Raw genomic sequence first — 56684 nt, 5'->3', positions numbered from 1 at the left:
AGAACCCGCTGTCATCGCCATGCAAGACGCTCTTGTACACGCGCCCATCGGAGCCGAGGAAGTAGGCGAACTGGTTACCGCCCTGCACCCCCAACTGCAGCTTGTCCACTTGCAGACCGGAGGGAATGGCGGGGAGCTCGATCCTGGTGGTCAGCGTGGAGTAGTAGATGCCTGAAACCTCGGACGAAGACGAAGGCGGACTCGGCTTGTTCCTCCATGTCGCGGTAGAGGCGCGCAGCGCCGACGTGAGCGAAGATCCCGAGCCCTCGAGATCCAGGAACTTCATCGTCAACGTGTTCGTGTCATCGACCAGATGCAAGGGAGTGCTCGTGTCCCCCGCCACACCCAGGCCGCCCGCAACCGCATGAACGGAACCCAGCAGCGACGAGTCCGCCGCCTGACCCTCTTCGAGGAAGAAGAACTTCTGTTCCGGCGACATGGGGTCACACGGCGCGTTCACGAGCGTGGATTCGGGAATGACCTGGTCCAGGACGACACTCAGTTTCCGACCCCGCGCCAGACACTCCCAACTCGGGGTTCTGATCTGGAACGCGTTCGAACTGTCGAAGAGCAATGTGAAAGGCCGCGGCAGTCGCTCCTGCACGGCCGATTGGGATGTGTCCACCTCGACGCCGGAACCAGTCACGTTCGCCTGCAGAACGACCCGTCGCGCGTCGACCGGCGTCGAGACCGAGAGCGCGTCGCCCAGAGACGTCGTCTTCGCCACCCACCCGTACACGTCGGGCGAGATCACAACGGATTCCACATTGTCCGGAGTCCAACGAGAGGACACTGCTGTGATTCCACCGAACTGCACCAGCGGCCCGCCGGAATCGCCCCGATACACCTGGCCTCGAACGGCGGTCGTGATGACCTTCCTCGACCACGGGTACTCTCGCCAGCTCCCACCCTTGTACCACGCGACACGGTCCTCGTAGATCACGGAGAGAGGGAGGCGTCCGATCGATTCGATGGAGACATCTGCGGCTTGCTGCACCTCCGTCGGGAACGCGAAATCGAAAGCCGTCTTCCCGTACCCGTAGGCGATGGCCGGTCCTTGCGCGGCAACGGTCGACAACCGTCCGTACTGATTCAGGACCGAGGTCGACACAGGTGAGGCCAGCTTCATCAGAGCCAGGTCTTCGTCGGGATACGTCACGACCTGGGAGACGGTTCCCAACGTCTCCCACCGGTTCTTCGTGAGCGCCCTCGTCACGGTGTATCGCAGGTCGGGGCCCACACAGTGCTTGGCCGTCAGCATCCACGAGTCGGATATCATCGATCCCGAGCAGACCTTCCCGTTCCCTTCTCGGCTCGGCAGGCCCGTCACCCTGACCACCCACGGCACGGATGAATCCGTTCCGTCGACGACGGCACTCGCGGGCGTCGCAATGAGAAGGGAAGCGATCAGGGCGATCACCGCCCCAGCCACGCTGAGGAACTTTCTCCGATGTCTCCTGCGCGTCATTGCATCTCCTCTGAACATCCACGCAACTTCGACTCCAGATCATGGACGAGCAGGAGGACCTGCGAGACGGCGCCCGCATCGACACCCGGCTGAGCGCGTCTCTTCTCACCCCCGGCCCCGTTCCTGCCCGTACGGGGATCACCTTTTTGTCGCCCTACGCGCAGGCGTCGGTAGGCGATCACGGCGCGGCCGACCGGTACGCTGAGAACGATGATCCCCCGCACGGCCACCCCCGCGGCACGATCGTGACCGGCGTCCTCACCGGGTTCGCCGTCGTGGGCCTGGCCGTCGTCGTCGGCTACGTCATCGCCCGCATCGATCTGCTCGGCCCCCACGCCCGGCACGTCCTCAGCCGCCTGACGTTCTTCGTGCTGTCTCCTTTCCTGCTGTTCACCGTTCTCGCCCGCGCCGATGTGGCGACGCTGTTCTCGGCGCTGCTCCCGGTCTCGATGATCACGGCCGCCGTCATCATCGCCGTGTCCGTTCTCGTCTCGACGCTGATCCTTCGCCGTCCCGCGGGCGAGACGGTGATCGGCGCCCTGTCGGCCGGGCAGGTCAACAGCAACAACATCGGCATCCCGATCTCGCTCTACATGCTGGGCAACGCGGCGTACTCCGCGCCCGTCATCCTGTTCCAGCTGCTGCTGCTCATGCCGATCGCGCTGGCGATCCTGGATGCCGCGACCTCGGGCTCACGCAACATCGGACGCATCCTGCTGCAGACGGCGAAGAACCCGATGCTCATCGCTTCCGCCCTCGGTGTGGGCGTGGCGCTGCTCGGCGTCGAGCTGCCCCCGATCGTCTTCGACCCGCTGCACCTCATCGCCGGCGCGTGCGTGCCGGTTCTGCTGATGTCGTACGGCATGTCGCTGTACGGACAGCGGGTGCTGACCGAGCCGGGCCGCCGCGTCGACGTGGTGATCGCCTCTATGCTCAAGCTCTTCGCCATGCCGGCGCTCGCGTATCTGGTCGCGACACTCTTCGGGCTGCCTTCCGACCAGGTGTTCGTGGTGGTGGTGCTGGCGGCGCTGCCCACGGCGCAGAACGTGTTCAATTTCGCGCAGCGCTACGGCGTCGGCGAGATCCTGTCCCGAGACGTCGTCTTCATCTCGACGCTGGGGTGTCTGCCCGTGCTGTTCGCGGTGGCCCTGCTGCTCCCCCACACCGTGGCCGGGTGAGTCGCGCCGCCTGAACCCTCAGGTCTAGGGTGAGTGCTGTTCTCAGCTTTCACTCAGAATGGCTCGCCATGTCTTCCTCCACCGCGTCCAATCCCGCCATCGGAGCCGTCCGTACCGCCCTCGGGGTGAGCGGCGTCCTCTCGCTCGTCATCGGCGCGCTGATCCTCATCTGGCCGGGACGCACCGCAGAGGTCGCGGTCGCCATCGTCTCGGTGTACGTCATCATCGCGGGTCTGGTGAACATCGCCATCGGCCTGTTGTGGCGCTCCGGATGGGCGCGCCTCGGCTACATCGCGCTGGGCGTGCTGTTCATCGTCGCGGGCATCTTCTCGTTCGCGAACCTCTCGGCCACGGCCGCGTGGTTCGGGGTCTTCATCGGCACGCTCGTCGGCATCCTGTGGATCATCGAGGGCGTCGTCTCGCTCACCACCGTCGGCCACGGATCCAAGGCCCGCGCGTGGACGATCTTCTTCGCGATCGTCAGCATCGTCGCGGGCGTCGTCCTGCTCTTCTCGCCGTTGCTCGGAGCGGTCACCCTGTTCCTGCTGATCGGCGTCTCGCTGGTCGTCCTGGGCATTTTCCAGATCGTCCGCGCGATCCAGTTCGGCAAAGCTGCCTGAATCGAGGTGCCGGATGCCATGGCATCCGGTCCCCTCGCCTCACCCGGTCGGGAGGTGCCGTCTCCACCAGTCGAGCACCGCGTCGAAGCGCTGCACGCGATGCTGCGGGCGACCGGCGCGGGTGAGTTCGTGGTCCTCGCCGGGGAAGATCAGCAACTCGGCATCGGTCCCCTGCGCCTTCAGCGCGGCGTAGTAGCGGGTGGCCTGCTCGAGGGGGCAGCGGTAGTCGAGTTCGGAGTGCAGCACGAGCGTGGGCGTCGTGACCTGCTCGACCACGGCCATCGGACTCTGCGCGGTGACCAGCGACGGGTCGGTGCCGACGTACTCCTGTCCGAAGAACGAGCCGATGTCGCTCGAGCCCGGGAAGGCCATGGGGTCGAGGAAGCCCCGTTCCACGATCGCGCCGGCGAAGCGGTGGTCGTGGGCGATGACCCAGGCGGTCATGTACCCGCCGTACGAGCCACCCATGATCCCCGCACGATCGCCGTCGAGGCGCGGGTCGGCCGCGACGACGCCGTCGAAGAAGTCGATCACGTCGAAGAAGTCGAGCGTGCCCATGCGGCGGCGGATCGAGCGCCCGTGAGCGCGACCGTAGCCGGCGCTTCCTCGCGGGTTGCTGTAGACCACGGCGTAACCGGCGTCGACGAGCACCTGCGTCTCGTCGAACAGGTGCACGCCGTACGAGGCGTAGGGCCCGCCGTGGATCTGCAGGATGACGGGGAACGGCCCCTCTCCCTCGGGAGTCGCGACCCAGCCGCGCACGGGGTACCCGTCGCGGCCGGTGATCTCGTGTTCGACCGGCACGACGATCCCGGCATCGCGCGCGGCCGCGCCGAACGCCGTGAGCGCTCGCATCTCTGGCCCGTCGAGCACGACGAGTTCGCCGAACGAGTCGGGTGAAGAGACGGATGCCGCGACTCGCCCGCCCGCGACCGCGTGCCCGGAGACCTCGAGGTCGCCACCGAGCACCTGCGAGACCCGGCCGTCGCGCGAGACGCGCAGCAGTCGCAGCCGACCGCGGGTGCGATCCTGCACCAGCACGTCGCCCTCGTCGAACGACAGGTGACTGCCGACCTCGCCGAGGTCGATCGTCTCGGGGTCGGTGAGCAGACGCGGCCCATCGGAATCGAGCACGAACAGCGCGACGCCGGGTGCCACGAAATCGGTGCCCTCGTCGCCGACGTCGTTGGCGAGGAGGAACACCGCACCGTCGGGCGCGACGTCGACCGTCGCGACCGAAAGGTTCTCCGCGGTGCTGAGCACCTCGCGCTGCTCGCCGCTGTCGACCGCGATCGCGACGACGCGGTCGCGCAGGTCGCGGCGCGCGGTCTCGATCACGTCGGGCACGCTGAGCAGCTCGGCACCATCGGCCGTCCAGACCACGCCGACCCAGTTCGTGTCGCCGTGGGTCAGCTGCACGGCGGCCTCGGGGACGACGCGCTTCTCCGGCGCGTCGAGGGCCGGTGCCGGCTCGTAGAACGGCTCGCGATCGGGAGCGGGCGCGTCGACGACGAAGACCTGCGCGGGCCGATCGAGGTAGCCGAGACCGTTCGCGCGCCACCGGATGCCGGTGATCCGGCGCGGCGGCTCGGCGGTGGCATCCAGCCCCTCGACGGTGCCGTAGCGTCCCGGCTCGGGCACGCGCGCGGTGAACGCCAGCCGCGAACCGTCGGGCGAGAACGCCAGGTCGGTCACTCCCCCGGGCTGATCGGTGACCTGCACGGGTTCGCCGCCGTGCGCGGCGACGACGAACACCTGCGCGCGGCCTTTCGCATCGGAACGGAGGAACGCCACCGTGCCGTCGTCGGGAGACAGGCGCGGAGAACGGTCGGCGACCCCGCGCGTGATGCGACGCGGGGACCCCGCGGGCAGATCGACCCGCCAAAGCTGTCCGACCGCGCGATCGGCGTCGACATCGGGGCGCGAGGTCGCGAAGATCGCGAAGGCTCCCGTGGCGGCGATCGCGGGCCGACCGACCCCGATCAATGTCTGGATGTCGGTCGGCCGCATGCTCACTCGTCTCCGAACGAACCCGTGTCTCCGACGAGGCGGGTGTTGTCGGCGGGGACCGGGTCGACGGCCGCCTGAGCGACCTCGGCCGCGAATTCCGACACGTTGTAGAGCTTGCCGGCGTCTTCGCGACGTGCCGAGATGGCGCCGGGGTTCGCCCGCTCGAGCAGGGTCGCCGTGATGGTGCCCTCGATCATGTCGCCCGAGACGACGGTGAAGCCGATGCCGCGCTCCTCGAGGGCGGGGATCTTCTCGCGCAGGGCGTCTTCGCCGGCGCGCTTGGAGAGGGCGACCGGCTCGTACTCGGGCATGGTCGGGGTGGAGCGGATGAAGTGCGCCTGGTGGCTGGTGACGAAGACCACGCGGGCGTCGTCCTTCAGCAGGGGCAGAGCCGTCTCGAGCACGTTGACCTGCGCGTCGCGGTTGAGCAGCAGCGCGTAGTCCTCGGCCATGCCCGACTCCATGCCGCCCGAGGCGTTCAGCACGAGGATGTCGAGGCCGCCGAACGTGCGCTGCACCTCGTCGAACATCGCGCGCACCGACTCGGGATCGGTCAGATCGGCGCCGACCACGAGGGCCTCGACACCCAGCTCGCGCAGCTGCGTCGCGAGCTTCTCGGCGCGCGGCGCCTTGTTGCGGAAGTTGATGACGACGTTCGCGCCGGCCTCGGCGAAGTAGCGCACGGTGTCGGCGCCGATGCCGCGCGACGAGCCGGTGACGAGGGCGGTCTTGCCGCTCAGGGATCCGGACGGAAGGGTCTGAGACACGCGTTTCTCCTGACGATGAATCGGTTGCCGCCGGCCGACGCGGGCGCACACGACACCCGCCAGCCTATCGACCCCGCCGTCGCCGCTCGGTGATGCGCCCCCTCCGCGCGCACCGTGTCCAGGCCCGGAACGCGCCCGCGTCGCGTGCTACGTTCGCGATCGGAGGCCCCGATCATGAACGCATCCGCCGCCGCGCGGCATCCGTACCTCTCCCCCGACGCCCCGCGCGTGCTCGCCCACCGGGGTCTGGTGACTCCGGATGCCGCCGCGCTCGGCGTCGCCGAGAACTCCTTCGCCGCGGTCGCGGAGGCGCACGCCGCGGGAGTCGCCTACGTCGAGTCGGACTGCCACCTCACGGCCGACGGAGCGGTGGTGCTCTTCCACGACGACGACCTGCGGCGCGTCGCCGACGACCCCCGCGCGATCGCGGACGTGCGCGTCCACGAGCTCGAGGAGATCATGTCGGAGCGCGGCGGGCTGATCACCCTCGCGCAGGCCCTCGACGCGTTCCCCGACGTGCGCTTCAACCTCGACGTCAAAGCCGCGGCCGCGGCGGAGAGCGTCGGCCGACTCGTCGCCCCGCACGCGGAGCGCGTGCTCGTGACGAGCTTCTCGGATGCGCGCCGCAGGGAGGCCCTCGCCGCCGCGCGGTCGGCCGGGGCCGTGCGACGACCCGCCACCTCGCCCGGTATCGACACCGCGAAGCGTCTCGTCGCCGCCCGGGCGCTGCGTCGGACGACCCGTGTACGGGCCCTGCTGGCCGATCTCGACGCCCTTCAGCTCCCCGAGCGCCGCGGACCGATCCGCGTCGTCACCCGCGGTCTCGTGCGCGATGCGCACGCCGCGGGCGTCGAGGTGCACGTGTGGACGGTCAACGCCGAAGACGACATGGAGCGCCTGCTCGACCTGGGCGTCGACGGTCTCGTCACCGACCGCGCCGATGTCGCTCTCGCGGTGGTGAACAGACGGGGAACGACAGCTGTCTGAGCATCGTCTGTGAAAGGCGCCACGACGCCCGAGGTTCGAATAAAGCGCACAGGTGCAGACGTTATACATGGTGACCGACGAGAGGACCACACAATGGCAGACCGCAGTCTCCGCGGCATCCGACTCGGCGCCCAGAGCCTCCAAAGCGAAGATGGCGTCGTGTTCCACGACCGTGCCCAGCACACCTACACCTGCAGCACGTGCGGACGTGACACCACCCTCACCTTCGCGGCCGACGCCGAGGTTCCCGAGGCGTGGGAGTGCCGCACGTGCGGCGCCGAGGCGCTGCTGCGCATCGGCGACGGCACCGCGACCGTCGACCACAGCGGCGACAAGGCCGCGCGTACGCACTGGGACATGCTCCTGGAGCGCCGCACCCTCCCCGAGCTCGAAGAGCTGCTCGAGGAACGCCTCGCCTTCGTCCGCGCCCGTCGCGGCGCCGGTGGCGAGAAGCTCAGCGCCTGACGCCGAGAGACGAGTTCAGACGTCGGCCCCTTCGGGGGTCGGCGTCTTTCTCGTTCCCCGGGCGCGCGCGCCGACGACGACGCCGGCAAACAGCAGGGCGGCGAGACTCCCCCAGCCCAGCACGATCTTCACCGCGGGCCCGATGATCACGGCGGGGGTGAGACCGGTGCGCAGCGGCACGTCGGTGAGCATGTGCCCCGCCGTGTCGATGGGCAGCGCGTCGAGCGTCGAGCCGTCGGGTGCGATCACCTGACTGGTACCGACGGTCGAGAGGTTCACGACGGCGCGCCCGGTCTCGATCGCGCGCATCTGCGCGAACGCGAGCTGCTGCAGGTTCTCGTCGGTGCCGCGGAAGTCGGCATTGTTCGTCTGGAACATGAAGACCTCGGCGCCCTCGCGCGCGCCGTCCCACACGACGTCGTCGTAGATCACGTCGAAGCAGATCGCCAGGCCCACGTCGACGCCGTTCACGTCGATCAGGGGCACTGCGGTACCGGGGGTGTACTCCCGGCCGATCAGCCCGATGAGGTCGGGGGCGAAGGGCTCCCAGAAGGCGCGGTCGGGCACGTACTCGCCGAACGGCACCGGGTGACGCTTGTCGTACGTCGCTCCCACCTGCCCGTCGGCGGTCCACAGCAGCGAGGAGTTGAACAACTCCGACCCCCGCGCGGTGACGGCCGAGACGAGCAGCGGCGCGTCGACCCGTCGCGACAGCTCCCGCAGCACGCGCGACGTCTCCTTGTTCGCGGTGGGGTCGGAGTCCACCCCGCCCTCCGGCCACAGCAGCACGTCCATGTCCTGTCCCAGGAGCGGGGCGGATGCCGCGAGCTGCGCGTTCAGCACGGCGCCGCGGGCGCGCTGATCGAAGTAGCCCGCCGGGCCGTTGCCCTGCACCGCTCCCACGCGCATCGACCCGGCGTCGGTCGTGGGGAACTGCGGCACGGCCACGAGGGCGAGCGCGACGAGCGCCGGTGCCGCCGCGCCCAGGTGACGACCGCGGTGCCGCCCTCGCGTCGGCCGGAGCCGGACGACCTCGATGGCCGCGGCGCATACGAGCACGACGAGGAACGACAGCCCCGACATCCCCACCCACGAGGCGACCTCGGCGAACGGGCCGTTGACCTGCGAGACACCGATGCGCCCCCAGGGGAACCCGCCGTAGGGCCACGAACCGACCACCTGTTCGCGCAGCGTCCACAGCCCCGCGACCAGGGCGGGCAGCGCGACGACGCGGCCCACGACCCCCGGGGCGACACGCGGCATCCAGCGGTAGGCCAGGGCGATCGGCACGGCGAACACGGCGGTCAGCAGCGACTCGAGCACGGACAGCGCCGCCCACGGCACGAAACCGAGATAGCGGGCGGTGAAGAGCAGGTTGACCGAGAAGAACGCGGCCCCGAAGAGGAAGCCGACGAGCACGGCCGACCAGAATCGGCGGCCGACGAGCGTGATGAGCGTGAGCACCACCGCGGGCAGGGCCATGGGCCACCATGCCAGCGCCGGATAGGCGGTCACCAGCAGCAGGCCGGCGACGACGGCGAGCGGAGCAGCGAACGCCAATCGCAGGAGCGGTTCGGGTGCCGCGGCCGGCGCGGCGGCGCGTCCGCCATGTGACGGTGCGGCGCTCATGCCGAGGTGTACGCCACGATGCCCCGGCGCACGGCATCCAGCGCCGTCCGCGCCGTCTTCGCGAGCTTCGGCTCGGCCACGAGCGAGATCTGATCGAGCAGGTCGATCGTCTGCTTGGCCCAGCGCACGAAGTCGCCCGCCGCCATGTCGGCGAGGGTCAGCACGCTGTCCAGCGGCAGGCCCTTCGCCCACGCGTGCATCGCCGGCGCCAGCCCGGACGCGGGAGACTCGGATCCCGGCAGACGGTGGTCGCGCTCGAGGTCGTCGAGCTCCTGCCACAGGGTCTGCGTGGCATCCAGGGCGCCGCGGAACGCGCCGCGCGGCAGACCCCGCTCGCCCGGGCCCGCCTCGTCACGGCGGGGTTCGTACACGAGGCAGCAGGCGAGCGCGGCGAGCGAGGGGGCGTCGAGACCCTCCCAGAGGCCCTGGCGGAGCGACTCGGCGACGAGCAGGTCGCGCTCACCGTAGATGCGGCGCATCGTGCGGCCCGCGGGGGTCAGCACGGTGCCGCCGTCGTCGTCGACGGCGACGTACTCGAGGGCCGCCAGCACCTCGACCACGCGGTCGAACACACGCGCGACCGTGCCGGTGCGCTGGTCGATCTGCTGCCGGGTCTTGTCGGTGGAGCGCTTGAGCTTCCAGTACCGCTCCGCCCAGCGCGCGTGCGCCTCGCGGTCGGGGCAGGAATGACACGGATGCCGCTGAATGCGCTTGCGCAGCGACTGGATCTGGTTCTGCCGCTCGTCGCGCAGGCGCCGGGGAGCCGTCGCGTCGCGCCGGTTGATCTTCTCGAGGTCGCTGAGCTCGCGACGGATCGTGGAGTACTCGCGGAAGTCGCCGCGGTCGCACGTCATGGCCTGCTCGTAGCCGGCGAGCGACTCCTCGGCATCCTTCACCTGACGAGCCAGGCCCACGACCGAGCGATCCGCCTGGAACTGGGCGAACGACGACTCGAGGATCTCGCGGGCACGGGCGCGACCGAACTGATCGATGAGGTTCACGGCCATGTTGTAGGTCGGCCGGAAGCTGGAGTTCAGCGGATAGGTACGACGCGACGCGAGGGCGGCGACCGATTGCGGGTCGAGTCCCTCGGTGAACTGCACCACCGCGTGGCCCTCGACGTCGATGCCGCGGCGGCCGGCGCGACCGGTGAGCTGCGTGTACTCGCCCGAGGTGATCGCGACGCGCGCCTCGCCGTTGAACTTCTCGAGCTTCTCGAGCACGACGGTGCGCGCGGGCATGTTGATGCCGAGCGCCAGGGTCTCGGTCGCGAAGACCACCTTGACGAGCTTGCGGCGGAAGAGCTCCTCGACCACCTCTTTGAACGCCGGGAGGAGCCCCGCGTGATGGGCCGCGATGCCGCGCTCGAGGTTGTCGCGCCATTCCCAGAAGTGCAGCACGGCGAGGTCTTCGTCTTTGAGGGTGAAGGTCAGCTCGTCGACGATCTGACGGATCTCGACGCGCTCCTCGGCCGAGGTGAGCCGCACGTTCGCGCGACGCAGCTGTTGCACGGCGGCGTCGCACCCGGCGCGGCTGAAGATGAAGAAGATCGCCGGCAGCAGGTGATTGCGCTGCAGCAGCTCGACCACCTCGGGGCGGTCGATGCGCTCGATGCGCGGACCCTGCTGGGCACGTAGCGGTTTGTGGCCGCCGCGACGCTGATGCGCGTGACGGGGACCCCCGGCGTGGCGTTGCGAGCGGTACTCCTGCGCGCGACGGTTGTTCTCGTACCCGCCGGCGTTGCCGCCGCGGATGCGCAGCAGCTCCTGGTTGACCTGGGCGGTGGCCACTCCGGCGCGGTCGTCGAACAGCGGCAGCAGATCGCCCCGCACGAGCACGTGCTGCTCGAGCGGCACGGGCCGGGTCTCGCTCACGATCACCTCGGTGTCGCCGCGCACGGTGTCGAGCCAGTCGCCGAACTCCTCGGCGTTCGACACCGTCGCCGACAGCGACACGAGCTTGACCGACGGCGGGAGGTGGATGATCACTTCCTCCCACACCGCCCCGCGGAACCGGTCGGCGAGGTAGTGCACCTCGTCCATCACGACGAAGCGCAGGCCGCGGAGCGCCGGGGAGTCTGCGTACAGCATGTTGCGCAGCACCTCGGTGGTCATCACGACGATGCGCGCCGAGGCGTTTATGTTGGTGTCGCCGGTGAGCAGGCCGACCTCGTCGTCGCCGTACACCTCTTGCAGCTCGTGGAACTTCTGGTTCGACAGCGCCTTGATGGGCGTGGTGTAGAACGCCTTGTCGCCGGGCTCGAGCATCGCCAGGTGGATCGCGAACTCGCCGACGATGGTCTTGCCGGCGCCGGTGGGCGCGGCCACCAGCACGCTGCGCCCGTCCTCGAGGGCGTGGCATCCGGCGATCTGGAAGTCGTCGAGCTCGAAGCGCTGCATCTCCGCGAAGTCCGCGGTGTGCGGGTGCGTCGACCGGGCGCTGGCGCGAGCGAACCGCTCGGCCGGACTGGGCGAACTCACGCGATGGGCCCCGAGGCCATCTCGGCCGCGACACGACGCGCCTTGCGGCGGTCGAACAGCATCGAGAGCCCGGCCGCAGCGAAGAACAGCACGATCAGGATGCCGGCCAGCATCAGCATGCTGACCACGTCGGCCGCGGGGGTCGCGAGCGCCGAGAACACGGTGGCGATGAGGATGGCCACGCGCCATCCCTTCAAGATCGCCTTGCCGCTCATCACTCCCGCGACGTTGAGGGCGACGAGGAAGACCGGCAGCACGAACGAGACGCCCACCACGATCAGCAGTTTGAAGACGAAGTCGTAGTAGTCGACGGCGTTGTAGAAGTTCACGCCGCCCTCGGGAGTGAAGCCCCACATGAGCTCGATCACGTGCGGCACGATCAGCAGGCCCACCCAGCAGCCAACGAAGAACAGCGGCACGGCGGATGCCACGAACGAGACCGTGTAGCGGATCTCTTTGCGCGTGAGTCCGGGCATGATGAACGCCCAGATCTGCCACAGCCAGACCGGTGCCGACAGGAAGATGCCGATCGAGAAGGCGATGCGCATGCGCAGATCGAACGCCGACGTCACGGAGGTGAAGTTGAGCGCGGAGAAGTCGTCGCCGCGACGCTCCGCGATGACGCGGATGGGTTCGGTGATGAGGTGGATGATCGGGTCGGTGATGACGAAGGCCACCACCATGCCCACCACGAGCGCCGCAGCCGCCCACATGAGGCGTTTGCGAAGCTCGACCAGGTGCGCCCCGATCGACATGCGCTTGTCTCGCCGCGGTCCCTCGGGTACGTCGATCCGCGGCGGTCCGGCCGTGGCCACCGGTTAGACGGTGGGGTCGTTCGACCTGCGCTGCTCCGGCGCCACGGTCGGAGACGTGCCGGCGTCGGTCGGGCGCGGGGCATCCGAGGACTGCGCCGCGATCTCGTCGTCGCGCTTCATCTCCTTCATCTCGCTCTTGAAGACGCGTGCGGACTGACCCATGCTCTTCGCGAGCGCCGGAAGCTTGGCGGCGCCGAAGAGCAGCAGGATGACCGCGAGGACGACCAGCAGGTGCCATCCGGTGAGATTGCCGAACATGTGGACTCCTCGTCGTTGTCGGGCGTGACATTCAGTCTAACCCGGCGACCTCTTCACGGGCCGTGAAGCGAAGCCGGTCGGTGCACCGGGGCGCTCACGACGACGCCGGTGCGTACTGCGCCAGGCCCGCCGCCGCCCACTCCGCCGCGGCACGGCGCGCACCGGCGGGCTCGAGCAGCTCGACGTCGCCGCCACGGCGCGCGGCGAGCCGCTTGAGGCTCTGCTCGTCGGCGAGGCGCAGCGACGCCACCGAGACGTCGTCGTCGATCTGCGTGATCTCGGCTCGCTCGAGGTAGTCGGCCAGGAGCGGGGCCACCGCCCGCGGGAAGCGCAGACGCGCCACCACCTCGTCTTCCGACGGCGCGAAGAGCTCCGGCACCTCGTCGCCGCCGTGCACCGCCGCGATGTCGGTCACGACGGCGTCGCTCACCCGGTCGAGGTGGAAGGTGCGCACCGCCTGGCGCAGGTGGTCCCAGCCCTGCAGGTACCACTGGCCGTTGGCGATGTGCACCTTGATGGGGTCGACCGTGCGGCTGGCCGGCTCCGCCCCGGGCGCGCGGTAGGTGAAGGTCACGGCCACGCGCGCGCGCAGCGCACGGTCGACGACGTCGCGCACGCCGTCGACGGGTCCGGGGGCGACGATGACGGCGGGTGGCGCGGCGGCGGCGCCGCGAGAGAGCTTGCCGAGGAGACCCGTGACGAGCTCGCTGTCGCCGAATCCGGGCAGGCTGCGCGCGAGCTGCAGGCCGGCGAGCAGCGCCGCCGCCTCACGGGCGGTGAGACGCGGCGAGCGTTCGAGGCCGACCGTGTTCGTGATGGCGATGACGTCGTCGCGGTCGAGCAGGTCCCAGTCGATGTCGAACAGGTCGTGCGGCAGCTGCCAGTAGCCGCTCTCGCCGGGGAGGCCGATCACGGTGAGGCGCTCGACCATCGCGCGCATCTCGGCGGGCGCGACGTCGAAGTCGGCGGCCGCCTCGGCGACCGACACCTCGCCCTTGCCGAGCAGGTACGGGACGAGCTGCAGCAGCAGCGCCGCGCGGTCCAGGGCCGCGACCGGACGCTCGGCGCTCACGCCGCGCCCCCGTGCAGGGCGACGGTGGCCTCGAGCCGTCGGATGACCTCGGCGCGTAGGTCGGCGGGCTCCACCACGCGTACTTCAGGGCCGTACGACGCGAGCTCGTCGGCGAAGACGTGCAGATCGACGAACGGCACGACGATGCCCTGCGGTGCCTCCTCTGCCCGCCGGGCGAGCCGCAGCGCGGCCTCGGTTCCGGGATGCACCTCCAGCAGCGCCCGTTGACGGTCGGCCACGGCGTGCAGTCCCTCGAGCGCCCGCTCCCCCGCCCCATCGCGCAGCTGTGCGGGGAAGGTGGCGCGCGTCACGGTGACATCACCCACGATGCGGGACAGCAGGAACGTGCGGTCGGCATCCATGTTGAGATCGAACCCGAACACGTGCCAGCGCGCCTCGTATTCGAGCAGGGCCAGCGGGCGGATGCGTCGCTCGCGCGGACGCGCCTCGCCGGGCCGCAGGTAGGTGAAGGTCACGACACGGCACTGCTCGATCGCGCGCTGCAGCGCGGGGAATGACGCGTCGCGCACGCGGATGCGGGGGGCGTAGCCGATGATCGGCTCGTCGACGGGGATGCCGAGGGCGCGGATCTTGCGCAGCCCGCTGCGCGCGTCGGCGGAGAGCGACTCGCTCCCCCACACGCTGCCCGCGATGTTGAGCAGCGCCACCTCGGCCGGGCTGAACGAGATGTCTTCCGGCAGGGCGTACTCGGCGGTCGGGACACGGTAGCGCGCCTCGCGGAGATCGTCGGGGTCGGTGCGGTTGCCAATGGTCTCGATCGGCACGCCGAGCCCGCGGAGGTTCTCCTTGTCGCGCTCGAACATCTTCTCGAGGGCGTCTTTCGAGGCGCCGGTCTCGAGCTGCTCCCGGTACCCGGCGACGGAGGAGAGGATCGTGTCCTTCGTCAGCCCCTGCTCGGTCGCCATCAGGGCGACGACGAGGTTGACCAAGCGCTCCTCGGGAGCGCTACGGAACGAGGCGGCGGACACCCGCCCATCCTAGGCGTCGCGACCAACAGCGCCGCGGTCCGGCCACACGGGCGGGCGCGTCGCGACCACCACGGGCGAGGAGCCGGCCGGCGTCAGCCGACGGTGCCGAGGATGTCGACGACGTACACCAGCGCCTTGTCGGCGGGGGCCTGCAGGATCTGCTGGTCCTGCTCGGTCTGGTCGGCCGGAACGACGATCAGCACCTGCGACCCGACGGTCTGCCCCTCGAGGGCCGACGCCATCGCCGGCGGCAGTACCGAGACCTTGGCCTGGCCGGGCGCGCCGTTCTTCCACGTCGAGGCGAAGGTCGTCTCGGCGCCCCAGGCGATGCCCTGCACGTGGATCACCACGGAGGAGTCGGCGGTGAGCGTGGCTCCGTCGCCCTTCTTGATGGTCTGCGAACGCGCCTCGGTCGGGGCGTCGCCGGCCGGGATGACGACGCCGGGCTGCCCGTCGGGTGCGCGGACGACCGACGGCATGCCGGAGTCGGCGTTGTACTGGTCGGCACCGTCGGCGGCGGGGAGGAAGACCTTGCGCACGTCGAACACGAAGACCGCGCCATCGCCCTCGGCGACGCCGAGAGCCTGCGCGCCCTGCGCGCCGAGATCGTCGCCGGGGATGGCGACGGCGACGCGGGAGCCCTCGGCCACGCACTGCATCAGCGGCGCGAGCGACGGGACCGCCTGGGTGAGGCGGGGCAGCGGCGTCGCGGTGGCGACGTCGGCGTTGTAGGGCGTGGCGACCAGTTCTTCGCCCGATGCGGCGTCGAACACGGTCACGTCGACCAGGGCCAGTTGCGACTCGGTGGTGATGCGCGGGCCGTCGCCCTCGATGAGGGTCGCGGTGCCCGCGGCCGACGGCACGAACGGAGACCGTACCGAGACGGTGGGCAGCGTTCCGACCTCACCAGGCGCGTCGACGACCGACGCGATCGCGTCGTCGGTCGGCGTCGGGCACGACGAAGCAGCGGATGCCGAGCACCCTACGAGGCCGAATCCGGCCAGAGCGGTCACGGCCACGAGAGCGGGAAGTCTGCGCACCGGAACAGTTTAGGCGGTCGGACCCGGCTCCCCCGACGCGGCACCCGCGACGGACTGCCGCACCCCGTCGGCGGACTTCTGCGCCTCGCGCACGCGCTTGCGGAGGTTCTTGTCGGTGATCTCGCGATCGCCGACGGCCCCCGGCGTCCACAGCTCCACGTCGTGGTCTCCGTAGCTGGACTTCGACGCGCGGCGCTTGACCTCGGGCGGGACGGCTCCGGGCGCCAGGCGGCGCGCGGTGATGAGGAAGCCGGTGTGCGCGACCATGCGGTGGTCGGGGCGCACCGCGAGGCCCTCGACGTGCCATCCGCGCACCATCGTCTCGCTGGCATCCGGTTCGGTGAACAGGCCGGTGGCGCGGATGTACTCGGCCACGCGGCTGAGCTGGGTCGCGGTGGCGATGTAGCAGAGCACCACGCCGCCGGGGGTCAGTGCGTCGGCGGCGGCGTCGATGCACTCCCAGGGCGCGAGCATGTCGAGCACGATGCGGTCGACGGATGCCGCGGCGACGGCATTCGGGAGGCTCTCGACGAGATCGCCCACGATCACCTGCCATGTGGCGGGCAGCTCGCCGTGGAAGGTCTCGACGTTCGCGCGGGCGACGTCGGCGAATTCCTCGCGGCGCTCGAACGACAGCAGACGACCGGCGGGGCCGATGGCGCGCAGGAGCCACAGCGACAGCGCGCCCGAGCCGACGCCCGCTTCGACGACCGTCGCACCGGGGAAGATGTCGGCCTGCGCGAGGATCTGGGCCGCGTCCTTCGGATAGACGATGGCGGCGCCGCGGGGCATCGACATGACGAAATCGCGCAGCAGGGGGCGCACGGCCAGGTACTCGTGACCGGAGCTGTTGGTGACGACGCTGCCGTCGGGCTGGCCGACGAGGAGCTCGTGCTTGAGCACGCCGTTGTGGGTGTGCAGTTCTCCCTGATCGCGCAGGGTGATGGTGTGCATGCGGCCCTTGGGGCCGGTCAGCTGCACCCGGTCGCCGACCCGGAAAGGGCCGCTCAGGTGGGGGGTCTCGCTCATCGGTTCACTCGCGTTTCGGTGGGGCGGGTCAGCACGTGCGCGGCGTGCAGGTCGCGCAGGTCGGCGGTCGTGCGGCCGGCGAGGCTCGGCCAGAGGGCGTGCGCGCCGACGCCGTCGAGCGACACCATCAGCGGCACCCCGAGCGACACCGCGCCGCTGGCGAGGGCCGAGCGCAGGCCGTTGGGGCTGTCTTCGACGGCGACGGTGTCGCGGATGTCGACGCCGAGAAGGGTCGCGGCCTGCAGGTACGGGTCGGGATGGGGCTTCGGGCGCTCGACGTCGTCGCCGGCGACGACGACGTCGAAGGCCGCGAAATCGATCAGGTCGACGACCGAGAGCGCCATGCGCCGCATCGACATCGTCACCAGCGCCGTCTTGACCCCGTTGGCCTTCAGGTCGGCCAGCAGCTCACGCGCTCCGGGCCGGAACGGCACACCGGTGGTGGCGAGCTGGCGCAGCACCTCGTCGGTCAGGTAGGCGATGATGTCGTCGACACCCCACGGGACGCCCGCGTTCTGCAGCAGTCGCGCGGAGTCCTCGAGGGCGAGCCCCACCATGCCGAGGGCCTGTTCGTGCGTCCACGTGCCGCCGAAGCGTTCGACCAACGGGGTCTCGGCGGCCATCCAGTAGGGCTCGGTGTCGACGAGCGTGCCGTCCATGTCCCACAGGACCGCGGCGGGGGCCGGAGAAGTCATCGTTCCATCGTATCGAGGGCGGGCGGCGTCGCCGTCCGGCCCCCGGCTCGCGCGTGCGCCTATTCTGGAAGCCAGCCCCGACGGGGCAGAGGAGGTTGCGTGGACGCACTGGGTCGCCGGATCATCGTCGCCGCTTTCGACGGCTGGAACGACGCCGGAGAGGCCGCGTCGGCGGCAGCGTCGTTGCTGCGCGCCGACGTGGAGTACGAGGTCGTCCACACGGTCGACCCCGAGCTCTACTTCGACTACCAGTACACGCGGCCCCAGATCGGACTGGATGCCGAGGGTCGGCGCACCCTCACCTGGCCCGAAGCCACGCTGCTGCGCCCGGTCGCCCGTTCCGACGACGCCGAGATCTGGTTGCTCGTGGGAGTGGAGCCCGCCCGGGCCTGGCAGGCGTTCGCGGCCGAGTTCATCGACGTCGCGCTCCGCGAAGACGTCACGGGGTTCGTCGCCCTCGGGTCGATGATGTCGGACGTGCCGCACACCCGCCCCATCTCCGTCTTCGCCGGCAGCGACAACGAGGCCGTCCGTCAGTCGCTCGGGCTCGAGCGGAGCCTTTACGAGGGACCCGTCGGCATCCTGAGCGCCATCGGTCACGCGTCCGAACAGGTGGGCATCCCCACCGCGAGTCTGTGGGCGAGCGTGCCGCACTACGTCGCCGGTCACACGCCGTCACCGAAGGCGACTCTCGCGTTGCTGGAACGGCTCGAATCGATCACCGGCATCACCGTGCCGCGCGGCGACCTCGAGGCGGAGTCGCGGCAGTGGGAGGCGTCTATCGACGCCGCTGCGGCCGACGACGAGGAGATGAGCGACTACATCCGTCAGCTCGAGCAGACGCGAGACACCTGGGACTCCCCCGAGGCGTCGGGCGACGCCATCGCGCAGGAGTTCGAGCGGTACCTGCGTCGTGGCGGCGAGGGCCCGGCCAAGCCCGGTCGCGACGACCCGCCTCGTCGCTGACGTCCCACCTCGACGCCCTGTCGGCTGCTGTGCCGGCGCTCTGGCCGCCAACCCGGTCGAGGATCCTGCGTGGACCCGAGCACGGAGTGTCGCGCGGTGCTCAGCAGGTTCGACACCGAAGGTCGCGAGTCCGATGCGCGCGACCTACCGCGCGCCGACGCGGCGCGGGCTCGTGGCGGCCGGGGCCTGAGCTCCGGCATCCGGAAATGCTCGAGGGCCGCCCCCGCGAAGGGGGCGGGCCTCGAGCGTGATGGTGTCAGCCGTGGCGGACGATGCCGAGCGGCGTCGACTCGTGGCCCTGGCCGAGCGGGTTGTCTTTCAGGATGGCGACGAGGCGCTTCTCGCCGGCCTTGTCCATCGTCGAGCCGAGGATGTTGCCGCCGAGATCGTTGATGTCGACAACGGCCACCTGCAGGTCGCCGCCGAGCAGCTTCTTGAGGCGCGCGGCGACTTCGCGGGGACGCTCCGGGCCGAGCACGACGGCCTGGTTGTACGGCGGGATCGTGCCGCTGGTGGGGCCGTCGATCGCGCGGGCCTTGTCGCCGGCGATGCGGTAGAAGTCGCCCTTGCGGCCCAGCGCCTTGGTCACCGCCGAGACTGCCGCGGCGACCAGGATGCGGGGCGTGCCGCACTCGCGCAGCGCCATCTCCATCGTCTCGGGCATGCCGAGACCGATGCCGTACGGCGTGCGGGTGACGTACTTCGACAGGAACAGCGCGAGCTTGCGCGGCTTGATCGCGTCGAGTTTGTACGAACGGCCCTGCGTGATCGCCACGATCTTCTCGGTGACGAACAGCAGGTCGCCCGGCTGCACGGCATCCTTCGCGTACTCGAGGATGAATGCGTCGAGATCGTCGCCCGGCATGACGACCCGCGTGCGGATCGGGATGCGAGCGTACGAGGTGCCCTCGACGGTACGGGTGAGCGCCTTGCCGGCGTTGGCCTCGCCGCTCATTCGAGGTAGTCCCGGAGCGACTGCGAGCGGCTGGGGTGACGCAGCTTCGCCATGGTCTTCGACTCGATCTGACGGATGCGCTCGCGCGTGACGCCGAACGTGTCGCCGATCTGGTCGAGGGTCTTGGGCTGACCGTCGCCGAGGCCGAACCGCATGCGGATGACGCCCGCCTCGCGCTCGCTGAGCGAGTCGAGGAGCGACTCCAGCTGACGCTGCAGCATGGTGAAGCCGACCGCGTCGGCGGGGACGACGGCCTCGGTGTCTTCGATGAGGTCGCCGAACTCGCTGTCGCCGTCTTCACCCAGGGGGGTGTGCAGAGAGATGGGCTCGCGGCCGTACTTCTGCACCTCGATGACCTTCTCGGGGGTCATGTCGAGTTCGCGGCTCAGCTCTTCGGGCGTGGGTTCGCGACCGAGGTCCTGCAGCATCTGGCGCTGCACGCGCGCGAGCTTGTTGATGACCTCGACCATGTGCACGGGGATGCGGATGGTGCGGGCCTGGTCGGCCATGGCGCGCGTGATCGCCTGGCGGATCCACCAGGTGGCGTAGGTCGAGAACTTGAAGCCCTTGGTGTAATCGAACTTCTCGACCGCACGGATCAGACCCAGGTTGCCCTCCTGGATGAGGTCGAGGAACTGCATGCCGCGACCGGTGTAACGCTTGGCGAGCGAGACGACCAGGCGCAGGTTGGCGCCGAGCAGGTGGCTCTTGGCCCGCTGCCCGTCGCGGGCGACCCACTGCAGGTCGAGACCGAGCTGGCTCGTCTTCTCGGCCGCCGACATGTTCGACAGCTTCTCTTCGGCGAACAGGCCCGCTTCGATGCGCATGGCGAGCTCGACCTCTTCGGCCGCGTTCAGCAGCGGGACTTTACCGATCTGCTTCAGGTAGTCCTTGACCGGGTCGGCGGTCGCGCCGGTGATCTGCGCCGAGTAGACGGGGACGTCCTCGTCGTCGCTCGACGAGATGACGATCGCGCCCTGGGGCAGCGCCTCGGCCGGCTTGGCGGGGGCCTCGTCGTCGTCGTCATCGGACTTCTTCGCGTCGCCCTTGGCGTCGTCGGAATCGTCGGAGTCGTCGCTGTCGTCGACCTCGATCTCGACGTCGCCCTCGTCGTCGACGTCCTCTTCGTCTTCGAGGTCGTCGTCCTTGGCTTTGGTCTTCGCCTTGGCGGGCGTCGCCTTGGCCTTGGCCGGGGCCTTCTTGGCGGGAGCCTTCTTCGCGGCCGTCGTCGTCGACGCCGCTACGGTCTCCTCGGAGTTCTCGAGCTCGGTGTCCTTCGCACTCCGGGAGCGGGTCTTGGTTGTCGTGCCTGCCACGTTTCGCCTTTCACCGGGAACGTACGTTGCACGGCCGCCGGTCGTTCTCGGACACTAGTAAGACCCTTGTCAAGTCCCGATCCGAGGAGCGGGGGCTCCTGGACCGGTTGACAACGGGTCAGGTTCTTCATTGTCTCACATCCTCGGACCGGGACTTGACGCGGACCGGGGATCTATGCGTAGACAACGTCGCGGGACCGCCGCGCATTCCCCGGATGCCGTGGCCCCGGCATCCGACGTTCTTCCGGTGGCCGCCGATGGGCGCAGGATCGCTCAGCCGAGTTTGCCGCGGCGGTCGTCGTCGCCGGGGCGCGAGGCGAGGAAGCGCTCCAGCTCGGCGGCGAGCTCGTCGGCGCTGGGCAGGTCGCCGGTGTGGATGATCGGCGTCGCCTGGGTGGAGCCGGCCATGTAGGCGTCGTAGCGCTCCTCGAGGTTTTCGAGCATGCGCGTGAGGTCGTCGCTCGCCTCGACCTGCTCGGTGACCTTCGCGAGGAACTCGCGGTTCTCCTCGCGCAGGACCTCGCCCGAGAAGACCAGACCGGTGGCGACGGTGAGACTGTCGAGCGCCGCGAGGGCGGCCGCCGGGTACTCGGTGTCGCCGAGGTAATGGGGCACGAGCAGGGCGAAACCCGCGACCTTCGCGCCGGCCTCGGCGAAGCGGTATTCGAGCAGGTGGCCCGCCGTCGAGGGCACCTGGGTGTGCGGACGCCACACCGAGTGCGCCTCGGCGAGGTCGGCGCGCGTGCCGCTGACGGTCGTGCCGATGGGGCGGGTGTGCGGCACCGGCATGGGGATGGCGTGCACCCACGTGATCGACGAGACCTGGAGTCCGGCCGCGAGTTCGAGCACCGCCTCGGCGAACGCCTCCCAGAGGAAGTCGGGCTCGTAACCGGCGAGCAGGAGGAATGGCGCACCCAGCGAGTCGTGCGCCAGCGAGAGCTCGAGGCGCGCGGGACGGTAGTCGGTGAGGTGGTCTTCGACGAAGGTGATGAGCGGTCGCCGAGCCCGATAGTCGAGCAGGACGTCGTTGTCGAACACCACGAGCGGGTTCGGGGCGAGATCGTTGCGGAAGTACTCGACCAGGCGCGTCACCGCGCCGCCGGCGTCGGTGAACCCGGTGAGCGAGATCACCAGGGGCAGGCCCGACGGCACGGGCGGCGCCGCGGGGGCACGGTCGTACAGCGGGGCGGATGCGGGCATACCTCCACTCTACGAGCGCTGCCGGATCGTCGGTCGCGGTGCGTCCCGCTGCTAGCGAACACACCCGAACCTAGGATGGATGCCATGCCCTTCCCCTCTGTGGCGTACACCGACGCCCCCGTACGCGAGTCCGACGCCGATGCGATCCTGCTGATCGTCCCGACCCTCTCGGAGGGGGCGCCCGACCCCGATGGATGGGACGGCCTCGGCGCCGCGCTGACGGCCGTCGGCTTCACCGGAGCGACTGGTTCGTTCCAGCGCGTGCATGTTCCGGGCGTGCAGACGCCGCTCGCCGTCGCGGGTGCGGGCACCGACCCGGGCGAAGCCGCCCTGCGGGATGCCGCGGGCGTGGGCCTCCGTCAGCTGACCGGTTTCGCGCACGTGGCGGTCGAGTCGCTCGTCGACGCCCCGTGGCGTCCGATCGCCGAGGGCGCGGCCCTCGGCGGCTACCGCTTCGCCGACTACAAGAAGAAGTCGCCCAAGGCGCGCGCCGCCCGTGTAAGCGTGGCCGCCTCCGCTGAGCCGTCGGAGGCCGACACCGCGGCCGTGGCGGCCATCGCCGGCGCCGTGGCGCTGGTGAAAGACCTCGTGACCACCCCGGCCGAGTGGCTCGGACCCGCCGACTTCGCCGACGCCGCCGTGAAGGCGGTGGAGGGGCTGCCCGTCGACGTCGAGGTGCTCGACGAGGCCGCCCTGCGCGACGGCGGCTACGGCGGCATCCTGGGTGTGGGACAGGGCTCGGACCGCCCGCCCCGTCTCGTTCGACTCGACTACTCCCCCGCCGATGCCGTGCGTCACGTTGCGCTCGTCGGCAAGGGCATCACGTTCGACACCGGTGGCCTCTCGCTCAAACCAGCCGCATCCATGGTCGGTATGAAGTACGACATGTGCGGCGCGGCGACGGTGCTCGCGGTGTTGAAGGCCGCGGCCGAGATGCAGCTTCCGGTGCGGCTCAGCGCCTGGCTCTGCATCGCCGACAACATGCCGTCGGGTCGGGCCACCCGCCCGGGCGACGTGCTGCGTACGCTCGACGGCACCACGGTCGAGGTGCTCAACACCGACGCCGAGGGGCGCCTCGTACTCGCCGACGGCCTGGCCGCCGCGAGCCGTGAGAAGCCCGACCTCATCGTCGACGTCGCCACGCTCACCGGCGCCATCACCGTCGCCCTGGGCAACCGCCACACCGGCGTCATGGGGGACGACGCCGCGGTCGCGGCGTACCTGGCCGCGGCGGGCCGTGCGGCCGAGCTCGCGTGGCAGCTCCCGCTGCCCGACCACATGGTCGACGACCTCGACTCCCCCATCGCCGATCTGCAGAACGCGAAGATCGGCGACCCGGCCGGTGGTTCGCTGTTCGCCGGACTCTTCCTGCGGCACTTCGTCGGGCGCGTCTCGGAAGACGCCGACGCCGCCCGCATCCCGTGGGTGCACCTCGACATCGCCGGCGTCGGCATGAACAAGTCCGCGCCGTTCGGGTACACCGACAAGGGCGTGACCGGCGCGACGGTGCGCTCACTCGTCGAGTTGCTCGCCGCGGAGGCCGCGCGATGACCGAGTACACGGCCGACGTCGTCGTCCTGGGCGGCGGAAGCGGCGGCTACGCGGCCGCTCTGCGTCTCGCCGAGCTCGGGAAGGACGTCGTCCTCGTCGAGAAGGACAAGCTCGGCGGCACGTGCCTGCATCGCGGGTGCATCCCCACCAAGGCCCTGCTGCACGCCGGCGAGGTCGCCGACGCCGCCCGCTCGGCCGCTGACATCGGCGTGAACGTGACCCTCGGGGGCATCGACCCGGCGCGCGTGCGCGCCTACCGCGAGGGCATCGTCGCGAAGAAGTACAAAGGCCTCGAGGGGCTGATCTCCGCCCGCGGCATCCGTGTCGTCTCGGGTGAGGGCGCGCTCGAGACCGGGCCCGCCGTGCGCGTCGGAGACGACCTGTACCGCGGCGCCGACGTCATCCTCGCCACCGGCTCCTACAGCCGGAGCCTGCCGGGCCTGGAGATTGGTGGTCGCGTGCTCACCAGCGAGCAGGCCCTCGATCTCGACGTCATCCCGGAGCGTGTCATCGTGCTCGGCGGCGGCGTCATCGGCGTCGAGTTCGCGAGCGTGTGGCGATCGTTCGGCGTCGACGTCACGATCGTCGAGGCCCTGCCGCATCTGCTCCCCGCCGAAGACGCCTCGTCCAGCAAGGCTCTGGAGCGGGCCTTCCGCAAGCGCGGCATCGCGTTCCAGCTGGGCCGACGATTCGCCTCGCTGACGCAGACGGCGGATGCCGCGACGGTCACGCTCGACGACGGGTCCGAGCTGTCGGCCGACTACGTCCTCGTCGCCGTCGGCCGCGGGCCTGCGACCGCGGGCCTCGGATACGAGGAGGCGGGGGTCGTGCTCGACCGCGGCTTCGTGCAGACCGACGAGCGACTGCGCACCGCCGCCGCGCACGTCTGGGCCGTGGGCGACATCGTCCCCGGTCTGCAGCTCGCCCACCGCGGATTCCAGCAGGGCATCTTCGTCGCCGAAGAGATCGCGGGTCTGTCGCCCGTGCTCGTGCCCGACGTCGACGTCCCGCGCGTCGCCTACTCGCACCCGGAAGTGGCCTCCGTGGGGCTCACCGAAGCGCAGGCGCAGGATCGTTATGGATCCGAGGCCGTCAAGGCATACGAATACAACCTGGCCGGCAACGGCCGCAGCGAGATCATCGGCACGTCGGGCATCGTCAAGATCGTCCGCCGCATCGACGGCCCCGTCGTGGGCGCGCATCTCGTGGGCGATCGCGTCGGAGAGTTGATCTCCGAGGCGCAGCTCGCCGTGGGCTGGGAGGCGCACCCCGAAGACGTCGCGCCGTTCGTCCATGCGCACCCCACCCAGAGCGAGGCGCTCGGCGAGGCCTTCCTGGCCCTCGCCGGCAAGCCCCTGCACGCACTCTGACCGCCAACCGGTCACTAAGCTAGATACCGCATCCGGTACGAAGGAGACATATCCATGAGCACTTCCGTCGTCCTCCCCGCTCTCGGCGAGAGCGTCACCGAGGGAACGGTCACCCGCTGGCTCAAGCAGGTCGGTGACACCGTCCAGGAGGACGAGGGCCTGTTGGAGATCTCGACCGACAAGGTCGACACCGAGATCCCCTCCCCCATCTCGGGAGTCATCGAGGAGATCCTCGTCCAGGAAGACGAGACGGTTGAGGTCGGTGCCGTCCTCGCCAAGATCGGCGACGGCTCGGGTGCCGCGTCGTCGGACGACGCTCCGCAGGCGGCTCCGGCCGAGCAGGAGTCCGAGCCGGCTCAGGAGGCCGCGCCCGCCGAGGCCGCGCCCGCTGAACAGGCCGCTCCCGCCGAGCAGTCCGCCCCCGCCGCCGGTGGCGACTCGACCGAAGTCAAGCTCCCCGAACTGGGCGAGAGCGTGACCGAGGGCACCGTGACCCGCTGGCTCAAGGCCGTCGGCGACGACGTCGCCGTCGATGAGCCGCTTCTCGAGATCTCGACCGACAAGGTCGACACCGAGATCCCTTCGCCGGTTGCCGGCACGCTGCAGGAGATCCTCGTTCAGGAAGACGAGACGGTCAACGTCGGCGCCGCGCTCGCGCGCATCGGCAGCGGTGCGGCCCCCGCCGCGCAGCCCGAGGCGCCCGCCCCGGCCGCGGAGGAGAAGCCCGCTGCTCCCGCCGTGGAGGAGAAGCCCGCTGCTCCCGCCGCCGAGGAGAAGCCCGCTGCTCCCGCCGCCGAAGAGAAGCCCGCCGCTCCCGCCGCGGAGGAGAAGCCCGCCGCGTCGTCGTCGAACGACGACATCACCTACGTGACCCCTCTGGTGCGTCGCCTGGCGCAGCAGCAGGGCGTCGACCTCGCCTCGGTCACGGGCAGCGGTGTCGGCGGTCGTATCCGGAAGGAAGACGTCTTGAAGGCGGCGGAGGCTGCCAAGGCCGCGCCCGCCGCGTCGTCGGCGCCCGCAGCCGCGGCCCCGGCCGCCGCGCCGGCCCCGGTCGAGGTCTCGCCGCTGCGCGGAACGACGCAGAAGATGTCGCGTCTGCGCAAGGTCATCGCCGAGCGCGCCGTGGCGTCGATGCAGGCCACCGCGCAGTTGACCACCGTGGTCGAGGTCGACGTGACGAAGGTCGCGGCGCTCCGCGACCGCGTGAAGGGCGAGTTCCAGCAGAAGACCGGCGACAAGCTGTCGTTCCTGCCGTTCTTCGCGATCGCCGCCATCGAGGCGCTCAAGACGTACCCGATCATCAACTCCACGGTCGAGGGCGACGAGATCGTCTACCCCGCCCAGGAGAACATCGCGATCGCGGTCGACACCGAGCGCGGTCTGCTCACCCCCGTGATCAAGGAGGCGGGCGACAAGAACATCGCGCAGCTCGCTCGCGAGATCGCCGACCTGGCCGCGCGCACGCGCGACAACAAGCTGAAGCCCGACGAGCTCGCGGGCGGCACCTTCACGCTGACCAACACCGGTTCGCGTGGCGCGCTGTTCGACACCCCGATCGTCTTCCTGCCGCAGTCGGCCATCCTCGGTCTCGGCGCCGTGGTGAAGAAGCCGGGCGTCGTCTCGGTCGACGGCAAGGACGCGATCTCCGTGCGCTCGTACGTGTACCTCGCGCTGTCGTACGACCACCGCACGATCGACGGTGCCGACGCCGCCCGCTTCCTCGGCGCGGTCAAGGCCCGCCTCGAGGCGGCGCAGTTCGAGGGCGACCTCGGCTACTGACACCGCTGAACACCGGCTCATGATGGCTGGTCCGCGCTCGTTCCGACGGCGCGGACCAGCCATCGGTCTTCCTGCCGCACGACCGTGACGTAGTGCACTGTCGACTCGACCGTGAGGCGCACGACGAACACCCCGCCGAAGTCGTCGATCAGCTCGATGGCGGCGTCCGCCGCGCCGGGAGGGAGCGGTTCCCGCATACCGGCGGAGACCTCTGTGAAGGAGGTCACGCAGGCGGCGTCGCCGGCGCATCGGTCGACAGCGGTGAAGAGGGCCCGGGCGGCTTCGACGGGGTCTTCGGACGGCAGAGGGTCGGAGGTTCGCGATGGTGTGGGCGAGGCCTCAGCCTCCCTTTCCGCCGAGGTGGAGTACGCTGCCGTCGGCGCCGACGCCGTCGCCGGCTCCCCGGTCGGGGTTGTGATGCGGCTCACTCCCGCGGGGAGAACGCCGGGATCGGACGCCCTCGCGTCTTTCGACTGCGGCCACAGCAGCACCGCCGCGACGACGACGAGCGCGCCGACCGCGCCGGTCATACCGAGCCGGACGGCCCGCGAGCTGCGCCAGCGTTCACGGACGTCTCGCAGCACTTCCCGAACGGCATCCGCCAGGTCCGCATCGACGAGCGCGAGCACGCGCGGCGCCGACGCCGCGTTGTCAGGCGCGCGCGCCGGCCGCGGCTCACGGTCGGCCGGCGTGAGAGGGCCCAGAACGAGCGGCATGGGCTCGGCGTACCGGAAGAGCTGCCGTTCGAGTGATTCCCAGTCCCGCGGCGGCGACGTGAGCACGCTCTCCCGCGCTCGCTTCAGGATCTCCCGAGTGGGTTCGTCGGACGCGATCGCCGTGACCCGCTCGAGGGTGTCGGCGGTGGCCGCGACGGCATCCGGGCCCTCCGCCTCCTCCCGCACGATCGGACATCCGTCCGACCGGAGCCACCACCGCACACCCGAGAACGCCGCGGTCGCCTGACGGCACCCGCGCAGAAGTGCGACAGCCACGGTCACGATCTCGCCCGGAGCGAAGGGGAGGTCACTGCGCGAACGTCGATCAAGATAGGCCTCGAACGGTTCGACGAGAACGGATGCCGTGGAACTGCTCATCCCCCGATGGTGTCGATGAGAGCCAGCGGCCGCGGCGCGCCGAGGTCCGATCGGGGATGGCGGGCATGATCGGGCCGCTGGGGAGGAGGGGGCGGCGGCGAAGATAGAATCGAGCCATGGCCGCTCGCACTTCCACGCCCGAGAAGCGTCCGGGCTTCTTCTCGCAGCTCAAAACGCTCTACACCTTCACCCAGAAGGAGTACCGGTGGCTGCCGTTCCTGCTGGCGGGCATCGTGCTCGTGGGCATCGCCCTCGGCGTGCTCATCGGCTTCCTCATCCCGCCGCTGGCGGTGTGGAGCATCATCCTCTGGGGTGTCACGGGTCTGCTGGCTGGCATCCTGGCCGCGATGATCACCATGACGCGCCTGTCGACCACCGCGATGTACAAGAAGATCGACGGGATGCCGGGTGCCACCGGCCACGTGCTGTCGTCGTCGCTCGGCCGCAACTGGCAGGCGTCGGAGACGCCCGTCGCGGTGAACCCGCGCACGCAAGAGGCTCTCTACCGCGCTATCGGGCGCGGCGGCGTCGTCCTCATCGGCGAGGGCAACCGCAGCCGCCTGACGCGTCTCGTGGGCGAGGAGCGCGGCCGGGTGCAGCGCGTCGCCTCGGGCGTGCCCGTCACCGTGCTCTACGTCGGGCACGGCGACGACGAGGTGCCGATCGCCAAGCTCGCCTCGTCTATCAAGGCGCTGCCCAAGAAGGTGGACCGTGCCACCATGGCCGCCGTCATCAAGCGCGTGTCGTCGGTCTCGCAGGGTCTGTCGTCGTTGCCGATTCCGAAGGGCGTCGACCCGACCAAGATGCGCTCACCGCGTCCGCGCTGACCCCGCGAACGACGAAGGCCCCCGCCGGTGCGGGGGCCTTCGTCATATCGTCAGGTGCGGACGAGCAGGGTGCCGACGGCTTTGTCGTGCAGGCCGCGCTGGTCGGCGTCCCACACCACCGCGGGGATGATGAGCGCGAGGAGCACGGTGCGCACGATCGGACGCCACGCCCCCACCCACCCCCCGGATGCGCGCTCGAGTCGCATGCCCATGATGCGGTGGCCGGGGCTTCCCCCGATCAGCGGGATGAACAAGATCTGCACCGCGAAGAAGATGACGTTCGCCGCGACCGGATTCGCGAACGGGACGCCGGTCACGGGATCGGGGGTCGAGAAGAAGGCGAAGCCGATGAGCCCGGCACTCGCGACGTCGATCAGCAGAGCGGCGATCCGGCGGCCCGGGCGCGCGATGGAGCCGCGTCCCTCGCGGGGAAGGCCGAGCCGCTGGCCCGGGTATTCGTACTCGGCGGGTGCGGTCACGGCATCCACAGTAATCGGGTCCACGTAACATGCCGGAAACATGCGAGATATCGCCGAGACACCGGTTCTGTATAGGGTCGAGGAGGCTGGGCGAGGCCCGCCGATCCCGAATGTTCTACCTCTGGAGTCTTCATGTTCAAAGATTCGTCCGAGGTGCTCAAGTTCATCCAGGACGAGGACGTCAAGTTCCTCGACATCCGTTTCACGGACCTTCCTGGTGTGCAGCAGCACTTCAACATCCCCGCCTCGACCGTCGACGAGGAGTTCTTCACCGTCGGACAGCTGTTCGATGGCTCGTCGATCCGCGGGTTCGCGAACATCCACGAGTCGGACATGCAGCTGATCCCCGACGTGACCACGGCGTACGTCGACCAGTTCCGCGAGGCCAAGACCCTCGTGATGATCTTCGACATCTACAACCCGCGCAACGGTGAGATCTACTCGAAGGACCCGCGTCAGGTCGCCAAGAAGGCCGAGAAGTACCTCGCCTCCACCGGCATCGCCGACACCGCGTTCTTCGCCCCCGAGGCCGAGTTCTACATCTTCGACGACGTCCGTTACGAAGTGAAGCAGAACTCGAGCTTCTTCTCGGTCGACTCCGAAGAGGGCGCCTGGAACACCGGCCGCGTCGAAGAGGGCGGAAACCTCGCCAACAAGACCCCCTACAAGGGCGGCTACTTCCCGGTCTCCCCCGTCGACAAGACGGCCGACCTGCGCGACGACATCACGCTGAAGCTGATCGAGGCGGGCTTCGCCCTCGAGCGCTCGCACCACGAGGTCGGCACCGGTGGTCAGCAGGAGATCAACTACCGCTTCGACACGATGCTGCACGCGGCCGACGACATCCTGAAGTTCAAGTACATCGTCAAGAACACCGCCGAGCTCTGGGGCAAGGTCGCGACCTTCATGCCCAAGCCGCTCTTCGGTGACAACGGCTCCGGCATGCACACCCACCAGTCGCTGTGGAACGACGGCAAGCCGCTGTTCTACGACGAGACCGGCTACGGCGGGCTCTCCGACATCGCCCGCTGGTACATCGGTGGTCTGCTGGCGCACGCGCCCGCCGTCCTCGCCTTCACCAACCCGACCCTCAACAGCTACCACCGTCTGGTGAAGGGCTTCGAGGCGCCGGTGAACCTGGTGTACTCGGCCGGTAACCGCTCCGCGGCCATCCGTATCCCGATCACGGGCACCAACCCCAAGGCCAAGCGCATCGAATTCCGCGCCCCCGACGCCTCGGGCAACCCGTACCTCGCGTTCGCCGCCCAGCTGATGGCCGGCATCGACGGCATCAAGAACCGCATCGAGCCCCACGAGCCCGTCGACAAGGACCTCTACGAGCTCCCCGCCGAAGAGGCCGCGAACATCCCGCAGGTTCCGAACTCGCTGCTCGACTCGCTCGAGGCCCTGCGCGCCGACCACGAGTTCCTGCTCGCCGGTGGCGTCTTCACTCAGGAGCTCATCGACACCTGGATCGAGTACAAGATCGAGAACGAGATCCAGCCGATGGCTCAGCGCCCGCACCCCTTCGAGTACGAGCTGTACTTCGGGGTCTGATCGCCTCAGCATCACGTCGACGCCCGTCCCCGCCGTTTCGCGGGGGCGGGCGTCGTCCGTTCTCGACGTGCGCGCTGGCTACCCTTCGCGGGAGGAGGCGGCCCCGTAAGGTGTTTACGGTGCCTCCGCACGACGTTCCCCGGGGTGCAGTCGTTCGGTTCTTACGGGGCGTCGTTCAGGGCGAGGGGATCGCCGCGCGGTGACTACGTTGAGCCGGCTGATAGCCACGATGCCCGCAGAAGCGTCAAGAACGGGTTCGTCGGATGGAGCGTCGGCATCGACGGCTCACCTGTGCCGCAGTACGAGCCCGTCGAGCAGACGGGTTACCTCGATCCGTCGGCGGAATCGTTCAAGCACTTCGTGGTCGGCCTGCGGAGAGCACTCGACACGACAGGAGCCGACCGGTGATTCTACGCAGGCGGGGCTCATTCCCTGCATTCGTCGCGAGTACGATACTCGCCGCCACCGTTCTGACCGGATGTGGAAGTCCGCAGGTGTCCCCCAGTGGAACCCCGAACGCAACGTCGACCGGCGCCGCGAGCTTCGAGGAGGCGAAGGCGGTCAACCTCGAGTTCAAAACGGCGGTGGCCGACGTGCAGAAGCACCTTTTCGACGGCGAATGGCGTGTCGGCGAGTACGGCGACGTTCCGGAGTCGTGCGGCGACGGCTACCAGTTCTTCCTGCGGCGGAAACTGCCGCAGGGTTTCTCCTTCGATGGTCAGGGGCCTGAGCGCATGGCGGAGCTGAGTTCGTGGATAGGCGCCAACGGGTGGCAGATTGCCCCCTCTCCCACCTATGGAGAGGGCATCGACAACGTCGTCATCGTGGCCGGCAAGCCGGAGGCGAGGGTGGCCCGCCTCGACGTCGATCTGCTGCCGGGCGTGGCGGCGGAGGGCACGGTCGACGTGCTCGAGATTCGCGCTACCTCAACGTGCGAGCCGGGCGACGCCGCGGGGATCCTCGACCAGCTGCGCGGCCCGCTGACCGCGGTGCCCGAGGACACGGGCATCCCGGATCTCGAGAGCCCCGACGCCACTCCCCTGTTCGAGCGCTTCGAAGAGGGGTGAGCAGGTTCTACCCGGCCCGTTCGGCTCGCTTCTGCTCCTGGAACACCCGGATCGCCTCGTAACGCTCCGCTGAGCGCGCTTGGCGCTTCGCCGCCTCGACCTCGCGGACTTTCGGGGGCGCGGCGGTGACGAGGTCATCGAGGAGCACGCGAACGGATGCCGTGATCTCGGTGACGGCGCGATCGAACACCGCCTGATTCGCCCGCGACGGGGTCGTGGTCCCGACGATCTTGCGAACGAACTGCAGCGCGGCGTCGTGGCATTCGGCATCCGTCGCCGGGGGCGTGAAGTTGTGCAGGGGAACGATGTTGCGGCACATGTCCGACAGGCTAGGCCGATCGTGCGAGCCGCGCGAGGGGTGCTCAGTCCGCGGGGATCTCGACCAGCCGGAACCACCGGCCGACCGGCTGCAGACGCGTCAGCGTGGGCACGAAGTGAGGGTCGCTCACGTGCCCGTCGAAGTCGACGCGGGCGTGTCCGCGATCGGCCAGCCGGTCGAGCGACCGGCGCACGCACCCTTCGACGAGGAGCTCGCCATCGGGTTGCGCACGCGAGGTGGTCTCGGTGACGACGAGCGCCGGATCGCTGTCGACGAAGACCAAGGACAGTGCCAGGATGCCACCGGCGGAGTCGACGGCGACCGACGACGCGTCGACGTCGATCTCGTTCCACAGGTCCTCGTTGAGCGCGTCGGCGAAACCGTCACGGACGGGACTCCACGACTCGTGGACCCAGCGATACATGTCGGCGTGGGCCGCCTCGACCCGGGAGCGGTCGACTCCGGCGAGGGGTTGCACGCGGGAATCGGAGCGCAGCGCGTCGCGCATCTTCAGATCCACCCGCACGGGAGGGACCACCTGCACCGTCGTCGCACCGAGGGCGTCGGCGAAACGCAGCGACTCGTCGCCGACGTATCCTCGCGCCGCGAACGGGAGGTCGCGACAGCGCAGGGATGCGAGATGGCGCACCATCCCCGAACCCACCCCGCGCCGGCGATGTGCGGGGTGCACGACCACCTCGAGCCAGAACCGATCGTCATGCACGCGCGACAACCAGATCGCCCCCGCGCCGACGATCTCGCCGCCCTCGAGAGCGACGGCCGAGCGCGTCTCGTCTCCCCGCCAGAGGTCCTGCGCCAGCATGCGTCCCTCCCACCAGTCGGGCGAGGTGGACAGATCGGTCTCGGTCAGCGCGCGATAGGCCACGTCCCCATCGAAGCAGACGACCGGCACGGCTCCGGTCAAGCGCCGTTGCGATGTCGGAGGGGCTTGGAAGGATGGAGTCATGCCGGACTCCCCCTACGCCTCGCGCCCGTGGTCGACGTCGTACGCCGAGGGGGTGCCGCTCGAGATCGAGGATCCCTCGCAAACGCTTCCCGAGATGCTGGCGGCCTCGGTCGCGACGTACGGCAAGAAGGTCGCGCTCGAGTTCTTCGGCGCATCGACGACGTACGTCGAGCTCGGAGATCAGGTCGCACGGGCCGCTGAGGGGTTGCGCCGTCTGGGCGTGCGGGCCGGCGACCGGGTCGCCCTCGTGCTGCCCAACTGTCCGCAGCACGTCGTCGCGTTCTACGCGGCGCTCCGCCTCGGCGCGATCGTGATCGAGCACAACCCGCTCTACACGGCCCGCGAACTGCGTCACCAGTTCGAAGACCACGGCGCTCGGTTCGCCGTCGTGTGGGACAAGCTGGCCGACACCGTCGCGGACTTCCCCTCCGACCTGGCGCTCGAGCACATCGTGAGTGTCGACATCACGGAGGCGTTCCCGCTGGGCAAGCGTCTCGCCCTGCGCCTCCCGGTGGCGAAGGCACGGCAGGCCCGCGCGCAGCTCACCGCGGCGCCCACGTCGAAACGACCGTCTCGCTGGAAGGCGTTGTCGACGCACGGTCGCCTGTCGAAGAAGCACTCCGGGCCCCGGCTCGACGACATCGCTCTGCTGCAGTACACCAGCGGCACGACCGGTACTCCCAAGGGAGCGATCCTCACACATGCCAACCTGCGCGCGAACGCGATGCAGGGCCGCGCCTGGGTTCCCGGCCTCCACGACGGTGAAGAGACGTTCTACGGCGTGCTGCCGCTCTTCCACGCCTACGGTCTGACCCTGTGCCTGACGTTCGCGATGAGCATCGGGGCGAAGCTCGTGCTGTTTCCGAAGTACGACCTCGACCTCGTCGTCACCGCGGCGAAGAAGAGCCCCCCGACGTTCCTGCCGGCGGTGCCGCCGATCTACGACCAGCTCGCCCGCGCGGCCGCACGGGGCACGATCGACCTGACCACCGTGCGGTTCGCGATCTCGGGGGCGATGAGCCTGCCGGTCGCCACCGTCGACCGCTGGGAGCAGGCCACCGGCGGCCTCCTCGTCGAGGGGTACGGCATGACCGAGTCCTCCCCCGTCGCGCTCGGCAATCCCATCGGCCCCTCACGGCGGCCGGGCACGGTCGGCGTGCCGTTCCCCAGCACCGAGATCCGTGTCGTCGACCCCGAGAACCCCTCCGTCGACCGCGCGCTGGGCGAGGCGGGCGAGCTGCTTCTGCGCGGTCCCCAGGTCTTCCAGGGCTACTGGCAGCGACCCGCCGACACCGCCGACACGCTCCTTCCCGGCGGGTGGCTCCGCACGGGAGACATCGCGACGGTCTCGTCCGACGGGTTCGTGACGATCGTCGATCGGCTGAAAGAGATCATCATCACGGGCGGGTTCAACGTCGCGCCGAGCGAGGTGGAAGACGTCCTCGTCTCGCATCCCGACATCGACGCGGCAGCGGTCGTGGCGCTCCCCAAGCCCCGCGGCGGAGAAGACGTGGCCGCGGCGATCGTCGTGCGCGACGGTGTCGAGATCGAACCCGAGGCCGTACGCGACTTCTGCAAGACGCGGCTGGCCGCCTACAAGGTGCCGCGGCGCATCGTCGTCGTCGATGAGCTGCCGCGCTCGCTCATCGGCAAGGTGCTTCGGCGCGAGGTTCGCGAGCGTCTGATGTCGTGACGGTGAGGGATGCCGGGGCGTCGAGTCGACGGCTTCGGGCTGTGCGGATGCCACGGCGTCCGGCATCCGTCATCCCGGCGAAGCGTGGGCCGGCTCAGCCGTAGAACAGCTTGTCGAACACCCGTCGGGCGCGCCGCGTCGCACCGAGGTAGTCCTCCTCGACGCGCGTGGCGGAGCGAGGCGGGTACTCCAGGATGCGCCCGATCCCGTCGAGCCGCACCCGGTCGGCGGGGAGCACGTCGCTCGTCTGGCCCGACAGCAGCGTGTTCGCCGACCGCAGCCGGCTCGCCAGGTGCCAGGCCGCCGCGAGCTTCTGCGCCGCATCGGCCTCGACGACGCCCGCCTGCACCGCGGCGTCGAGCGCGGCGAGGGTGGAGGTCGTGCGCATCGCCGGCACGGCCCGGGCGTGCTGCAGCTGCAGCAGCTGCACGAGCCACTCGACGTCGCTGAGCGACCCCGGCCCGAGTTTCAGGTGGCGGGCGGGATCGGCACCCTGCGGCAGACGCTCGTTCTCGACGCGGGCCTTGATGCGGCGGATCTCGCGCAGGCCGTTCTGGTCGGCCGACTCGGGGTAGCGCACCTCGTCGGCGAGGTCCATGAACGCCCGGATGAGCTTCACGCTACCGGCCACGCCGCGCGCTCGGAGCAGCGCCTGGGCCTCCCACGACAGCGACCAGCGTCGGTAGTACTCCGCGTACGCCTCGATCGAGCGGGCGAGCGGACCGCTGCGGCCCTCGGGTCGCAGTTCGGCGTCGAGGTCGAGGGGCAGGCGATGGTCCTCGGAGTGCTCGCGGAGGCCCGCCACCAGCTTCAGCGCCAGCTGGCTCGCACGCTGCGGGTCGACGCCGTTCGCGCGGTAGACGTACATGACGTCGGCATCCGACCCGAAGCCCATCTCCCGCCCGCCGAAACGTCCCATGGCTATGACCGCGAAGTCCAGGTCGTCGTCTTCGGGGGGAACGACCACGCGCCGCACCGCGCGCAGGGTCGCTTGAATCGTGACCTCGGTGATGGTCGACAGCGCGTCGGCGAGTTCCTCCAGGGATACCGTGCCGAGGACGGCGGCCATCGCCACGCGCAGCATCTCGCGGCGGCGAAGCGCCCGCACCGATCGCATGGCGTCGTCGATGTTCTGCCAGCGGGTCTGGATCGCCCGCGCCTCTTCTTCGAGGGCCTTCCCGGAGCGGGGGCGCAGGAGCGCGTCGTCGTCGAGCCAGGCGACGGATTCGGGGATCCATTCCATGAGCTCGCCGATGTACCGCGAACCCGACAGCACCCGGGTGAGGCTCTCCGCGGCCCCGGCGGAGTCGCGCAGCATACGCAGGAACCACGGGGTGTTGCCCAGCCGCTCGCTGATGCGGCGGAAAACGAGCAGGCCGTAATCGGGGTCGACGCCGTCGGCGAACCACCGGATCATGACCGGCATGAGATGCCGCTGGATCGTCGCCTTGCGGCTCAGACCGCTCGTCAGGGCCGCGATGTGACGCAGAGCACCCGCGGGGTCGCGGAAGCCGATCGCCGCGAGGCGGTCGCGCGCCTGCTCGGTCGACAGCGTCCGCTCCCCCTCGGGCAGCGACGCCACCGCCGACAGCAGCGGCCGGTAGAACAGGCGCACGTGGATGTCGCGCACCTCGCGTTTGATGCTCTCCCACGCGGCCTGGACCCCGGATGCCGAGTCGGCCAGGCCTGTCGCCCGCGCGAGCACCCGTAGGTCGTCGTCTTTCTCGGGCAGCAGAGCCGTGCGGCGCAGACCCCGCAGCTGCAGGCGATGCTCCAGCAGGCGCAGGAGGCGGTAGTCACGGCCAAAGGCCTCGGCCTCGGACCGCCCGATGTACCCCTCGGCCACCAGGGCGTCGAGCGCCTCCAGACTGCCGCGCTGACGGATGCGCTCATCCGTCAGACCGTGCACGAGCTGCAGCAGCTGCACGGTGAACTCGACGTCGCGGATGCCGCCGGGCCCGAGCTTGAGCTGGCGGTTCACCTCTCCCGCGGGGATGTGCTCGGTCACGCGCTCGCGCATGCGCTGCACGCCCTCGACGAAGTTCTCGCGCGCCGCGCTGTGCCAGACGAGCGGCTGCACCGCCGCCACGTATTCGGCGCCGAGCACGGGATCGCCGGCGATCGCCCGCGCCTTCAGCAGCGCCTGGAACTCCCAGCTCTTCGCCCAGCGGTCGTAGTACTGCCGGTGCGAGGCGAGAGTGCGCACGAGCGCGCCCTGCTTGCCCTCGGGGCGGAGGTTCGGATCGACCTCCCAGAGCGGAGGTTCGATCTCGGGGCTCGAGATGCCGCGCATGGTCTGGACCGCGAGGCGGGTGCCGATGTCGATCGCCCGTGCCTCCGACACGACCTCCTGGTCGGCCGTGCCGCCCACGAAGATGACGTCGACATCGCTGACGTAGTTGAGCTCGCGCGCGCCGGTCTTGCCCATGGCGATGATCGCGAAGCGCGTGGCCTCGACCTGCGCGCGCGGGAAGGCGCCCGGTCCGGGCGTCGACACGCGCGTTCGTGCGACGCTCAGCGAGGCTTCGAGGGCGGCACCGGCGATGTCGGCGAGCGCGGCCGAGACGACGTCGATGGCGCCGGCCGGGTCGTCCTGACCGAGGTCGTAGGCGGCGATGCGGGCCAGCAGACGGCGGTACCGCACCCGCAGGGCGACCCACGCGGCATCCGTCCCATCGGCGGCGAAGCCGTCGACATCACCGACGGATGCCAGCAGCTCGGCGCGCATCGTCTGCTCGTCGGGGAGGGTGAGTCCCGCTCCCGAGAGGTGCGCGAGCTCGTCGGGGTGCCGCAGGTAGAACTCGGCGAAGCCGTCGGAGGCGCCGACGAGATCCCAGAGCGCTCGCCACGCGCCCGCGTCGGCGGCCGCCGCGCGCACCGCGGCGACGTCGCGACGGGCCACCTGCAGAATGGCACGGAGAGCGCCGTCGGGGTCGGCGACGCGCTGCGCCGACTGCATGGCACCCGCCCTGTCGACACCGACGGTCTGCTCGAGCTCGCCGAGGAGCGTGTCGGCCTCGGCGAGCCGGGAGAAGCCGGTGCGAGCGAGCGCGGTGAGCGCGGTGGAGCGGTCGCCCGAGCTCATCGGTCGACCGTCAGAGTGCTTCGAGGTTGCTCGCGAGCTCGAACGGCGTCACCTGGGCGCGGTACTGCTGCCACTCGCGACGCTTGTTGAGCAGCACGTACTTGAAGACCGTCTCGCCCAGCGTCTCGGCGACGAGCTCGGACTCCTCGAGGTACTCGAGAGCGTGGTCGAGGCTCGCGGGCAGAGGCGCGTAGCCGAGAGCACGGCGTTCGGCGTCGCTGAGCGACCAGACGTTGTCTTCGGCCTCGGCGGGGAGCTCGTACTCCTCTTCGATGCCCTTCAGGCCCGCCGCGAGCATGAGCGCGTACGACAGGTACGGGTTGGCCGCCGAGTCGAGCGCGCGGTACTCCACGCGGGTGGACTGGCCCTTATTGGGCTTGTACAGCGGCACGCGCACCAGGGCCGAGCGGTTGTTGTGACCCCAGCAGATGAAGCTGGGCGCCTCGTCGCCGCCCCAGAGGCGCTTGTACGAGTTGACGAACTGGTTCGTCACCGCCGAGATCTCGTTGGCGTGACGCAGCAGGCCCGCGATGAAATGACGGCCGACCTTCGACAGCTGGTACTGCGCGCCCTCTTCGTAGAACGCGTTCATGTCACCCTCGAAGAGCGACAGGTGCGTGTGCATGCCGCTACCCGGCTGGCCGCTGATCGGCTTGGGCATGAAGGTCGCGTAGACGCCCTGCTCGATCGCGACCTCTTTCACGACGGTGCGGAACGTCATGATGTTGTCGGCCGTGGTGAGCGCGTCGGCGTAGCGCAGGTCGATCTCGTTCTGGCCGGGGCCGCCCTCGTGGTGGCTGAACTCGACCGAGATGCCGAGGTCTTCGAGCATGCGCACCGAACGGCGGCGGAAGTCGTGCGCCGTGCCCCCGGGGACGTTGTCGAAGTAGCCGGCCGAGTCGACGGGCTGGGGGCGTCCGTCGGCGCCGAGCTGCGACGACTTCAGCAGGTAGAACTCGATCTCGGGGTGCGTGTAGAACGTGAACCCGGCGTCGGCGGCCTTGGCGAGCGTGCGCTTGAGCACGTGGCGCGGGTCGGCCACGGCCGGCTGACCGTCGGGTGTGGTGATGTCGCAGAACATGCGCGCCGTCGGGTCGATCTCCCCGCGCCAGGGAAGCACCTGGAACGTCGTGGGGTCGGGGTGTGCGAGCAGGTCGGACTCGTACGAACGGGTCAGGCCCTCGATCGCCGACCCGTCGAAGCCGAGCCCCTCGGTGAACGCCCCCTCGACCTCGGCCGGGGCGATGGCCACCGACTTGAGCGTTCCCACCACGTCGGTGAACCACAGGCGCACGAACTTGACGCCGCGCTCCTCGATCGTGCGCAGGACGAAATCACGCTGCTTGTCCATCGTCATCCCTCGTATCGGTGCGGTCAGCGGGCGGAGCCGGAGCCCCAGTCGTCGTTCGCTTCATCTTCGGCCCACTTCTTCGAGCGCTCCTTGAAGAGCTGCGGCGCGTTGGCCGCCTCCTCGGCGGTGTCGAAGGGACCGGCGCGGTCGATCGCGGGCGACTCGTACCCCTGCTCGACCTGGCCGGTCTCGAGGTTGTACCAGTACTTCGTGTTGTCGTCGCTCACGATGCTCCTCACGTGGGTCTCGCGTCTCGGCGTGAACCGCCGGTGCTCCCCCGATCCTACTGATGCCGACCGTACGGCTGGATAGGCTGAGGGGTATGGCAACGAATGCGTCTCGTGCGGTCGGAGTGGACATCGGCGGAACCGGCATCAAGGCCGGAATCGTCGACCTGGATGCCGGGGAGCTCATCAGCGACCGCGTGAAGGTCGCGACCCCCGCCGGAGCCGAGCCCGCCGACGTCCTGACCGCGGTGCGCCAGGTGCTCGAGACCCTCGAAGCTCCCGCCGACCTGCCGCTGGGCGTCGCCTTCCCGGCCATCGTGAAGAGCGGCAAGACGCTATCGGCGGCCAACGTGTCGAAGTCGTGGATCGGCTTCGAGGCCGAGAAATTCTTCGAAGACGGCCTCTCGCGTGGCATCCATTTCGCCAACGACGCCGACGTCGCCGGCATCGCCGAGGTGCGGTACGGCGCGGCGAAGGGCGTCGAGGGGCTCGTCATCCTGACCACCCTCGGCACCGGCATCGGCTCGGCCATGATCTACGACGGTGTGCTCGTGCCCAACAGCGAGCTCGGGCACCTCCAGCGCGCCGGTCACAAGAAGGATGCCGAGCACTTCGCCGCCTACTCCGCGCTGGAGCGCGAGGAGCTGTCGTGGGACAAGTGGGCCAAGCGCCTGCAGTGGTACTACGACTACGTCGAGTTCCTCTTCAGCCCCGACCTGATCGTCGTCGGCGGGGGCGTGTCGAAGCACTCCGAGCACTTCCTGCCGCTGCTGAAGCTGCGTGCGCCGATCGTCCCGGCGAAGCACCGCAACAACGCGGGCATCATCGGCGCGGCCTCCCTCGCCGTTCCCGTTCCGGAGGCCCTGCCCGCGGTGAAGTAGGCCCGGCCGGCGCCGTCGAATGCCGCCGGCGCCCCGCGTGCGTCACGCTCGCCGCCCGGCGAATCAGGCCGCTTCGTCGACGCGGCGCACGCTGACCGCGTTGCGCCACACGACGGGCGCCCAGTGCCCGCCCTCGCACGGCACCTCGAGCATGACCACACGGTCGTTGCCGCCGGTTGCCCACGCCGGCTCCCGGGTGGCGGCGCGGTTCGGCCACGTCACCCACGCCCACACGGGACGCTTCCGCGAGTACCACTCGATGGGTCGGGCGCCCCACGTCTCGGGCTGCAGTGTGCAAGGGGCGATGGATGCCAGCACCCGCGCGACCATCTCGTCGCTGACTCTCGTCGACCCCATGCACCGGACCCCTTCCCCGGCCGTGGTCGATGGTAGAACATAACTCCGACATTCACCCGGGGGTGGACGGCAGACGCAGACGTCTCACCCGCCGAGACGAGGCGACCCTCCCGAGGCAGGGGGCCAGCGGGAGGGTCGATGGGTATTCGGTGCGGAGCGCCGATCGGGTTGGTTCGCGGGGATGCGCAGGTTCGCGGTGCGGCGCGGGCCCTCGCCTAGGCTGGCCGGCATGAGTCGACGGTGCGTCTGGGGTGGCGTACTGCTGGTGGTGTTCGGGATGGTCGGCGTGGCCCTCGGCGCCTGCGCTTTCGCCCAGGCGATGGCGTCGGCCGTCGTCGCGCTGGGGTCGACGTGGGGCGCAGGGCTCGGTCTTCTCTTCGACCGGAACGCGGATTTCGGGTCGGCGTTCGGCGGATGGCCCGAGGTCGTGTTGTGGCTGGCCGGTGCGATCGCGCTGTTCGCCGTGGGGTGGGGCTTCGTCATCGGCGGCATGAACGGCCTGCTGCGGGCGCGCTCCGGGGGACCCGCGTAAGTGCTCGACGGCTCGGGATGGCGGGGCGAATGGGCCGGCCTGTACGCCGGGTTCTGTCCGGGGGCCCTTAGGGTCCCGTGGACGGTCATCTCTCTCGGCGACACGTTGCCGTGCCGCTCCAGCGGCCTACCCGGGGACTCGGCGAGCCGCGTCGTCATCCCCTGTCTGGCCTTGCTCCGGACGAGGTTTACCTGGCGGGTCGTGTCACCACGACCCCCGGTGGTCTCTTACACCACCCTTTCACCCTTACCCCGACGGCCCTTCGACAAGCTCAGGGACCGATGAGGCGGTCTGCTCTCTGTGGCACTGTCTCGCGGATTGCTCCGGGTGGGTGTTACCCACCGTCCTGCCCTGTGGAGCCCGGACGTTCCTCGGCACGGGCGAACCCGTGACGCGACCGTCCAGCCGACCCATTCGCATCCGCCAGTCTACGCGGCGGCGCCGATGGCATCCGGCAGATCTCGCGTGCCCTCAGCCCTTCTCGGCCGTCTCGCCGATGCGCAGGTCGAGCGGGAAGTCGATCGGGAACGTCCCGAACAACAGCCGACCCGCGGATGCCGCGGACTCCCGCACCGCGTCGGCCACGGCATCCGCGTGCTCGAGCGGCGTGTGCACGACGATCTCGTCGTGCAGGAAGAACGCCAGGTGCGGCCGGCGCTGGAACACCGGTCCCGACGCGGGCGCCGCGCGTGTGGCATCCACTTCGGGGAGGGCGGCGAGGCGCGCGCGCAGGTCGGCCAGCCAGGCGAGAGCCCACTCGGCGGCCGTGCCCTGAACGACGAAGTTGCGGGTGAAGCGCCCGCGGTCGCGGGCCGAGCGGCGGGCGCGGGTCTCGTCGACTCCGGATGCCGCGGCGTCGCTGGCGAGCGACTGCAGCGCGCGCCACGACTCCCCCGCGGCCGGAGACGTGCGCCCGAGCCAGGTCTGCACCACCCCGCCGTCCTCGCCCGTGCGGGCGGCGTCGTCGACGAGCTGCATCGCGCGCGGGAAGGTGCGGCGCAGGCGCGGCAGGAGTCGCCCGCTCTCGCCGGTGGTCGCGCCGTACATGGCTCCGAGCATCGCGAGCTTCGCCTCGGCGCGGCTGGCGACGGCACCGCGCTCGACGATGCCGGCGTAGAGGTCGCGACCGGATGCCGCCTCGGCCAACGCCGTGTCGCGCGCCATCGCGGCGAGAACGCGCGGTTCGAGCTGTGCGACGTCGGCGGTGACGAGCGTCCAGCCCGGATCGGCGCGGACGGCCGTGCGCAGCGACCGCGGGATCTGCAGCGCTCCCCCGCCCGACGACGCCCAGCGGCCGGTGACCACGCCGGCGGGGACGTAGACGGGGCGGAATCGGTCGTCGCGCACCCACTCGTCGAGCCAGGCCCAGCCGTTGGCCGTGTAGAGGCGCATGAGTTTCTTGTAGGCGATGAGGGGCGCGACGGCGGGGTGGTCGTGCTCGGCGAGCTCCCAGCGGGAGGTGGACTGCACCATGAGCCCGACGCGATGCAGCGACCGCAGCAGCCGAGGCTGCGAGTCGAGTGAGGCCGCCGGGTCGTCCAGCGCGGCGCGCACGACGGCGGCGGTCTGGTCGATGCGGGCGGGCAGCCCTCCCCCGCGGCGCGCGCCGAGCTCGCGCTCGAGCAGGTGCTCGTGGGCGGCGCGGCTCCACGGCACGCCCGCCGTGTGCAGCTCGACCGCGATCAGTGCACCCGCCGACTCGGCCGCGCACAGCAGGCGCAGCGCCCCCGGCGCCTCCGACGACGCGATCGCGGCGGTCTGACGGTGGTACTCCGCGACGGCGGCTTCGACCGTTTCGGGGATTCCGGATGCCGCGTCGCCCAGGTCGAAGAGGGTGTCACCGTCAACGGGTGCCGCCGCATCGGCATCCCATCCGGTGCTTGAGCGGAGGCCGTGGTCGTCGGTCACCGTCCGGGCGTGGTGGAGGATGGCGTGCACGAGCCGGAGGTCCCACGCTCGGGCGACGCGAACGCCCGCGTCGAGCAGGCGCGGGTAGACGGCCGCGGTGTCGGCCCAGACCCAGCGCACGTCGCCGTCGTTCTCGCGCGCCGCGACGGCGGCGGCGAGGGCCGCGGTATCGACCTCGCTCGCCGCGGAATGGTCGCCGAGGCCGACGAGGGCCATGCGGCCGGCGGCGGTGCGTCCGACGACGACCGTGTCAGAGGCCACGGCCGCCGCTCGGTGTCATCGCGATTCTTCGGTGCGCACGAGGATCGCCCCGCACTCGGGGCAGAACACGACCTCGTCGGTCTGCGAGCGGCGCACCGTGGCCAGGTCGCTGGGCGGCAGCACCATGCGGCACGCCTCGCACGCGCCGGCGCGAAGCAGTCCGGCGCCGTTGCCGCGGGACGCCAGGCGCTCGTAGAGGGCGAGCAGGTCTGTCGGAACGGCGGCGGCGACGGCGTCGCGGTCGCGCCGTGCGCCCTCGAGACGCGCGGTGGCGTCGGCCACGGTCGTCTTCGCCTCGGCACTCAACTGCGCACCCTGTGCGTTGGTGTCGGCGATCAGCGCCTCTTGCTCGGCGACGGCGGCATCCGCCGCTTCGAGACGCTCCATCAAAGCGATCTCGGTGTCTTCGAGGTCGCTCTTGCGGCGCTGAAGCGAGGCCAGCTCGCTCTCGAAGCCCTGTGCCTGCTTGGCGTTCGACGACGCGGCGAGGCGCTCGGTGTCGCGCGCGATGCGGGCGTCGACGACGGCCACGTCGGACTCGAGACGCTTCAGTTCGGCGGTGATGTCGTCGCGCGCGTTGGCGCGGGCACCCAGCTCTTGCGACAGGGTCGAGCGCTGGGCGATCAACTCGCGCACGCGCTCCGCCTGGGGCGGGTTGGCGGCGACCTTCTGGTCGCGGTGGATCCGCGCGTCGAGGTCGGCGAGGTCGAGCAGTTTGCGCTGGTCGGCGGGATCGGCATTCACGGGTTCCACGCTACCCCGGGGGTGGGACATCGGCGGTGCTGGGTAGCCTGGACGCTCGGACCCTCGAGGAAGGAACGCCGGCCGTGCCTGATCCACTCGCTCCGCTCTGCAGCCGATGACCGGCGGCATCCTCGGAAGCGTCGTCTTCCTCCTTCTCGGTACGCTCGCCTACTCCGGGCGCTGGAAAGGCTGGATCAGCGTCCGTCGCGGGTACGGGTCGACGATGGGTTTCGCCTGGCTGTGGCTCGGTTTCGCGTTCGCCGCGGCCACCGTCGGCTTGCTCGCCCAGCCGTACTCGCGTCTCGCCTTCCTCGTTCTCTGCGTGGTCGCGGCGGTTCTGCTCGTCGTCAGTGTGGTCGCGATGTTCTGGCTCCCGCGTTTCCTGCTCCCCGCATGGTTCCGCGTACTGCGCGGAGACCGGCCGTCGGCCGGGCGTTCGCGTGACGCCCGGTAGACTCGTCGCATCCAGGGCCTTTAGCTCAGCTGGTAGAGCGCCACGTTTACACCGTGGATGTCGTCGGTTCGATCCCGGCAGGGCCCACCCTCAAGTCGAGATCGGCGCAGCTGAACGCGTCGCGTCCCCTGGTCTCCGTCATTCATCCTGTGGACGCTCCGCGAGCACCTACGGTTCAGACAGAATCGCCGCCACGATGGCCTGCGTCCGATGCGAGAAGGCGTCGCCGGGGTAGAAGTCTTCGTACAGTTGCTCCGCGTCCTCGACACGCGAGATCCCACACGATCGCAGAAGCTGTCGGATGTCGTCCACGTCCCGTCCCGGGCGACCGGCGCGGAGCTTCATCGCGAGGAGGGTCTCCGTCGACGCCACCTCGACGACGATCCCGGCCTCGTCGAACACGGACACCCACTCAGCCGGGCGGCCGAGCCACGGAACAGCGCCGAGTCGCTCGGCCTCGAAGTTCAGCCAATTCGGGGGCCAGCTCCGTCGCGCAGCGACTCGGGCGGCTGCCGCCGCGACAGCTTTGTCGTCGGCCGCGCCCACCGCGACCGCATCGAGGTCTGACGTCGACTGACGGTCGAAGTACCGCAGGGCGAGAGCCGCGCCGCCCACGAGACGCACTCGTGCGCCTCTCCCGTCCGCCCGCAGCTCGTCGACCAGGTCGCGAAGCGCTGCCACGATATCGGCGCGTTCAAGAGCCACCATGTCAGACGCTCGCGAGAGTATCCGCCCAGATCAAGACACCGCGGTCGAAGAACTCCGCGGGCACGTCAGCCCGCGCGGGAAGGGGATCAGCAGCATCGACGGCGAGAGTGCGCGGCGAACTCAGCCGTCGGTCTTCGGCATCCACCCATTCCGGCCGGGGCAGCCGCTCTTCGTTCAGACGAAGGGCGACCAGCGCCGCGAGTGCTGCGTCCCACGCGGGATCGCCGGTGGGTTCGGGCTCGGCGAGACAGAGCACGCCGCGCACCAATCCCCGCTCTGCCGCGAGATCATCGCTCAGTTGGATGAAGGTGCGCAGGGCGCGCTGCCGATCACCGTTGCGAAGATGAGACCGAACGGCGGCCCCGGCGGAGGCCACGTCGTCGCGGCGCGTCGGCGCGGAGTACAGCCGGTGGCCGGATGCGGCGAGAAGGCGCTCGATCGTGCTGTATTCCAGTTCTCGCGCGGCTTCAGCCTTCGACACCCGACCCTGGTCGATGCGAAGCCGCCCGGCCACCTCGCGCTGGGTCAGGTTCCGGCTCCTCCGGGCCGCACGAAGGAGCGAACCGATCCTGCTCATCACGCCTCCCGATATGTATCAAGACACATAATAGGCGTTGTCGTGGGGTCGCGCGGTGCCACTTCCGTAAGGGCCCACCTCAGTTCAAGATGTTCACGCTCCGCGCGATCACCAGCGCCAGCAGGATGAAGCCCGAGATCGCCTGCACCATCATGAAGAGCTTCGCGCGCGAACTCAGCGGCATGACGTCGGTCGGGCTGAACGCCATCGCGTTGGATGCCGAGAAGTAGAGGTAGTCGACGTAGCCGGGCGCCCAGTCCTCGACGTCGGACGAACGGCGGCGCACCTCGCTCACCGCGTCACGGTCGGAGTCCTGAGGGAACTGGAAGTCGGCCGGGGGCAGGGCGTCGCGGGGGTCGCGGCGCCGGGCGATGGGTCCGCCGCGGTCCATCTCCCAATAGACGACGGCGTAGCCGATGACGTTGATCGCCCACACCTGCGCCGCACCCAGGAGTGTGGCCGCGCCGTCACCCTCGCCCCGCAGCAGCTGCAGTACGAGAAGCCCGAACGCGACCTGGTTCGCCAGCAGCAGCAGCGCGGTGAACGCGAGCGCGAAGCCGCGGCCCCACCGCGACTCCCGGGTCAACCGCGACGGATTGGTCACGACCATCGGAATCGCGCACAGGATGCCGACACCCACGACGACGTAGCGCAGCGCGCCCGACGCCTCGCTGGGGAGCACGGCGTACAGCCCCGCACCGACCGCGAGGGCGATGACCACGGGCCACCGGTGCTCGGGACGGGTGCGGAACGCGGCGGGATCCTGCGGGCTCACGCGCTCAGGCTAGACCCGCGAGGGCGGCGGTCCGGCGCGAACCGGCCGGTCCTGGCATCCCTCATTCCCGCTCCTCGGATGCCGCGAACTTCTCGACGTCGAACGGTCGCCGTGACCGTACGGCGGGGCGGGTCGTCACCGCGCATCCGATGTCGGCGCGACTCGCTAGGGTGGACTCTGGTTGATTGTGCGGAGCAGACAAGGGTTGCCGCACTCGTATGGCGATTCTCTGGCATGACCTGCCAGACGACGAAAGGTCTTCCGTGACTGTTCACGACCAGGATCCGTATTCGCAGGGGCCGCAGGACAGCGACCCGGAAGAGACCGGGGAGTGGCAGGAATCCCTGCGCCAGCTGGTCCAGGCCAAGGGCCCCGCCCGTGCGCGCGAGATCATGCTGAGCCTGCTGAAGGGCTCGAAGGAACTGCACCTCAACGTGCCGATGGTTCCGACCACCGACTACATCAACACCATCTCGCAGAAGAACGAGCCCGAGTTCCCCGGTGATGAGGAGCTCGAGCGCCGATACCGCAAGTGGATCCGCTGGAACGCCGCGGTCACCGTGCACCGCGCGCAGCGCCCCGGCATCGGTGTCGGCGGCCACATCTCGACCTACGCCTCGTCGGCCGCGCTGTACGAGGTCGGCTTCAACCACTTCTTCCGCGGTCTCGACGACCCCTCCGGCGGCGACCAGATCTTCATCCAGGGCCACGCCTCCCCCGGCGCCTACGCTCGCGCCTACCTCGAGGGCCGCCTCACCGAGGCGCAGCTCGACGGCTTCCGTCAGGAGAAGTCCGCCGCGCCCAATGGCATCCCCTCGTACCCCCACCCCCGTCTGATGCCGGAGTTCTGGCAGTTCCCGACGGTGTCGATGGGTCTCGGTCCGATCAACGCCATCTACCAGGCGATGTCGAACAAGTACCTCGCCAACCGCGGCATCAAAGACGTCGGCGACTCGCAGGTCTGGGCCTACCTCGGCGACGGCGAGATGGACGAGGTCGAGAGCCGCGGGCAGCTGCAGGTCGCGGCCAACGAGGGTCTCGACAACCTGAACTTCATCATCAACTGCAACCTGCAGCGCCTCGACGGCCCGGTCCGCGGCAACGGCAAGATCATCCAGGAGCTCGAGAGCTTCTTCCGCGGTGCGGGTTGGAACGTCATCAAGGTCGTCTGGGGCCGCGAGTGGGACGACCTGCTCGCCCGCGACACCGAGGGTGCGCTGCTCAACCTGATGAACACCACCCCCGACGGCGACTACCAGACCTACAAGGCCGAGAACGGCGCCTACGTGCGCGAGAACTTCTTCGGCCGCGACCCGCGCGCCCTCGAGCTGGTCAAGGACTACACCGACGAGCAGGTCTGGGGCCTCAAGCGCGGTGGCCACGACTACCGCAAGGTCTACGCGGCGTTCAAGGCGGCGGCCGAGCACATGGGTCAGCCGACCGTCATCCTCGCCAAGACCATCAAGGGCTACGGCCTCGGCCCCCACTTCGAGGGCCGCAACGCCACGCACCAGATGAAGAAGCTGACGCTCGACGACCTCAAGTCGTTCCGCGACGCGATGGAGATCCCGGTCACCGACGCGCAGCTCGAAGAGAACCCTTACCAGCCGCCGTACTACACCCCCGGTGAGAAAGACGAGACGATCCAGTACATGCTGGAGCGTCGTCGTTCGCTCGGCGGCTTCCTGCCCGAGCGTCGCACCACCCACGTGGGTCTCGAATTGCCCGGGGATGCCGCCTACGCCCTGCCCAAGAAGGGCTCGGGCACGCAGGAGATCGCCACGACCATGGCGTTCGTGCGTCTGCTGAAGGATCTGCTGCGGGTCAAGGACTTCGGTCACCGGATCGTTCCGATCATCCCCGACGAGGCCCGCACGTTCGGTATGGACGCGTACTTCCCGACGGCGAAGATCTACAACCCCAAGGGTCAGCACTACACCTCGGTCGACCGCGAGCTCCTCCTGGCCTACAAGGAGAGCCCGCAGGGTCAGATCGTGCACGTCGGCATCAACGAGGCGGGCGCCCTCGCGGCGTTCACCGCGGCCGGAACGGCGTACTCGACCCACGGTCAGCCGCTCATCCCGGTCTACGTCTTCTACTCGATGTTCGGCTTCCAGCGCACGGGCGACGCCCAGTGGGCGGCGGGCGACCAGATGGCGCGCGGCTTCATCATCGGCGCGACCGCCGGCCGCACCACCCTGACCGGCGAGGGTCTGCAGCACGCCGACGGCCACTCGCAGCTGCTGGCATCCACCAACCCGGCGACCGTGTCGTACGACCCGGCCTACGGATACGAGATCTCGCACATCGTGCGCTCGGGTATCGAGCGCATGTACGGCGGCAACCACCCCGATCCGAACGTCATGTACTACATGACGGTCTACAACGAGCCGTACGTGCAGCCCGCCGAACCCGAGGGGGTCGACGTCGACGGCATCGTCCGCGGCATCCACCACATCTCGTCGGGTGAGGGCGACGGCCCCCGCACGCAGCTGCTCGCCTCGGGCGTCGGTGTGCCGTGGGCGTTCGAGGCCCAGCGTCTGCTGAAGGACGACTGGGGCGTCGTCGCCGACGTGTGGTCGGTCACCTCGTGGAGCGAGCTGCGCCGCGACGGTCTCGCCGCCGACGAGCACAACTTCCTGCACCCCGACGAGGAGCGCCGCGTGCCCTACCTCACCGACAAGCTGAAGGAAGCCCAGGGACCGGTCATCGCCGTCAGCGACTGGATGCACGCCGTCCAGGACCAGATCCGCCAGTGGGTTCCGCAGAACTACTGGACCCTCGGCGCCGACGGCTTCGGCTTCTCCGACACCCGCGCCGCGGCCCGTCGTTTCTTCAAGATCGACGGTCCCTCGCTCGCCGTCCGCGCCCTCCAGGCGCTGGCGGAAGAGGGCAAGGTCGACCGCGCGGTCGTCGGACAGGCGATCGAGAAGTACCGCCTGCACGACGTCAACGCCGGCACCAGCGGCAACGCGGGCGGCGAGGCCTGATCCACGTGACGGATTCCACCGTCGGACCCGGTTCCCCCTCCACGGGCGGGACCGGGTCCGACCGGTCTTCGGGCGAGAACGTGCGCGCCGAGGCGGCCGTCGAGAAGGCCGAGACGCTGGCATGGCTCCGCCGCATCTCGGGCGACCTCGCCACCGCCACCATCCAGCGCCTCGAAGAGACCCTGCCCTGGTACGCCGAGATGCCGCCGGCGCGGCGCTCGGCCGTCGGACTCGTCGCGCAGGCCGGCATCACGTCGTTCCTGCAGTGGTTCGAGGAGCCGGCATCCACTCCGGCGATCGCGGCCGACATCTTCGCCGCCGCCCCTCGCGAGCTGCTGCGCAGCGTGAGCCTCACGCAGACCCTGCAGCTGGTGCGCGTCACCGTCGAGGTGATGGAGGAGCGCGTCGCCGGTCGCAGTGAGAAGGTGCGCGAGGCGATGCTGTCGTATTCGCGCGAGGTGGCGTTCGCCGCAGCCGACGTCTACGCGCGCGCGGCCGAAGCGCGCGGTCTGTGGGACGCCCGCCTCGAGGCCCTCGTCGTCGACTCGATCCTCACCGGTGAAGCCGACGACGAACTGCCCAGCCGCATCGCCGCGCTCGGCTGGCACGGTCACGGCGAGGTGTCGGTGCTCGTGGGCACCACTCCCCCGCAGCTCGACGTCGATCAGGTGCGTCGCACGGCGCGCAAACTCGGGGTCGACGTGCTCATCGGAGTGCAGGGCCTGCGTCTCGTGCTCGTGCTCGGGCGCGCCGACCTGCCCGCCCGCGGCGGCGCCGAGGTGGTGGAACTGCCCTTCACCGACATCGCGAAGCGTCTCGAGCCCGGCTTCGGCTCGGGCCACCTCGTGCTCGGACCCGCCGTGCCCGCGCTCGTCGACGCGGGCCAGAGCGCCCGCGCCGCCCTCGCGGGTTTCGCCGTCGCCCGCGCCTGGCGTCACGCGCCGCGGCCCGTCGAGGCCGACGACCTGCTCCCCGAGCGCGCTCTCGCCGGCGACGCCGTGGCGAAGCAGACCCTCGTCGACCGGGTGTACCGGCCGCTGCACGCGCACAGCGCCGACCTCGTCGCCACGCTCTGGAGCTACCTCGACAACGGCCGGTCGCTCGAGGCGACGGCGCGCGAGCTGTACGTGCACCCCAACACCGTCCGGTACCGCCTGAAGCGCGTGTCGGAGGTCATCGGATGGGATGCCACGGGTCCGCGCGAAGCGCTCATCCTGCAGACGGCCCTCATCCTCGGCTCGATCGGCACCGACGCCACGCGCCGTCGCGGAGTCGGGAAACGGCGGCCGCCGCAGCCGCACTGATGCACGGCACGCACAAAGACACGCCGCATATCTGTGTCGATATCTCCAGAAGCGGTCGCCGGATGCCTGTCAGGATGGATTCGTGATCATCGCCGTCTTCCCGGGGCAGGGTTCGCAGACCCCGGGCTTCCTCACCCCCTGGCTCGAGCTCGACGGGGCGCGCGAGCGCCTCGAGGCCTTCTCCGAGCAGTCGGGCGTCGACCTCGTCGCGGCGGGGACCGAGTGGGATGCCGATCGGATCCGCGACACCAGCGTCGCCCAGCCCCTGATCGTCGCGGCGAGCCTGCTGTCGTGGGCCGCGTTGAACGAGCGGGCCCCTCAGCCGGTCGCCGGTGTCGCCGGACACTCGGTCGGCGAGATCGCCGCGCTGGCGGCATCCGGTGTCGTGAGCGACGACGACGCGCTGCGCCTGGTCGGTCTGCGCGGGCGGGCCATGGCCGAGGCCGCGTCCGCCGTCGAGACGGGCATGAGCGCCGTCGTCGGCGGTGACGAGGCGGCCGTGCTCGAGCGGCTCGAGACCCTCGGCCTCACCCCGGCCAACTACAACGGCGGCGGCCAGATCGTCGCCGCCGGCGAGCTGCCCGCCCTCGCCGAGCTCGCCGACGACGCGCCCCGCGCCGCGCGGGTCATCCCGCTGCAGGTGGCCGGCGCCTTCCACACCCGCTTCATGGAACCCGCCGTCGACGCGCTGCGGACGGCCGCGGCCGACGTCGCGGTCTCCGACCCGAACACGACGCTCTGGACCAACTCCGACGGCTCCGTCGTCTCCGAGGGCCGCCGTGCGCTCGACCTCGTCGTCGCTCAGGTCGCCTCGCCCGTGCGCTGGGACCGCTGCATGGCCTCGTTCGCCGAGCGCGGCGTGACCGGCATCATCGAACTCTCCCCCGCGGGCGCCCTGACCGGGCTCGCCAAGCGAGCCCTGCGCGGCACGCCCACCGTGGCGGTGAAGATCCCCGACGACCTCGACGCGGCCGTCTCACTCCTGAAGGAAGACCAGGCATGAGCACCCCCACCCTCCGTCAGCTGCAGGGCCCGGCCCACACGCGCATCTACTCGTACGGCGCGGCGCGCGGCGAGAACTTCGTGCCCAACGACGACCTCGTCGGGCCCATCGACTCCAGCGACGAGTGGATCCGTCAGCGCACGGGCATCGTCACGCGCGTCCGCGCCAACAAAGAGACGGATGCCATCGACCTGGCATCCGAAGCCGCCCGCGAGGCCGTCGAGAAGTCGGGCATCGCGCCCGAAGACATCGACGCCGTGATCGTGGCCACCATCAGCAACCCGAAGCAGACGCCGTCGGCCTCCGCCATCGTCGCCGACCGGATCGGCGCGAACCCCGCCGCCGCCTACGACGTGAACGCCGCCTGCGCCGGCTTCGCCTACGGCGTGGGTCAGGCCGACGCCCTGGTGCGCGCGGGCCTCGCGAAGCACGTCGTCGTCGTCGGAGCCGAGAAGCTCAGCGACATCGTCGACCCGACCGACCGCAGCATCTCGTTCCTGCTGGGCGACGGCGCGGGCGCCGTGGTCGTCGGCCCGAGCGACACTCCCGGCATCGGACCCACCGTGTGGGGCTCCGACGGGTCGAAGGCCGATGCCGTGGGCATGAACGCCACCCTCACCGACTTCCGCGACGGCGCCGCCGCGTGGCCCACCCTGCGCCAGGAGGGCCCGACGGTGTTCCGCTGGGCCGTGTGGGAGATGGTCAAGGTCGCGCGTCAGGCGATCGAGGCGGCCGGCATCGAGCCCGGCGACCTCGCCGCCTTCGTGCCGCACCAGGCGAACATGCGCATCATCGACGAGTTCGCCAAGCAGCTGGGTCTTCCCGAGACCGTCGTCATCGGACGCGACATCGAGACCACGGGCAACACCTCGGCGGCATCCATTCCGCTCGCCACCCACCGACTGCTCGAGGAGCACCCCGAACTCAGCGGCGGCCTCGCCCTGCAGATCGGCTTCGGCGCGGGACTCGTCTTCGGCGCGCAGGTCGTCGTCCTCCCCTGACGCAGCGCCGTCGAACTCTAAACTGATCCAGGCTCGCTAGGGCCGACCCCCAAGAAACAGGAGACATCATGGCATTCACCAACGACGAGGTTCTCGCCGGCCTTGCCGAGCTCATCACCGACGAGACCGGTATCTCGGCCGACGAGGTCGCCCTCGAGAAGTCGTTCACCGACGACCTCGACATCGACTCCATCTCGATGATGACGATCGTCGTCAACGCCGAGGAGAAGTTCGGCGTCACGATCCCCGACGACGAGGTCAAGAACCTCAAGACCGTCGGCGACGCCGTGACCTTCATCACGTCGAACCAGTCCTGACACCTCCCGGTGGGGGCTCCGGCCCCCACCGGTCACGACCCATCGCCGCACCAAGGATTCTTCGCTCATGAGCACACCCCGCATCGTCGTCACCGGTATCGGTGCCACCTCGCCCATCGGCGGCACCGCCCCCGAGAGCTGGTCGGCGCTGCTCGCCGGCACCTCGGGCGCGCGCACCCTCGAGCACGAATGGGTCGAGAAGTACAACCTCCCCGTCACCTTCGCGGCCGAAGCGCTCGTGCGCCCCGAGACGGTTCTCGAGCGACCCGTCGCCAAGCGTCTCGACCCGTCGTCGCAGCTGGCCATGGTCGCCGCGAAAGAGGCGTGGGAAGACGCCGGCTCGCCCGACATCGATCCCGACCGCCTGGGCGTCGACTTCGCCACCGGCATCGGCGGCGTCTGGACCCTGCTCGACGCCTGGGACGTGCTGCGCGAGAAGGGACCGCGTCGCGTCATGCCGATGACGGTTCCCATGCTCATGCCCAACGCCGCAGCCGGAAACCTGTCGCTGCACTTCCACGCCCGCGCGTTCGCGCGCACCGTCGCTTCGGCGTGCGCCTCGAGCACCGAGTCGATCGTCAACGCCGTGCAGCACATCCGCGACGGCCTGGCCGACGTGGTGATCGCCGGCGGCACGGAGTCGGCGATCCACCCCATCACCATCGCGTCGTTCGCGTCGATGCAGGCGCTGTCCAAGCGCAACGACTCCCCCGAGACCGCGTCGCGTCCCGCCAGCATCGACCGCGACGGCTTCGTCATGGGCGAGGGTGCCGGCGTGCTGATCCTCGAGACCGAGGAACACGCCAAGGCCCGCGGCGCCAAGATCTACGCCTCGATCGTGGGCGGCGGCGTCACCGCCGACTCCTACCACATCACCGCCAACGATCCCGAGGGCACGGGTGCGGCACGCGCCGTGCGCATGGCGCTCGAGATGGCCGGCGCCTCGGCCGACAACGTCACGCACATCAACGCGCACGCCACCTCGACCCCCGTGGGCGACCCCAACGAGTACAAGGCCCTGCACACCGTCTTCGGCGATCGGATCGACGAGATCCCCGTGTCGGCGACGAAGGCCTCGACCGGTCACCTGCTCGGCGGAACCGGCGCGCTGGAGGCGATCTTCACCGTGCTCGCCCTGCAGAACCGTGTGGCCCCGCCCACGATCAACCTCACCGAGCAGGACCCGGACGTCCCGTTCGCCCTGTCGGGCTCGCCGGTCGAGCTCGGCGCCGGCGACCAGCTCGCCATCAGCAACTCGTTCGGCTTCGGCGGTCACAACGCCGTCGTCGCGATCGCCTCGGTCTGATCCGAACGAACGCCCCCTGGCATCCCCCCGACGAAGATCGAGGATGCCAGGGGGCGTTCGTCGTGCCGAGCGAGGGATACGCGGTCCCGGTGCCGGGTGTGGTCACCGACCTCCGGTAGTGGCGCCTCCCCCGCCGACGTCTGGGGGCTCAGCCGACCTTGTGGAGCCAGATGATCTGCTGATCGTCACCGGCGTGACGGAACGGCTCGAGCTCCTCGTCCCACGCCGATCCGAGCGCGACGTCGAGTTCGCGCTGCAGCTCGAACGGATCGCCCGCGGCGACCTCCATCGCGTAACGCACGCGGTCCTCGCCGATGACGACGTTGCCCGTCGCGTCGGTCTGGGCGTAATGGATGCCGAGACCCGGGGTGTGCATCCACCGTCCACCGTCGCTGCGCGGCGTGGGGTCTTCGCTCACCTCGAAACGCAGGTGCTCCCACCCGCGGATGGCGCTGGCGAGGGCCGCGCCGGAGCCGACCGGGCCCTCCCAGTAGAACTCCGCGCGGCGGCTGCCCATGAGCACGGGCTGATCGGCCCAGTCGAAGTTGACGGCGCGGCCGAGAGCGCGTCCTACCGCCCACTCGAGGTGGGGGCACAACGCGCGGGGCGCGGAGTGGATCAGGATCACTCCGCGCGAAGACGTGATCGCCATGGTCTCTCCTTCGTCAGGTACGTCTTCCCCTACGACCTGTGATGGAGTGCGGCGAGTGTTCGGTTGTCCCGGCAATTATCGCCGCTGCATAACGAAATCACAACACTGTGATTTCTCGGTGGCGGTGGGGCGTGCACAAGGTCGGCGATGTGCACAAGGTCAGTGGCATCCGGTCACTCCGAACGGAGGTGGTGCGCATCGCGGAGGTTGTGGCGCGGACGGGCGGCGAATGAATGAGCCGAGCGGCCGAGGGTCCGTGACCAGAGGAGGCTGAGCTGTCGACGTCTCCGGGACGGGTGAGACGGTCAGGCGAACCAGAGAGCCCAGTACAGGGCGAAGTTGCGGTTGCCGTAGGCGGAGCACGCATCGCCCGTCCCCCATCGCGCAGCGAGAGCGGCCGCGTTCGGCTGGTAGGGCGTGTAGTTGTACAGCGCGGCGGTCGCCTCGTTCGTGATCGTCACGTCGGTGCCCCCGCAGGCCGGATCGGGCGAGTAGGCGATGTAGTGCGTGCCGGGCTGACGCATGAAATCGGAGGCGCTGTACGACTTCAGGTCGGTTGCGCCCTGCGCGACCTGATCGGCGAAGCCCGCGGCGCCGGGATCGCAGGGGGCGTCATCGGGGCAACGGGCCCCCATCGCGGCCCCGAGCTGTTCGGGGGTGGGGGCGCGGGCGGCCCGCCCGGAGACGAGACTCTGCTCCTTCTGCAGCGTGACAAGCAGCACCTTCGCCGAGATGCCGCACGCGCGCTGCACGCGGTCGATGATCTCGGCCGCCGTGAGGTCGCCGCCGTCGAAGCCCTCGCAGACCGTCTCGCCCGTCGAACTCGAGACGACCGGGTCGCGGCTGTCCGTCGGCATCCTCAGACGAGCGAGGCAGGAGTCGTTCGCGCACCGTCCGATCTGCTCGTCGAGGAAGCGCTGGATGTCGTCGGCGTTCATGGCGTCGGCGTCGTAGAAGTCCGCATCGGAGATGAGCGTGCCGGGATCGAACCCCGACAGATCGACGCTCTCGCGACGCGCCTCGGTGTTCCAGGCGGCGTTCCACCCCGAGACGAGCGAGACCAGCGGTGCCACGGTCAGGATGACGAGGGTGAGCAGCACGGCCGCCACGACGCCGAAGACGATCCGGCGACGACGGAGCACGCGCGCCCGGGTCGTGCGGCGACGCCGCGGGGGTGTTCTCGCCACCCTCCGATCGTGCCGCACCGCGCTGACCGCGCGCTGCACATCTCACGATGTGGCGCGTCGGCCAGCGCGGTCGCGGGCGCGCCGGTCCCGGTGGCGTGCGGCGCTCAGCTACCGGGCTGGGCCGGCGGGGTGGGGGCGGTGCCGTCGGCTGGCGGGGTGGGGGCCGTGCCGTCGGCCGGGGGCGCCGGCGGGGTGGGCGCGGTGCCGTCGGCGGGCGGGGTGGGGGCCGTGCCGTCGGCGGGCGGGGTGGGGGCCGTGCCGTCGGCGGGCGGGGCGGGCTTTTCCCCCTCACCCTTGGGTCCGTGTCCGGGACCGGCGGGGCCGCCCCCGGGACCGCACTCACCGGGGCCGCCGCCTTCACCCGGCGTGGGAGGGGTCGGCGCCGTGCCGTCGGCGGGCGGGGTGGGCGCGGTGCCGTCGGC

General features: G+C 70.1%; 52 protein-coding genes, 1 tRNA gene and 1 other RNA gene (2 of these 54 cut by a window edge). 22 read left to right on the top strand and 32 right to left on the bottom strand.

Features of this window, described 5'->3' with window-relative positions; all coding sequences use genetic code 11:
• On the bottom strand, positions 1-1420 hold the 5' portion of the coding sequence (locus tag AS029_RS05810) for a trypsin-like serine protease (protein WP_058231618.1). The gene continues 842 nt to the left of window position 1, outside the view; only the first 1420 of its 2262 coding nucleotides appear in the window; its start codon is at positions 1418-1420; the stop codon falls past the left edge of the window.
• Positions 1421-1509: 89 nt separating this feature from the next.
• Here AS029_RS05810 and AS029_RS05805 point away from each other — a divergent pair, with 89 nt between their 5' ends.
• Together AS029_RS05805 and AS029_RS05800 are read left to right on the top strand one after the other, a co-directional pair.
• Positions 1510-2646 (top strand): AEC family transporter, encoded by a 1137-nt coding sequence (locus AS029_RS05805; protein ID WP_323339356.1) that lies wholly within the window; start codon positions 1510-1512, stop codon positions 2644-2646.
• Positions 2647-2714: 68 nt separating this feature from the next.
• Positions 2715-3266 (top strand): HdeD family acid-resistance protein, encoded by a 552-nt coding sequence (locus AS029_RS05800; protein WP_058231617.1) that lies wholly within the window; start codon positions 2715-2717, stop codon positions 3264-3266.
• A 39-nt stretch (positions 3267-3305) separates the two neighbouring features.
• Here AS029_RS05800 and AS029_RS05795 read toward each other — a convergent pair whose 3' ends face one another.
• Together AS029_RS05795 and AS029_RS05790 are read right to left on the bottom strand one after the other, a co-directional pair.
• Positions 3306-5276, bottom strand: a complete 1971-nt coding sequence (locus tag AS029_RS05795) for a S9 family peptidase (RefSeq protein WP_058231616.1) — start codon at positions 5274-5276, stop codon at positions 3306-3308.
• 2 nt (positions 5277-5278) lie between these two features.
• Positions 5279-6043, bottom strand: coding sequence for an SDR family oxidoreductase (locus tag AS029_RS05790; RefSeq protein ID WP_058231615.1), 765 nt, complete (start codon positions 6041-6043; stop codon positions 5279-5281).
• Between the two features lie 174 nt (positions 6044-6217).
• On the opposite strand from AS029_RS05790, the gene AS029_RS05785 reads away from it, so the two are divergent.
• On the top strand, positions 6218-7030 hold the full coding sequence (locus tag AS029_RS05785) for a glycerophosphodiester phosphodiesterase family protein (RefSeq protein WP_058231614.1): 813 nt from the start codon (positions 6218-6220) through the stop codon (positions 7028-7030).
• A 93-nt stretch (positions 7031-7123) separates the two neighbouring features.
• Complete coding sequence (locus AS029_RS05780; RefSeq protein WP_058231613.1) at positions 7124-7495, top strand: RNA polymerase-binding protein RbpA; 372 nt, start codon at positions 7124-7126, stop codon at positions 7493-7495.
• 15 nt (positions 7496-7510) lie between these two features.
• On the opposite strand, the gene lnt is transcribed toward AS029_RS05780, so the two are convergent.
• The 9 genes from lnt to AS029_RS05735 all read right to left on the bottom strand — a co-directional run bounded on the left by lnt (position 7511) and on the right by AS029_RS05735 (position 17502).
• Positions 7511-9124: an apolipoprotein N-acyltransferase gene (lnt, locus tag AS029_RS05775; protein ID WP_058231612.1), complete on the bottom strand. Its 1614-nt coding sequence runs from the start codon at positions 9122-9124 to the stop codon at positions 7511-7513.
• A complete protein-coding gene (locus AS029_RS05770) occupies positions 9121-11604 on the bottom strand; it encodes a DEAD/DEAH box helicase (protein ID WP_058231611.1) in 2484 nt (827 codons plus the stop codon). Before AS029_RS05770 ends, lnt begins: the two co-directional genes overlap by 4 nt.
• A complete protein-coding gene (tatC, locus tag AS029_RS05765; protein WP_058231610.1) occupies positions 11601-12359 on the bottom strand; it encodes a twin-arginine translocase subunit TatC in 759 nt (252 codons plus the stop codon). Before tatC ends, AS029_RS05770 begins: the two co-directional genes overlap by 4 nt.
• 63 nt (positions 12360-12422) lie before the next feature.
• Positions 12423-12677 (bottom strand): Sec-independent protein translocase subunit TatA, encoded by a 255-nt coding sequence (gene tatA, locus AS029_RS05760; protein WP_058231609.1) that lies wholly within the window; start codon positions 12675-12677, stop codon positions 12423-12425.
• Between the two features lie 94 nt (positions 12678-12771).
• The gene (locus tag AS029_RS05755; RefSeq protein WP_058231608.1) at positions 12772-13749 is read right to left on the bottom strand and encodes a helix-turn-helix transcriptional regulator; all 978 of its coding nucleotides are present in this window, start codon (positions 13747-13749) and stop codon (positions 12772-12774) included.
• Positions 13746-14738: a helix-turn-helix transcriptional regulator gene (locus AS029_RS05750; RefSeq protein WP_058231607.1), complete on the bottom strand. Its 993-nt coding sequence runs from the start codon at positions 14736-14738 to the stop codon at positions 13746-13748. The genes AS029_RS05755 and AS029_RS05750 overlap by 4 nt, the downstream gene beginning before the upstream one ends.
• Before the next feature lie 92 nt (positions 14739-14830).
• Positions 14831-15778, bottom strand: coding sequence for an FKBP-type peptidyl-prolyl cis-trans isomerase (locus AS029_RS05745; RefSeq protein ID WP_074615855.1), 948 nt, complete (start codon positions 15776-15778; stop codon positions 14831-14833).
• A gap of 9 nt (positions 15779-15787) precedes the next feature.
• A complete protein-coding gene (locus tag AS029_RS05740) occupies positions 15788-16807 on the bottom strand; it encodes a tRNA (adenine-N1)-methyltransferase (RefSeq protein ID WP_058231605.1) in 1020 nt (339 codons plus the stop codon).
• The gene (locus AS029_RS05735) at positions 16804-17502 is read right to left on the bottom strand and encodes an HAD family hydrolase (RefSeq protein ID WP_058231604.1); all 699 of its coding nucleotides are present in this window, start codon (positions 17500-17502) and stop codon (positions 16804-16806) included. Before AS029_RS05735 ends, AS029_RS05740 begins: the two co-directional genes overlap by 4 nt.
• Positions 17503-17601: 99 nt before the next feature.
• On the opposite strand from AS029_RS05735, the gene AS029_RS05730 reads away from it, so the two are divergent.
• Positions 17602-18468, top strand: a complete 867-nt coding sequence (locus tag AS029_RS05730; protein WP_058231603.1) for a PAC2 family protein — start codon at positions 17602-17604, stop codon at positions 18466-18468.
• A 256-nt stretch (positions 18469-18724) separates the two neighbouring features.
• Here the strand turns inward: AS029_RS05730 and AS029_RS05725 are convergent, their stop codons facing one another.
• The 3 genes from AS029_RS05725 to AS029_RS05715 all read right to left on the bottom strand — a co-directional run bounded on the left by AS029_RS05725 (position 18725) and on the right by AS029_RS05715 (position 21939).
• Positions 18725-19423: a coenzyme F420-0:L-glutamate ligase gene (locus AS029_RS05725; protein WP_058231602.1), complete on the bottom strand. Its 699-nt coding sequence runs from the start codon at positions 19421-19423 to the stop codon at positions 18725-18727.
• Complete coding sequence (locus AS029_RS05720; RefSeq protein ID WP_058231601.1) at positions 19420-20739, bottom strand: RNA polymerase sigma factor; 1320 nt, start codon at positions 20737-20739, stop codon at positions 19420-19422. The genes AS029_RS05725 and AS029_RS05720 overlap by 4 nt, the downstream gene beginning before the upstream one ends.
• Before the next feature lie 273 nt (positions 20740-21012).
• Entirely contained in the window at positions 21013-21939 is a 927-nt protein-coding gene (locus AS029_RS05715; protein ID WP_058231600.1) for a proteasome assembly chaperone family protein, read from the bottom strand.
• 84 nt (positions 21940-22023) lie between these two features.
• Here AS029_RS05715 and AS029_RS05710 point away from each other — a divergent pair, with 84 nt between their 5' ends.
• From AS029_RS05710 to sucB, 3 genes are read left to right on the top strand one after another with little or no spacing between them, the layout of a single operon-like run.
• The gene (locus AS029_RS05710) at positions 22024-23490 is read left to right on the top strand and encodes a leucyl aminopeptidase (RefSeq protein WP_058231599.1); all 1467 of its coding nucleotides are present in this window, start codon (positions 22024-22026) and stop codon (positions 23488-23490) included.
• The gene (gene lpdA, locus AS029_RS05705; protein WP_058231598.1) at positions 23487-24860 is read left to right on the top strand and encodes a dihydrolipoyl dehydrogenase; all 1374 of its coding nucleotides are present in this window, start codon (positions 23487-23489) and stop codon (positions 24858-24860) included. Before AS029_RS05710 ends, lpdA begins: the two co-directional genes overlap by 4 nt.
• A gap of 54 nt (positions 24861-24914) precedes the next feature.
• The gene (gene sucB, locus AS029_RS05700) at positions 24915-26639 is read left to right on the top strand and encodes a 2-oxoglutarate dehydrogenase, E2 component, dihydrolipoamide succinyltransferase (protein ID WP_058231597.1); all 1725 of its coding nucleotides are present in this window, start codon (positions 24915-24917) and stop codon (positions 26637-26639) included.
• Between the two features lie 17 nt (positions 26640-26656).
• Here the strand turns inward: sucB and AS029_RS05695 are convergent, their stop codons facing one another.
• A complete protein-coding gene (locus tag AS029_RS05695) occupies positions 26657-27733 on the bottom strand; it encodes a hypothetical protein (protein ID WP_058231596.1) in 1077 nt (358 codons plus the stop codon).
• Between the two features lie 116 nt (positions 27734-27849).
• Here AS029_RS05695 and AS029_RS05690 point away from each other — a divergent pair, with 116 nt between their 5' ends.
• Entirely contained in the window at positions 27850-28560 is a 711-nt protein-coding gene (locus AS029_RS05690) for a DUF4191 domain-containing protein (protein ID WP_058231595.1), read from the top strand.
• Positions 28561-28610: 50 nt separating this feature from the next.
• Here AS029_RS05690 and AS029_RS05685 read toward each other — a convergent pair whose 3' ends face one another.
• On the bottom strand, positions 28611-29039 hold the full coding sequence (locus AS029_RS05685; RefSeq protein WP_058231594.1) for an RDD family protein: 429 nt from the start codon (positions 29037-29039) through the stop codon (positions 28611-28613).
• Positions 29040-29171: 132 nt separating this feature from the next.
• Between AS029_RS05685 and glnA (AS029_RS05680) the strand changes: the two genes are divergently transcribed.
• Both glnA (AS029_RS05680) and AS029_RS05675 read left to right on the top strand, forming a co-directional pair.
• Complete coding sequence (gene glnA / locus AS029_RS05680; protein ID WP_058231593.1) at positions 29172-30596, top strand: type I glutamate--ammonia ligase; 1425 nt, start codon at positions 29172-29174, stop codon at positions 30594-30596.
• A gap of 494 nt (positions 30597-31090) precedes the next feature.
• Positions 31091-31663, top strand: coding sequence for a hypothetical protein (locus AS029_RS05675; RefSeq protein ID WP_058231592.1), 573 nt, complete (start codon positions 31091-31093; stop codon positions 31661-31663).
• Positions 31664-31670: 7 nt separating this feature from the next.
• Here the strand turns inward: AS029_RS05675 and AS029_RS05670 are convergent, their stop codons facing one another.
• Positions 31671-31982: a DUF2277 domain-containing protein gene (locus tag AS029_RS05670; protein WP_058231591.1), complete on the bottom strand. Its 312-nt coding sequence runs from the start codon at positions 31980-31982 to the stop codon at positions 31671-31673.
• Between the two features lie 43 nt (positions 31983-32025).
• Entirely contained in the window at positions 32026-32868 is an 843-nt protein-coding gene (locus tag AS029_RS05665) for a GNAT family N-acetyltransferase (protein ID WP_058231675.1), read from the bottom strand.
• Between the two features lie 79 nt (positions 32869-32947).
• On the opposite strand from AS029_RS05665, the gene AS029_RS05660 reads away from it, so the two are divergent.
• The gene (locus tag AS029_RS05660) at positions 32948-34642 is read left to right on the top strand and encodes a long-chain-fatty-acid--CoA ligase (protein WP_058231590.1); all 1695 of its coding nucleotides are present in this window, start codon (positions 32948-32950) and stop codon (positions 34640-34642) included.
• Positions 34643-34736: 94 nt separating this feature from the next.
• Here the strand turns inward: AS029_RS05660 and AS029_RS05655 are convergent, their stop codons facing one another.
• The 3 genes from AS029_RS05655 to AS029_RS05645 are packed head-to-tail and all read right to left on the bottom strand — an operon-like array spanning position 34737 to position 39305.
• Positions 34737-37727 (bottom strand): bifunctional [glutamine synthetase] adenylyltransferase/[glutamine synthetase]-adenylyl-L-tyrosine phosphorylase, encoded by a 2991-nt coding sequence (locus tag AS029_RS05655; RefSeq protein WP_058231589.1) that lies wholly within the window; start codon positions 37725-37727, stop codon positions 34737-34739.
• A gap of 10 nt (positions 37728-37737) precedes the next feature.
• On the bottom strand, positions 37738-39078 hold the full coding sequence (gene glnA, locus AS029_RS05650; protein WP_058231674.1) for a type I glutamate--ammonia ligase: 1341 nt from the start codon (positions 39076-39078) through the stop codon (positions 37738-37740).
• A 23-nt stretch (positions 39079-39101) separates the two neighbouring features.
• Positions 39102-39305, bottom strand: a complete 204-nt coding sequence (locus AS029_RS05645) for a hypothetical protein (RefSeq protein ID WP_058231588.1) — start codon at positions 39303-39305, stop codon at positions 39102-39104.
• 95 nt (positions 39306-39400) lie between these two features.
• Between AS029_RS05645 and ppgK the strand changes: the two genes are divergently transcribed.
• The gene (gene ppgK / locus AS029_RS05640; protein ID WP_058231587.1) at positions 39401-40186 is read left to right on the top strand and encodes a polyphosphate--glucose phosphotransferase; all 786 of its coding nucleotides are present in this window, start codon (positions 39401-39403) and stop codon (positions 40184-40186) included.
• A gap of 63 nt (positions 40187-40249) precedes the next feature.
• Here ppgK and AS029_RS05635 read toward each other — a convergent pair whose 3' ends face one another.
• Positions 40250-40543 (bottom strand): hypothetical protein, encoded by a 294-nt coding sequence (locus AS029_RS05635; protein WP_139168026.1) that lies wholly within the window; start codon positions 40541-40543, stop codon positions 40250-40252.
• Between the two features lie 229 nt (positions 40544-40772).
• Between AS029_RS05635 and AS029_RS05630 the strand changes: the two genes are divergently transcribed.
• Positions 40773-41075, top strand: a complete 303-nt coding sequence (locus AS029_RS05630; RefSeq protein ID WP_139168025.1) for a hypothetical protein — start codon at positions 40773-40775, stop codon at positions 41073-41075.
• A 26-nt stretch (positions 41076-41101) separates the two neighbouring features.
• Here the strand turns inward: AS029_RS05630 and rnpB are convergent.
• The 3 genes from rnpB to AS029_RS05620 all read right to left on the bottom strand — a co-directional run bounded on the left by rnpB (position 41102) and on the right by AS029_RS05620 (position 43988).
• Positions 41102-41488: RNase P RNA component class A (gene rnpB, locus AS029_RS05865), an RNA gene on the bottom strand.
• 58 nt (positions 41489-41546) lie between these two features.
• Entirely contained in the window at positions 41547-43244 is a 1698-nt protein-coding gene (locus tag AS029_RS05625; protein WP_228375885.1) for a bifunctional 3'-5' exonuclease/DNA polymerase, read from the bottom strand.
• 15 nt (positions 43245-43259) lie between these two features.
• Positions 43260-43988, bottom strand: a complete 729-nt coding sequence (locus AS029_RS05620; RefSeq protein WP_058231584.1) for a zinc ribbon domain-containing protein — start codon at positions 43986-43988, stop codon at positions 43260-43262.
• Between the two features lie 115 nt (positions 43989-44103).
• On the opposite strand from AS029_RS05620, the gene AS029_RS05615 reads away from it, so the two are divergent.
• Both AS029_RS05615 and AS029_RS05610 read left to right on the top strand, forming a co-directional pair.
• A complete protein-coding gene (locus AS029_RS05615; RefSeq protein WP_058231583.1) occupies positions 44104-44442 on the top strand; it encodes a hypothetical protein in 339 nt (112 codons plus the stop codon).
• A gap of 14 nt (positions 44443-44456) precedes the next feature.
• Positions 44457-44529, top strand: a tRNA-Val gene (locus tag AS029_RS05610).
• Between the two features lie 81 nt (positions 44530-44610).
• Here AS029_RS05610 and AS029_RS05605 read toward each other — a convergent pair.
• From AS029_RS05605 to AS029_RS05595, 3 genes are all read right to left on the bottom strand, one after another.
• On the bottom strand, positions 44611-45150 hold the full coding sequence (locus tag AS029_RS05605; protein ID WP_074615854.1) for a hypothetical protein: 540 nt from the start codon (positions 45148-45150) through the stop codon (positions 44611-44613).
• Between the two features lies 1 nt (position 45151).
• Complete coding sequence (locus tag AS029_RS05600) at positions 45152-45727, bottom strand: helix-turn-helix domain-containing protein (protein ID WP_058231582.1); 576 nt, start codon at positions 45725-45727, stop codon at positions 45152-45154.
• A 79-nt stretch (positions 45728-45806) separates the two neighbouring features.
• Entirely contained in the window at positions 45807-46502 is a 696-nt protein-coding gene (locus AS029_RS05595; protein ID WP_058231581.1) for a DUF1345 domain-containing protein, read from the bottom strand.
• A 263-nt stretch (positions 46503-46765) separates the two neighbouring features.
• Between AS029_RS05595 and aceE the strand changes: the two genes are divergently transcribed.
• From aceE to AS029_RS05565, 6 genes are all read left to right on the top strand, one after another.
• Entirely contained in the window at positions 46766-49492 is a 2727-nt protein-coding gene (gene aceE / locus AS029_RS05590) for a pyruvate dehydrogenase (acetyl-transferring), homodimeric type (RefSeq protein WP_058231580.1), read from the top strand.
• A gap of 80 nt (positions 49493-49572) precedes the next feature.
• Entirely contained in the window at positions 49573-50796 is a 1224-nt protein-coding gene (locus tag AS029_RS05585; protein WP_058231672.1) for a PucR family transcriptional regulator, read from the top strand.
• Between the two features lie 82 nt (positions 50797-50878).
• Positions 50879-51799, top strand: a complete 921-nt coding sequence (locus tag AS029_RS05580; RefSeq protein ID WP_058231579.1) for an ACP S-malonyltransferase — start codon at positions 50879-50881, stop codon at positions 51797-51799.
• On the top strand, positions 51796-52800 hold the full coding sequence (locus tag AS029_RS05575; RefSeq protein ID WP_058231578.1) for a beta-ketoacyl-ACP synthase III: 1005 nt from the start codon (positions 51796-51798) through the stop codon (positions 52798-52800). Before AS029_RS05580 ends, AS029_RS05575 begins: the two co-directional genes overlap by 4 nt.
• Positions 52801-52868: 68 nt before the next feature.
• A complete protein-coding gene (locus tag AS029_RS05570; RefSeq protein ID WP_022880558.1) occupies positions 52869-53117 on the top strand; it encodes an acyl carrier protein in 249 nt (82 codons plus the stop codon).
• Positions 53118-53184: 67 nt separating this feature from the next.
• Positions 53185-54423 (top strand): beta-ketoacyl-[acyl-carrier-protein] synthase family protein, encoded by a 1239-nt coding sequence (locus AS029_RS05565; RefSeq protein ID WP_058231577.1) that lies wholly within the window; start codon positions 53185-53187, stop codon positions 54421-54423.
• Between the two features lie 148 nt (positions 54424-54571).
• On the opposite strand, the gene AS029_RS05560 is transcribed toward AS029_RS05565, so the two are convergent.
• From AS029_RS05560 to AS029_RS05550, 3 genes are all read right to left on the bottom strand, one after another.
• Entirely contained in the window at positions 54572-55075 is a 504-nt protein-coding gene (locus AS029_RS05560) for a DUF3145 domain-containing protein (protein WP_058231576.1), read from the bottom strand.
• A gap of 305 nt (positions 55076-55380) precedes the next feature.
• Positions 55381-56262: a hypothetical protein gene (locus AS029_RS05555; RefSeq protein WP_058231575.1), complete on the bottom strand. Its 882-nt coding sequence runs from the start codon at positions 56260-56262 to the stop codon at positions 55381-55383.
• A 104-nt stretch (positions 56263-56366) separates the two neighbouring features.
• On the bottom strand, positions 56367-56684 hold the 3' portion of the coding sequence (locus tag AS029_RS05550; protein WP_058231574.1) for a hypothetical protein. The gene runs 279 nt beyond the window's last position; 318 of the gene's 597 nt are visible here — the last part of the coding sequence; its start codon lies off the right edge, out of view; it ends in the stop codon at positions 56367-56369.

This window comes from Microbacterium enclense, assembly GCF_001456955.1.
GTDB classification, from domain to species: Bacteria; Actinomycetota; Actinomycetes; order Actinomycetales; family Microbacteriaceae; genus Microbacterium; species Microbacterium enclense.
The sequence above is the reverse complement of the archived record's forward strand: the minus strand, read 5'-3'. Positions and strand labels throughout refer to the sequence as shown.

What these genes read in the sequence shown, in the direction of transcription:
- AS029_RS05805 (WP_323339356.1), top strand. Translation starts at nt 1,510, where the DNA reads ATGGACGAGCAGGAGGACCTGCGAGACGGCGCCCGCATCGACACCCGG.
- AS029_RS05800 (WP_058231617.1), top strand. Translation starts at nt 2,715, where the DNA reads ATGTCTTCCTCCACCGCGTCCAATCCCGCCATCGGAGCCGTCCGTACC.
- AS029_RS05795 (WP_058231616.1), bottom strand. Translation starts at nt 5,276, where the DNA reads ATGCGGCCGACCGACATCCAGACATTGATCGGGGTCGGTCGGCCCGCG.
- AS029_RS05785 (WP_058231614.1), top strand. Translation starts at nt 6,218, where the DNA reads ATGAACGCATCCGCCGCCGCGCGGCATCCGTACCTCTCCCCCGACGCC.
- AS029_RS05780 (WP_058231613.1), top strand. Translation starts at nt 7,124, where the DNA reads ATGGCAGACCGCAGTCTCCGCGGCATCCGACTCGGCGCCCAGAGCCTC.
- lnt (WP_058231612.1), bottom strand. Translation starts at nt 9,124, where the DNA reads ATGAGCGCCGCACCGTCACATGGCGGACGCGCCGCCGCGCCGGCCGCG.
- tatC (WP_058231610.1), bottom strand. Translation starts at nt 12,359, where the DNA reads ATGTCGATCGGGGCGCACCTGGTCGAGCTTCGCAAACGCCTCATGTGG.
- tatA (WP_058231609.1), bottom strand. Translation starts at nt 12,677, where the DNA reads ATGTTCGGCAATCTCACCGGATGGCACCTGCTGGTCGTCCTCGCGGTC.
- AS029_RS05740 (WP_058231605.1), bottom strand. Translation starts at nt 16,807, where the DNA reads ATGAGCGAGACCCCCCACCTGAGCGGCCCTTTCCGGGTCGGCGACCGG.
- AS029_RS05735 (WP_058231604.1), bottom strand. Translation starts at nt 17,502, where the DNA reads ATGACTTCTCCGGCCCCCGCCGCGGTCCTGTGGGACATGGACGGCACG.
- AS029_RS05725 (WP_058231602.1), bottom strand. Translation starts at nt 19,423, where the DNA reads ATGAGCGGCGAGGCCAACGCCGGCAAGGCGCTCACCCGTACCGTCGAG.
- AS029_RS05715 (WP_058231600.1), bottom strand. Translation starts at nt 21,939, where the DNA reads ATGCCCGCATCCGCCCCGCTGTACGACCGTGCCCCCGCGGCGCCGCCC.
- AS029_RS05710 (WP_058231599.1), top strand. Translation starts at nt 22,024, where the DNA reads ATGCCCTTCCCCTCTGTGGCGTACACCGACGCCCCCGTACGCGAGTCC.
- lpdA (WP_058231598.1), top strand. Translation starts at nt 23,487, where the DNA reads ATGACCGAGTACACGGCCGACGTCGTCGTCCTGGGCGGCGGAAGCGGC.
- sucB (WP_058231597.1), top strand. Translation starts at nt 24,915, where the DNA reads ATGAGCACTTCCGTCGTCCTCCCCGCTCTCGGCGAGAGCGTCACCGAG.
- AS029_RS05695 (WP_058231596.1), bottom strand. Translation starts at nt 27,733, where the DNA reads ATGAGCAGTTCCACGGCATCCGTTCTCGTCGAACCGTTCGAGGCCTAT.
- AS029_RS05690 (WP_058231595.1), top strand. Translation starts at nt 27,850, where the DNA reads ATGGCCGCTCGCACTTCCACGCCCGAGAAGCGTCCGGGCTTCTTCTCG.
- glnA (WP_058231593.1), top strand. Translation starts at nt 29,172, where the DNA reads ATGTTCAAAGATTCGTCCGAGGTGCTCAAGTTCATCCAGGACGAGGAC.
- AS029_RS05670 (WP_058231591.1), bottom strand. Translation starts at nt 31,982, where the DNA reads ATGTGCCGCAACATCGTTCCCCTGCACAACTTCACGCCCCCGGCGACG.
- AS029_RS05660 (WP_058231590.1), top strand. Translation starts at nt 32,948, where the DNA reads ATGCCGGACTCCCCCTACGCCTCGCGCCCGTGGTCGACGTCGTACGCC.
- AS029_RS05655 (WP_058231589.1), bottom strand. Translation starts at nt 37,727, where the DNA reads ATGAGCTCGGGCGACCGCTCCACCGCGCTCACCGCGCTCGCTCGCACC.
- glnA (WP_058231674.1), bottom strand. Translation starts at nt 39,078, where the DNA reads ATGGACAAGCAGCGTGATTTCGTCCTGCGCACGATCGAGGAGCGCGGC.
- ppgK (WP_058231587.1), top strand. Translation starts at nt 39,401, where the DNA reads ATGGCAACGAATGCGTCTCGTGCGGTCGGAGTGGACATCGGCGGAACC.
- AS029_RS05635 (WP_139168026.1), bottom strand. Translation starts at nt 40,543, where the DNA reads ATGGGGTCGACGAGAGTCAGCGACGAGATGGTCGCGCGGGTGCTGGCA.
- AS029_RS05630 (WP_139168025.1), top strand. Translation starts at nt 40,773, where the DNA reads ATGAGTCGACGGTGCGTCTGGGGTGGCGTACTGCTGGTGGTGTTCGGG.
- AS029_RS05615 (WP_058231583.1), top strand. Translation starts at nt 44,104, where the DNA reads ATGACCGGCGGCATCCTCGGAAGCGTCGTCTTCCTCCTTCTCGGTACG.
- AS029_RS05605 (WP_074615854.1), bottom strand. Translation starts at nt 45,150, where the DNA reads ATGGTGGCTCTTGAACGCGCCGATATCGTGGCAGCGCTTCGCGACCTG.
- AS029_RS05600 (WP_058231582.1), bottom strand. Translation starts at nt 45,727, where the DNA reads ATGAGCAGGATCGGTTCGCTCCTTCGTGCGGCCCGGAGGAGCCGGAAC.
- AS029_RS05575 (WP_058231578.1), top strand. Translation starts at nt 51,796, where the DNA reads ATGAGCACCCCCACCCTCCGTCAGCTGCAGGGCCCGGCCCACACGCGC.
- AS029_RS05570 (WP_022880558.1), top strand. Translation starts at nt 52,869, where the DNA reads ATGGCATTCACCAACGACGAGGTTCTCGCCGGCCTTGCCGAGCTCATC.
- AS029_RS05565 (WP_058231577.1), top strand. Translation starts at nt 53,185, where the DNA reads ATGAGCACACCCCGCATCGTCGTCACCGGTATCGGTGCCACCTCGCCC.
- AS029_RS05560 (WP_058231576.1), bottom strand. Translation starts at nt 55,075, where the DNA reads ATGGCGATCACGTCTTCGCGCGGAGTGATCCTGATCCACTCCGCGCCC.